General features: G+C 45.1%; 54 protein-coding genes and 2 pseudogenes (1 of these 56 running past the window's edge). 44 read left to right on the forward strand and 12 right to left on the reverse strand.

What is annotated here, in order from left to right:
• The 3 genes and pseudogenes from QM657_RS17320 to QM657_RS17330 all read left to right on the forward strand — a co-directional run.
• A pseudogene (locus QM657_RS17320) lies at positions 1-225 on the forward strand (hypothetical protein); the annotation flags it as partial.
• A 13-nt stretch (positions 226-238) separates the two neighbouring features.
• Positions 239-589 (forward strand): hypothetical protein, encoded by a 351-nt coding sequence (locus QM657_RS17325; RefSeq protein ID WP_415067955.1) that lies wholly within the window; start codon positions 239-241, stop codon positions 587-589.
• 12 nt (positions 590-601) lie between these two features.
• On the forward strand, positions 602-1,141 hold the full coding sequence (locus QM657_RS17330; protein ID WP_415067956.1) for an RNA 2'-phosphotransferase: 540 nt from the start codon (positions 602-604) through the stop codon (positions 1,139-1,141).
• Between the two features lie 96 nt (positions 1,142-1,237).
• Here QM657_RS17330 and QM657_RS17335 read toward each other — a convergent pair whose 3' ends face one another.
• Positions 1,238-1,513 (reverse strand): hypothetical protein, encoded by a 276-nt coding sequence (locus QM657_RS17335; RefSeq protein WP_415067957.1) that lies wholly within the window; start codon positions 1,511-1,513, stop codon positions 1,238-1,240.
• A 956-nt stretch (positions 1,514-2,469) separates the two neighbouring features.
• Here QM657_RS17335 and QM657_RS17340 point away from each other — a divergent pair.
• The 5 genes from QM657_RS17340 to QM657_RS17360 all read left to right on the forward strand — a co-directional run bounded on the left by QM657_RS17340 (position 2,470) and on the right by QM657_RS17360 (position 6,120).
• Positions 2,470-3,696: an IS110 family transposase gene (locus QM657_RS17340; protein ID WP_415067958.1), complete on the forward strand. Its 1,227-nt coding sequence runs from the start codon at positions 2,470-2,472 to the stop codon at positions 3,694-3,696.
• Positions 3,697-3,985: 289 nt separating this feature from the next.
• Entirely contained in the window at positions 3,986-4,165 is a 180-nt protein-coding gene (locus tag QM657_RS17345) for a hypothetical protein (RefSeq protein ID WP_158376070.1), read from the forward strand.
• A gap of 163 nt (positions 4,166-4,328) precedes the next feature.
• A complete protein-coding gene (locus QM657_RS17350; RefSeq protein WP_415067959.1) occupies positions 4,329-4,523 on the forward strand; it encodes a hypothetical protein in 195 nt (64 codons plus the stop codon).
• Between the two features lie 71 nt (positions 4,524-4,594).
• Entirely contained in the window at positions 4,595-5,512 is a 918-nt protein-coding gene (locus QM657_RS17355; protein WP_415067960.1) for a hypothetical protein, read from the forward strand.
• On the forward strand, positions 5,458-6,120 hold the full coding sequence (locus tag QM657_RS17360) for a hypothetical protein (RefSeq protein WP_415067961.1): 663 nt from the start codon (positions 5,458-5,460) through the stop codon (positions 6,118-6,120). Before QM657_RS17355 ends, QM657_RS17360 begins: the two co-directional genes overlap by 55 nt.
• 282 nt (positions 6,121-6,402) lie before the next feature.
• Here the strand turns inward: QM657_RS17360 and QM657_RS17365 are convergent.
• Positions 6,403-6,774: pseudogene (locus tag QM657_RS17365) on the reverse strand (amino acid ABC transporter ATP-binding protein); the annotation flags it as partial.
• Positions 6,775-6,822: 48 nt separating this feature from the next.
• Between QM657_RS17365 and QM657_RS17370 the strand changes: the two are divergent.
• The gene (locus tag QM657_RS17370) at positions 6,823-7,434 is read left to right on the forward strand and encodes a polysaccharide deacetylase family protein (protein WP_415067962.1); all 612 of its coding nucleotides are present in this window, start codon (positions 6,823-6,825) and stop codon (positions 7,432-7,434) included.
• A 64-nt stretch (positions 7,435-7,498) separates the two neighbouring features.
• Here QM657_RS17370 and QM657_RS17375 read toward each other — a convergent pair whose 3' ends face one another.
• From QM657_RS17375 to QM657_RS17390, 4 genes are all read right to left on the reverse strand, one after another.
• Complete coding sequence (locus tag QM657_RS17375; protein ID WP_415067963.1) at positions 7,499-7,711, reverse strand: TOBE domain-containing protein; 213 nt, start codon at positions 7,709-7,711, stop codon at positions 7,499-7,501.
• 371 nt (positions 7,712-8,082) lie between these two features.
• Positions 8,083-8,298, reverse strand: a complete 216-nt coding sequence (locus tag QM657_RS17380; protein ID WP_415067964.1) for a hypothetical protein — start codon at positions 8,296-8,298, stop codon at positions 8,083-8,085.
• Between the two features lie 128 nt (positions 8,299-8,426).
• On the reverse strand, positions 8,427-9,485 hold the full coding sequence (gene citC, locus QM657_RS17385) for a [citrate (pro-3S)-lyase] ligase (RefSeq protein WP_415067965.1): 1,059 nt from the start codon (positions 9,483-9,485) through the stop codon (positions 8,427-8,429).
• Between the two features lies 1 nt (position 9,486).
• Positions 9,487-10,353, reverse strand: coding sequence for a LysR family transcriptional regulator (locus QM657_RS17390; protein ID WP_415067966.1), 867 nt, complete (start codon positions 10,351-10,353; stop codon positions 9,487-9,489).
• A gap of 200 nt (positions 10,354-10,553) precedes the next feature.
• On the opposite strand from QM657_RS17390, the gene citD reads away from it, so the two are divergent.
• Genes citD through citF form a run of 3 tightly spaced genes read left to right on the forward strand, consistent with a single transcriptional unit; the run spans position 10,554 to position 13,348 of the window.
• Complete coding sequence (gene citD / locus QM657_RS17395; RefSeq protein WP_415067967.1) at positions 10,554-10,850, forward strand: citrate lyase acyl carrier protein; 297 nt, start codon at positions 10,554-10,556, stop codon at positions 10,848-10,850.
• 1 nt (position 10,851) lies between these two features.
• Entirely contained in the window at positions 10,852-11,763 is a 912-nt protein-coding gene (locus QM657_RS17400; protein WP_415067968.1) for an aldolase/citrate lyase family protein, read from the forward strand.
• Between the two features lie 25 nt (positions 11,764-11,788).
• Positions 11,789-13,348, forward strand: coding sequence for a citrate lyase subunit alpha (gene citF, locus QM657_RS17405; protein WP_415068007.1), 1,560 nt, complete (start codon positions 11,789-11,791; stop codon positions 13,346-13,348).
• 69 nt (positions 13,349-13,417) lie between these two features.
• Here the strand turns inward: citF and QM657_RS17410 are convergent, their stop codons facing one another.
• A complete protein-coding gene (locus QM657_RS17410; protein WP_415067969.1) occupies positions 13,418-14,272 on the reverse strand; it encodes an AraC family transcriptional regulator in 855 nt (284 codons plus the stop codon).
• A gap of 134 nt (positions 14,273-14,406) precedes the next feature.
• Between QM657_RS17410 and QM657_RS17415 the strand changes: the two genes are divergently transcribed.
• From QM657_RS17415 to QM657_RS17435, 5 genes are all read left to right on the forward strand, one after another.
• The gene (locus tag QM657_RS17415; protein WP_415067970.1) at positions 14,407-16,431 is read left to right on the forward strand and encodes a DUF2264 domain-containing protein; all 2,025 of its coding nucleotides are present in this window, start codon (positions 14,407-14,409) and stop codon (positions 16,429-16,431) included.
• A gap of 96 nt (positions 16,432-16,527) precedes the next feature.
• A complete protein-coding gene (locus QM657_RS17420) occupies positions 16,528-17,703 on the forward strand; it encodes a glycoside hydrolase family 88 protein (RefSeq protein ID WP_415067971.1) in 1,176 nt (391 codons plus the stop codon).
• A 174-nt stretch (positions 17,704-17,877) separates the two neighbouring features.
• Positions 17,878-18,570: a histidine phosphatase family protein gene (locus tag QM657_RS17425; protein ID WP_415067972.1), complete on the forward strand. Its 693-nt coding sequence runs from the start codon at positions 17,878-17,880 to the stop codon at positions 18,568-18,570.
• 61 nt (positions 18,571-18,631) lie between these two features.
• A complete protein-coding gene (locus QM657_RS17430) occupies positions 18,632-19,558 on the forward strand; it encodes an AEC family transporter (RefSeq protein WP_415067973.1) in 927 nt (308 codons plus the stop codon).
• 172 nt (positions 19,559-19,730) lie between these two features.
• On the forward strand, positions 19,731-20,369 hold the full coding sequence (locus QM657_RS17435) for an NUDIX hydrolase (RefSeq protein ID WP_415067974.1): 639 nt from the start codon (positions 19,731-19,733) through the stop codon (positions 20,367-20,369).
• 98 nt (positions 20,370-20,467) lie between these two features.
• Here the strand turns inward: QM657_RS17435 and QM657_RS17440 are convergent, their stop codons facing one another.
• Genes QM657_RS17440 through QM657_RS17450 form a run of 3 tightly spaced genes read right to left on the reverse strand, consistent with a single transcriptional unit; the run spans position 20,468 to position 25,047 of the window.
• Positions 20,468-21,583, reverse strand: a complete 1,116-nt coding sequence (locus tag QM657_RS17440; RefSeq protein ID WP_415067975.1) for an anaerobic sulfatase maturase — start codon at positions 21,581-21,583, stop codon at positions 20,468-20,470.
• A 2-nt stretch (positions 21,584-21,585) separates the two neighbouring features.
• Positions 21,586-23,220, reverse strand: coding sequence for a response regulator (locus QM657_RS17445; RefSeq protein WP_415067976.1), 1,635 nt, complete (start codon positions 23,218-23,220; stop codon positions 21,586-21,588).
• Between the two features lie 30 nt (positions 23,221-23,250).
• On the reverse strand, positions 23,251-25,047 hold the full coding sequence (locus tag QM657_RS17450; RefSeq protein ID WP_415067977.1) for a sensor histidine kinase: 1,797 nt from the start codon (positions 25,045-25,047) through the stop codon (positions 23,251-23,253).
• Between the two features lie 228 nt (positions 25,048-25,275).
• On the opposite strand from QM657_RS17450, the gene QM657_RS17455 reads away from it, so the two are divergent.
• The 22 genes from QM657_RS17455 to QM657_RS17560 all read left to right on the forward strand — a co-directional run bounded on the left by QM657_RS17455 (position 25,276) and on the right by QM657_RS17560 (position 51,997).
• On the forward strand, positions 25,276-26,625 hold the full coding sequence (locus QM657_RS17455) for an ABC transporter substrate-binding protein (protein ID WP_415067978.1): 1,350 nt from the start codon (positions 25,276-25,278) through the stop codon (positions 26,623-26,625).
• Positions 26,626-26,718: 93 nt separating this feature from the next.
• Positions 26,719-27,636: a carbohydrate ABC transporter permease gene (locus tag QM657_RS17460; protein WP_415067979.1), complete on the forward strand. Its 918-nt coding sequence runs from the start codon at positions 26,719-26,721 to the stop codon at positions 27,634-27,636.
• Positions 27,637-27,648: 12 nt separating this feature from the next.
• Positions 27,649-28,476, forward strand: a complete 828-nt coding sequence (locus QM657_RS17465; RefSeq protein WP_415067980.1) for a carbohydrate ABC transporter permease — start codon at positions 27,649-27,651, stop codon at positions 28,474-28,476.
• 5 nt (positions 28,477-28,481) lie between these two features.
• Positions 28,482-29,870, forward strand: coding sequence for a sulfatase (locus tag QM657_RS17470; RefSeq protein ID WP_415067981.1), 1,389 nt, complete (start codon positions 28,482-28,484; stop codon positions 29,868-29,870).
• Between the two features lie 179 nt (positions 29,871-30,049).
• Positions 30,050-30,313 (forward strand): HPr family phosphocarrier protein, encoded by a 264-nt coding sequence (locus QM657_RS17475; RefSeq protein ID WP_415067982.1) that lies wholly within the window; start codon positions 30,050-30,052, stop codon positions 30,311-30,313.
• A gap of 392 nt (positions 30,314-30,705) precedes the next feature.
• Positions 30,706-31,935 (forward strand): allantoate deiminase, encoded by a 1,230-nt coding sequence (allC, locus tag QM657_RS17480; protein WP_415067983.1) that lies wholly within the window; start codon positions 30,706-30,708, stop codon positions 31,933-31,935.
• Between the two features lie 14 nt (positions 31,936-31,949).
• A complete protein-coding gene (locus QM657_RS17485) occupies positions 31,950-33,203 on the forward strand; it encodes an MFS transporter (RefSeq protein WP_415067984.1) in 1,254 nt (417 codons plus the stop codon).
• 24 nt (positions 33,204-33,227) lie between these two features.
• Positions 33,228-34,019 carry a (S)-ureidoglycine aminohydrolase gene (allE, locus tag QM657_RS17490; protein WP_415067985.1) on the forward strand — a complete coding sequence of 264 codons (792 nt, stop codon included), beginning with the start codon at positions 33,228-33,230 and terminating at the stop codon, positions 34,017-34,019.
• A 99-nt stretch (positions 34,020-34,118) separates the two neighbouring features.
• Positions 34,119-35,168 (forward strand): ureidoglycolate dehydrogenase, encoded by a 1,050-nt coding sequence (allD, locus tag QM657_RS17495; protein WP_415067986.1) that lies wholly within the window; start codon positions 34,119-34,121, stop codon positions 35,166-35,168.
• A gap of 19 nt (positions 35,169-35,187) precedes the next feature.
• Positions 35,188-36,951, forward strand: coding sequence for an acyl-CoA synthetase FdrA (gene fdrA, locus QM657_RS17500; RefSeq protein WP_415067987.1), 1,764 nt, complete (start codon positions 35,188-35,190; stop codon positions 36,949-36,951).
• 45 nt (positions 36,952-36,996) lie between these two features.
• Positions 36,997-38,262 carry a DUF1116 domain-containing protein gene (locus tag QM657_RS17505; protein ID WP_415067988.1) on the forward strand — a complete coding sequence of 422 codons (1,266 nt, stop codon included), beginning with the start codon at positions 36,997-36,999 and terminating at the stop codon, positions 38,260-38,262.
• Positions 38,263-38,267: 5 nt separating this feature from the next.
• Positions 38,268-39,110 carry a DUF2877 domain-containing protein gene (locus tag QM657_RS17510; protein ID WP_415067989.1) on the forward strand — a complete coding sequence of 281 codons (843 nt, stop codon included), beginning with the start codon at positions 38,268-38,270 and terminating at the stop codon, positions 39,108-39,110.
• A 14-nt stretch (positions 39,111-39,124) separates the two neighbouring features.
• Entirely contained in the window at positions 39,125-40,345 is a 1,221-nt protein-coding gene (locus QM657_RS17515; protein ID WP_415067990.1) for a dicarboxylate/amino acid:cation symporter, read from the forward strand.
• 184 nt (positions 40,346-40,529) lie between these two features.
• Positions 40,530-42,161 carry a PucR family transcriptional regulator gene (locus QM657_RS17520; RefSeq protein ID WP_415067991.1) on the forward strand — a complete coding sequence of 544 codons (1,632 nt, stop codon included), beginning with the start codon at positions 40,530-40,532 and terminating at the stop codon, positions 42,159-42,161.
• A gap of 223 nt (positions 42,162-42,384) precedes the next feature.
• Positions 42,385-43,335 carry a peptide-methionine (R)-S-oxide reductase MsrB gene (gene msrB, locus QM657_RS17525; protein WP_415067993.1) on the forward strand — a complete coding sequence of 317 codons (951 nt, stop codon included), beginning with the start codon at positions 42,385-42,387 and terminating at the stop codon, positions 43,333-43,335.
• 48 nt (positions 43,336-43,383) lie between these two features.
• A complete protein-coding gene (locus QM657_RS17530; protein WP_415067994.1) occupies positions 43,384-44,367 on the forward strand; it encodes a Gfo/Idh/MocA family protein in 984 nt (327 codons plus the stop codon).
• 178 nt (positions 44,368-44,545) lie between these two features.
• Complete coding sequence (locus tag QM657_RS17535) at positions 44,546-45,385, forward strand: PRD domain-containing protein (protein ID WP_415067995.1); 840 nt, start codon at positions 44,546-44,548, stop codon at positions 45,383-45,385.
• Between the two features lie 62 nt (positions 45,386-45,447).
• On the forward strand, positions 45,448-46,836 hold the full coding sequence (locus QM657_RS17540) for a PTS transporter subunit EIIC (protein WP_415067996.1): 1,389 nt from the start codon (positions 45,448-45,450) through the stop codon (positions 46,834-46,836).
• Between the two features lie 11 nt (positions 46,837-46,847).
• Positions 46,848-47,363 (forward strand): PTS sugar transporter subunit IIA, encoded by a 516-nt coding sequence (locus tag QM657_RS17545; RefSeq protein ID WP_415067997.1) that lies wholly within the window; start codon positions 46,848-46,850, stop codon positions 47,361-47,363.
• Positions 47,364-47,377: 14 nt separating this feature from the next.
• A complete protein-coding gene (locus QM657_RS17550; protein WP_415067998.1) occupies positions 47,378-48,790 on the forward strand; it encodes a glycoside hydrolase family 1 protein in 1,413 nt (470 codons plus the stop codon).
• 163 nt (positions 48,791-48,953) lie between these two features.
• Entirely contained in the window at positions 48,954-49,430 is a 477-nt protein-coding gene (locus tag QM657_RS17555) for an LURP-one-related/scramblase family protein (RefSeq protein WP_415067999.1), read from the forward strand.
• Between the two features lie 362 nt (positions 49,431-49,792).
• On the forward strand, positions 49,793-51,997 hold the full coding sequence (locus QM657_RS17560) for a methyl-accepting chemotaxis protein (protein ID WP_415068000.1): 2,205 nt from the start codon (positions 49,793-49,795) through the stop codon (positions 51,995-51,997).
• 75 nt (positions 51,998-52,072) lie between these two features.
• Here the strand turns inward: QM657_RS17560 and QM657_RS17565 are convergent, their stop codons facing one another.
• Together QM657_RS17565 and QM657_RS17570 are read right to left on the reverse strand one after the other, a co-directional pair.
• A complete protein-coding gene (locus QM657_RS17565) occupies positions 52,073-52,378 on the reverse strand; it encodes an AzlD domain-containing protein (protein ID WP_415068001.1) in 306 nt (101 codons plus the stop codon).
• Complete coding sequence (locus tag QM657_RS17570; RefSeq protein ID WP_415068002.1) at positions 52,371-53,090, reverse strand: AzlC family ABC transporter permease; 720 nt, start codon at positions 53,088-53,090, stop codon at positions 52,371-52,373. Before QM657_RS17570 ends, QM657_RS17565 begins: the two co-directional genes overlap by 8 nt.
• A gap of 374 nt (positions 53,091-53,464) precedes the next feature.
• On the opposite strand from QM657_RS17570, the gene QM657_RS17575 reads away from it, so the two are divergent.
• The 5 genes from QM657_RS17575 to QM657_RS17595 form a co-directional block, all read left to right on the forward strand.
• A complete protein-coding gene (locus tag QM657_RS17575; RefSeq protein ID WP_415068003.1) occupies positions 53,465-55,381 on the forward strand; it encodes an endonuclease MutS2 in 1,917 nt (638 codons plus the stop codon).
• A 47-nt stretch (positions 55,382-55,428) separates the two neighbouring features.
• The gene (locus QM657_RS17580; RefSeq protein WP_415068004.1) at positions 55,429-56,001 is read left to right on the forward strand and encodes an NUDIX hydrolase; all 573 of its coding nucleotides are present in this window, start codon (positions 55,429-55,431) and stop codon (positions 55,999-56,001) included.
• Between the two features lie 214 nt (positions 56,002-56,215).
• A complete protein-coding gene (locus tag QM657_RS17585) occupies positions 56,216-56,551 on the forward strand; it encodes a cyclic-di-AMP receptor (RefSeq protein ID WP_333652105.1) in 336 nt (111 codons plus the stop codon).
• 70 nt (positions 56,552-56,621) lie between these two features.
• Positions 56,622-57,050 (forward strand): cytidine deaminase, encoded by a 429-nt coding sequence (locus QM657_RS17590; RefSeq protein ID WP_415068005.1) that lies wholly within the window; start codon positions 56,622-56,624, stop codon positions 57,048-57,050.
• A gap of 161 nt (positions 57,051-57,211) precedes the next feature.
• Positions 57,212-57,671, forward strand: the 5' end (the start) of a protein-coding gene (locus QM657_RS17595; protein WP_415068006.1) for a pyrimidine-nucleoside phosphorylase. It continues 866 nt past the right edge of the window; only the first 460 of its 1,326 coding nucleotides appear in the window; the start codon lies at positions 57,212-57,214; its stop codon lies off the right edge, out of view.

Raw genomic sequence — 57,671 nt, forward strand, 5'->3', positions numbered from 1 at the left:
AATACCAGGGTCGCAGCAGCAAGAGAAGCTGGAATTAATGTTAATGCTAATGTACATAGTTATAATGATTCATTACCAAGTGGTTTTATTAACAGATTTACAACTCCAAAAGGAGTTCCCTCTACATGGGGAGAAGCAATAAACTTAAGAATACTTAAACAAAATTCGACATTTAGAGGAACTTATCCATCGGGTTCTATTGATATGCCTAAAATGAAAAATTAAAGGAGCATAAAATATGTTAGAAAAATTAAAAGGATATGAGAATTTACTTGGCTATAAATATCCAGAGTCGTATCTGAAGGTTGTTGAACTTAAATTACTTGATTTTGATAATTGGTTTTTGATGAGTTTTGAACAATTAGTAAATCGAAGGAATGAATTAGTTAAAAGATATCCCCAAAGGAACCTGATCCCTTTTGCTGGAAGATACGATAGTGATGACATTGCTTGTTTTGAAATGGGTTTTGGAGAAAAGGTATTTATTGTTCACGATTATGCTACAGAAGGTTATGAAAGAAGGCAAGAATTTGATGATTTTTGGTCGTGGTTTATTAGTGCAATTAAAGAACTAATTGGAATAGAGTAAGGAAGTGAAATCATGAATTATTCTGAATTGAGCAAGGAAGTATCTTATGCTTTACGTCATGCTCCTTGGGAGTATGAACTGGAGATGGATGAAAGCGGAGGGGTACCACTAGAGCAATTACTATTTTCTTTACACCAAACTTCAAAATGGGAGGATGTTGCTAAGGAAGATTTAATTGAAATGATTGAAAGATCAGAAAAAAAGCGGCATGAAATTTATGATGATAAAATCAGAGCATTTTATGGACATTCTATACCAATGAAAATTGTCAAAGAAGAAAAGATGCCGCCCAATATTTTATACCATGGAACAGCAAGAAGATTTATGGATTCAATTTCAGAAAAAGGGCTGTTACCACGGAGCAGGCAGTATGTTCACTTATCACAGGATATTGCTACCGCAGAAATTGTAGGAAAAAGACGTGATAATAATCCACAAATATTAGTAATTGATTCTTTGAGTGCTTGGAATGATGGCATAAAGTTTTACTATGGTAATGAAAAGGTATGGCTAGCAGATATGGTCCCTAGTAAGTATATTTTAGAAAGATAATAAGATATCATTAATACTTAAAAATTACCAAAGAAGTATATTGAAAAAACTTAGAATATGACTGATTCTGGTTGTATTCTAAGCTTTTTTACAAAGCTATAATTTGCCAATATGTTTTAACATTTTCACACCATCCATAAAACCATGCTGATAGAGAAACGTTTCTTCCAAAGCGAATTGCCTTATTAGGAAGTCAATATAATTTTGAACCAGTTCTTTTTCCTTTTTTGGTAAATTTTCAATGAAGATTTCAGCATGTAGAATTTTCTCACATTCCTTCTTAGGGTGATCGAGCTGTTTTTGGTTGAATACTTCAATTAGCATGTTGACACGTTCCTGAGTAAACATATCCAGTAATTCCTGTTCGGTCATAATATTTCCCTCCTTTGAGGACATACGATACCGGAATTGCTTTAAGAAGTCGATACCAGAAATCACTAATTATAAGCTTTGAAAACAGCAGAAATGAACAATGGGCATCATAGGTGGACGTTCAATGTGTACCTTGCAAAGCCTTATTGTATGTGGATTTTTCCGGATTCCGACCACCTTTACTGTGACAAACCGTAAATCTGACCACCTCATGTAAATGTTCCTCAAACGCCCAGCACTGCTGGGCGAAGTGGCTGCCGGGTGGTTGCTTTTGACCACCCGGCTTTCTCCTGCTTTATTTTCGACCAGATAAATATAGGCTGAAGTTGTATTCAGACAGGTTCTGTGTATGATTTGTGATGCAGCAATTTATCAGCTTTTGAACTGTATCAGCAAGATTGTTGGCAGGAGACTTTCCAAATTGGCCCACATTTGGGTTTTAGTAAGATAATGGTCAACTTGCCGTTGAGGTTATGTTAAGGGCACACAGGGGCAACACGAGCGCACAATGGGCTGATAAAAAAGAGTTGCCAGTAGGAATTGCGGATTGTGAGCTAAGTCGATGGTACGTCTCAAGCCATGTCTAAAAATATCACAAAAAAGTAAGAAAAAGTTTACGAATACAGGGGTGAACCATCCTTCTCAAAAAAATCCACTTATGGTAAACTGGACAGGAGGGGGGCTACGGGGGGAGAAATACTCTTGCTGTAGTCCTTCTTTTTCTCCTTTTTTCTGTCCTTTTCCCCTTCAAGAAAATAAAATCAGAAATGACTTGCAATCTATCCGATAGAGAGTTAACATCAACAACCAATAAAAGAAATAACTTGTTTTTTCACCCATTGGTTTGTTGTGGATAGGCTGTCGAACCCTTGCGGACTCATTTTGAGTTAACGCTGTCATCTGAGGTTGCCGGTACGGGAACTGACTGGTTGAAAACAAGAGCAGGAGGGAGAGAATTGCAGAAGAGGGAAAATCTTCTTTATGTGGGGATTGACCTGCATAAAGAAACTCATACCGCAGTGATGGTAAACTGTTGGAATGAAAAATTAGAAGTGGTTGTCATTGAAAACAAGCCCAGTGAATTTAAAAAGCTGGCAGAAAAGGTAAACAGAAAAACCCGTAGCCTTGGGCTGAATCCCATTTATGGATTAGAGAATGCTTACGGCTATGGAAGAAGTTTGGCTGTCTGGCTGATTGAGAACGATTATACAGTGAAGGACATCAATCCTGCCCTGGCCTATGATCAGAGAAAAAGTGCGCCCATGTTCCGTAAAAATGACGAGTGGGATGCATACTGTGTGGCAACGGTTCTGATTAATCAGCTGCATACTTTGCCTGACGCAAAGCCCAAGGATAACGAATGGACTTTGTCACAGTTGGTAAATCAGAGGGAAATGTTAGTAAAAGACGGAATCCGCTTTAAAAATGGTCTTCATGAACAGATATCTATGGCATACCCCAGCTATCATAAATTTTTCAGTGAAATCGATGGAAAATGTGCCATGTATTTCTGGAGGGCTTATCCCTCTCCGGTGCATTTAGAGAGTAAAACGGCAGAAGAGTTGACCGCTGAATTTAAAGAAATAGCCCGTATTACAAAAAGAGATAAAGCAGAACTCATCCTGGACTGTGTTCAGAATGACGGAAATACCATACGGGAATACCAGGAATCCAGGGATTTTATCACAAGGAGTCTGGTAAGAAATTTAGAGCATCAGAAAGAAGAACTGGCAGGAGTTGATGAAGAAATAGAAAAAAATCTGCACACGTTTGATTATAAACTGACCAGTATGCCGGGAATCGGAATAACGGTAGCCAGTAAACTAATTGCAGAAATAGGAGACATTAGACGATTTTCCAACGCAGATAAGTTAGCGAGATTTGCAGGAGTGGCACCAGTCAAGTTTAGTTCTGCCGGAAAAGGCAAGGAGCAGAGTTCCAGACAGGGAAACCGTCAGTTGCATGGGCTGTTTTATTTTCTGGCAGTGACTATGGTTTCTATGCCCAAGAATGGAACTCCCAATCATCCGGTATTTCATAGTTACTATATGCGAAAAATCAGTGAGGGAAAAACCAAGTCTCAGGCATTGGTCTGTATTATGCGCAGACTGGTGAACATTGTGTACGGAATGATGAAAAACAAGACAGAATACCGTGAGCCAGTATTGGAAGAAGAACAGTGATTTTTGATTCAAAATAGCACGGAGATGTGCTATACTTTTTTTAATTATATATAAAATCTTCACTGCCTGTCAGATAGGTGACTACTCCACCTGAGGGTTCGGGTGAAGTTTGGGACATGCCACGTGGTGGTACAATTGATGAGAGATAAGATAGATCAGATTGCCATAGATAGTAAAGATGATTATAGACTTATATTGCTTATTACCGATCATCTTGATACCATTAATAAGCAGTTTATAGGTTTACTCATTTAATAACCTAAATACATCACAGAAAAGAGGAAAAGAAATGTTTGATTTTATTTTATGGATTATAATGATTGGAGTAGGTTTTATGTTACTTATTACACCAGCCGAGAAGCTAAAACAGCAATATCCCAAAATGCCATCTATAAAAGCAGCAAAAATTATAGGTGGAATTATATTCGTTGTTGGAATTTGTATTTTAGCGATTCAGATTTTTATGTAGCTGGGAAAGATGTAGACTATAAATGAAGATGAAATTGCAGCAGAAGTAAATATATTGAACTATATCCAATCATAAAGCTTTACATATTATACTGAAATTTTAGAATTAGGAATGTTATTTACAGCATGTATCGTGTTGTTTAACAAGAAAGAGAGGAAAAGAAATGTTTGATTTTATTATATGGATTGTAATGATTGTGATAGGGGCAACGTTGCTGATAACGCCAGCGGATCAATTGCTACAGAAATTTCCGAAAATGCCATCGACAACTGCAGCAAAGATTATTGGAGGAATCATTTTAGTAGTTGGCATAGTTATTTTAGTAGTCCAAATTCTTTCATGGATGGGTAAACTATAAGAGAAGTAATACATATGGTTAGCAGAATCAAAACGGAGATAGGTCAAGCGCCATCTCCGTTTCTGATAAATATGAATATAAAATACTCAGGAAATGTCGAGGGGAAAATGAAAAAGATACAAGAATGTAAACATATTTTAGTAATGGTAGCAGTTCTTTTAATTTCAGCATATACTTCCGCCTGCTCTTTCTCAAACGCTTCTGCCCCTCAGGCAGAAATGCAGGAAATATCTGAAACGCAGTCAAAATTATCTGATGCATCGACAGTCCAGGCAGCGGGAGCGGCTGGGTTCGATTCACCAGAGCAGGCTGTTAAGGCTTATCTGGAGGGGCTTAAGACCAGTAATTTTAAACTTATATCAGACTCCTTTGCAGAAGAAAACTATTTGGACGATGTTTTGCGTCAATACTTAATCCTCAGCCAGTTGGATTTACCCACTGATAGCTACATACAGTTAAATGATGCCGGTGAGGTAAAACAATTTCTGGAGAAGCTGGAGGTTCAGCTGGAGGCAGTGGAGTTAGGAAGCATGAAATTGTTGGGATTTATACCTCCCGAATCACTCTTAGATATATATAGTTCGGAGACACATCAAAAAAATATGATCAAACAGGCAGAAAAGTATGGTGGTGACAATATAGAAAGTTGTGTGGCTGTCATTGAACTAGAAGAAAATAAGTATATTCTTTCATTTGATGTGATAGAATTCGACAGCCGATGGCTTAATCTGCAATTAGGCGGGATTTTTGCTCATATGTCAGGTTTGGACAGCAGTGTGGCCGGAGCTGCGTTATTGGATGCAGAAGATGAACGGACACTTAAGAATTTTATAAGCGATTCCTCAAAAGACCTATTTGAGCCCGGAATAGAAGCATCTGATGTAGGGAAACCAACAGAAGTCATTTTTGAAATGGAAGGATTTGATTCCCCCAATTGGCTGCAAAAGCCTATCTGGAAGGCTTTAAAGCGTATGAACCAGATCAGATGATAAGTACATATGCTGTAGAAAGCTATGTAGATCACTATGATTTACAGGCAAGTTTAGAAGATGCTCAAGGATATGTATTTATGCACCAGGAATTCAATCTGCCTGCTGCAAATGATTTTTCCAGAAGCTTTAATATCCAAAGTAGAAAAGAGCAAGTTATCAGGGATATAGCAAGACAATATGCTGCTCTTCATATTATAAATGAAGGATATTTCGGAAATTCTGATTTGTTGAAAAACGAAGATACTTCTGATGAAAGTATTTCTTCAGAACAAATAGATTTAAGTTCTATGAAAATCCTGGGTTATATTCCTCCTGAAGAACTTTTAAAGGAATATGATACCGATAGCCTCCTGAATGCCAAAGCACAGCAGACAAAAGTTTGCGGTGCAGACGGAGTAGGAAGCAGTGTTGTCACCTTTGAATTTAATGGGAATAAGTATTGTTTCTGTTTTGATGCAGTACAATATGAGAATAAGTGGTATATCAGGCGGCTTGGCGGTGATATTTCCACATTATTAGGTATACCCAATGATCTTGTAGGAATCATGCCGATTGATGCATTGGAAAAATCTGAGGTTGAGAAATTAATTGTCCCTATCGCGTGATAGAAAGAAAAAAGGTAATTTAAATTAAATATCAATGATACATCACATTAGTGGTACTCTTAAAATACCTATTGCCGTTAACTGTGAATTTATATCAAATCCACTTGTTTATTCAAAAGTTACAAGTCTTCTATAGCTACATCGGAGACTGATACCCCCATGAGGTATCATACAGTCTGAAGCTGGCTCACATTGATGTAAGAAATATTCCCGAAATGGGAAGGAAGCCATAAAAATACCGCTGTCCGGCAGATAACCGGAACAGCGGTATTTTTTTCAATATTACAGAACCTTTTCAAGAAAAGACTTAGCCCGTTCTGCAGCCGGATTTTTAAAGAACACATCCGGAGCAGAATCCTCTAAAATCATGCCATTGTCCAGAAAGCAGATCCGGTCGGAAACTTCTCTGGCAAATCCCATTTCATGGGTCACCAGCATCATAGTGATACCGGTGTGGGCCAGACTTTTGATTACCTCTAAAACCTCCTTGACCATCTCCGGGTCCAGGGCGGAAGTAGGTTCGTTAAACAGCATAATCTCCGGTTCCATAGCCAGAGCTCTGGCAATGTCAACCCTCTGCTTCTGACTGCCTGAAAGCATGCCTGGATAGACATCAGCCTTCTCCTTAAGTCCCACCCGGTTCAGCAGTTCCATTTCACAAGGGGCTTATGGCCCTAAGCAGGGGTTTGCCGGATTTTAAATATGCTGGATGTTCACGGAGTAAAGGCTACCTTTTTCATTCCCGGCGTTGTAGCTGACGATTATCCTGAGGTAGTAAAGGAAATCGCCCGCAGAGGACATGAAATCGGCTTTCATGGATACTTTCATGAGGAGTCCACAGAAACCACCTATGAGCAGGAACACGCCACTATGGAGCGGTGTGAAAAGCTGTTTTTGGAGCATGGATATATTTACAGCTCCAACTGGCGAAATCAAGACGGGCCATTTCTCCATTCCATTGATGGGAAAGAGGTTCCATTGGTGGAGCTCCCCAAGGATTCCATTTTTGATGATACTGCCTATGACTTTTACACAGACAGCGCGCCGGAACGGTATGAATTAAAATCCCCTGGTGAAATGTATGAGATCTGGAAGGATGAATTTGACTCTCTGGCTAAGGAGGGCAGAATGATCAACTTTGTGCTGCATCCTCAGTTTATGGGCCGGGTCAGCCGGGTGGATATGCTCAGCGATCTGATCGGCTATATGATTGCCAACGGAGCGTGGATTGATACCAATAAGGCGGTGGCGGAACGCGTGCTGCGCAGCCGGGGTTTTGATGTGGGTGAAGAAAAGAATATGCAGAGGCGGTAGCCGGAATCAAAAAGAATGAAAAAATCCCGGAGAGATATGAAATCTTAATCTCTCCGGGATTCGTTTACTCATCAATTCCAACAATTACAGAAGTGGCTTTGATAATGGCATAGGCTTCTTTTCCTTTTACCAGGCCCAGCTCCTTGATGGAGCTCATGGAAATGGTGGAAGAGATGATGTTTCCGCCGCCGATATCAATCTGTACGATTCCGTTTACAGCACCTTCTTCGATGCTTACGATGGTTCCCTTTAATTGGTTTCTTGCGCTGATTTTCATAAAAAGTCCTCCTTTGTAAATGGATTAATGTTTGGTAGTTATAACATAAATATACCACAGTTTTCACTTTGTATAAAGGCCATACTTTCTTTTTACCCTCTCTATTTTCAAAAATCCTGAAACGAAAACAGGGAGTGCAAATTTTGGCGCTTAGAGTGTACAATTTTGGCACTTGGGTTGAAATCTGTTTAAATTAGGTATATATTGGAATTACCGGTAAACAAAACGCTATTCTGATAAAATGCAGCGGACGCTGCCAGACCGTGAGGAGGCAGGCTCCAAAGGTTCTGTACGTTTTACAAAGTCAGTAGGGGGCTTCGTAGAAGGAGTTTGATCATATTTCATTTGGGCCCAAATGAAGCATTTAAGTTTTATTCACCATCGTATTTATTACCTGTTTTATAATCATCTCTGGCCCAGTTTGGAGCATTAATTGGGCCGGCTTTTGCATTTCCATTTTTTGCAGCGCCCTGTATTTCCGGTACCTGGGCCTGTTCATTTTTGGGACGATGCATGTTCTCGTGATTTTCTGTTCCGTGATTATCGGGATCATAGGGACTTGGACGTCTCATACCTGCTTTTGCCATAATAACACCTCCTTGTATACCCGTAGTTTTCGTATTTCCATGGAAACTATACAGGTGAATGGAGGATTTTTTTATTAAAACGTAAGCCGCCAAAAGGAAATGGATTCTTTTTGGCGGCTTTTGCCTGTTTAATAGTGAATGACATTTTCAGCCGCACGTATTTTTTCTATGACATCTTCCGCTTCTTTGCTTAAAAAGTAATCCAGAGTGGTCTGAGGCACTAAGGTTTTAAGAAGCTCCATGTGATTGTCCTTGATGGCTTTGCGGACCGTGGAAGCGCTGATGGGCGCGCCTGCGGATTCTTTTCTCGGAATCACGATGCACTCCACACCGGCCTTTGGAAGCTCCTGCTGCATGATGTCATTGTAAATAGCCGTTACCTGGCTGTTGGGCTCTTCCCCCACATACCGCCTGTTGATTCCCAGGGCTTTGGCGATCTTTAAAAAGATGGTCAAATCCAGCATGGCATGGCCGGTGATAATATCCGTTCCATCCTTTTGGAAATAGCTGGGGAAGGTGGAGTTGCTGACAATATAGGGGCCGGTATCGTGGTAGCAGATGTTGTTTAAATGCTTTGTTCCTTCGATAATCAGCTTCTTTCTCACGGAAAACGGGATCAGGCTGGCGTCCTCGCTGACAATGAATAAATGTAAAACATCGCTTTCAGCCGCAGCCTTTTCCAGCAGATATAAGTGTCCCAGAGTAAAGGGATTTGCGTTCATAACAAGGCCGGATATAACACCCTCCTGGTCAGAAAGTTTGCCTGCATCCGCCTTTAACTGGTCTAAATACTGGGAAAAGCCTGTCTTGCGGTTTTCCATAAACACGAGCCTGTCCTCAATCCGAACGATCTCATAAAAACCCAGGTCTCCGAAAAATTTGGCGGAGTCGCATTTGGTATATAAAAATACGTGAGTATTTCCCCTGTCGCACTGAATTTCCATCAGATGAGACACAATGGTATTCATCAGCCCTTCTCCCTGATGGGAGCTGCTGACGGCCAGACAGCGAAGAGTGTTTGCATAGCAGCTTCCCGTGGCAATGACATTGAAATCCTCATCGTAAACGGCACAGGTATAGTCCAGGTTTCCATCCCGCCGGATTCCTTCTGCGTGCAGCAGTTCATCAATCTGCTGGTGGCCCTTTTTATCGCTGGGATAAACTTTTGATACAATGTATTCTGCCATATCATACTCCTTTGCTATTATAATCTTTTACAATCTCAATAAACGCTTTTACTTGAGGCAGCAGCGCAGCCCTGTCTGTATACATCAGATAAGTGGAACGTACAAAGGGCTCTCCATCTTTAAATACTAACGGTTTTATGATCCCTTTAAAATCATGGAGGCATATTTCAGGAACGATTGCCCAGCCAATGCCCCGGTTTACCATTTCCACACAGGTGGTAATGCTGTCCACATAGATGCCCCGAAGCCTTGGATTTAAGTCGTTTTCCCGAAGCCACTGCAGGATTTCACGTTCAAAGGCGGCATCTGTTTTTCTCCCCATATAAGGGATTTGGGCCAAAGGCTTATCTTTGTATTCTTCATGGAAAATGGCACAGACCCGTTCCCGTTCCAGCAAAAGCTTGTTTCCTTTCCACGGATATTCCCCCCGCAAGATGGCCAGATCAATGACATCATCAAGCATCTGAACATACAGCTTCCGGCTGTGTTCCGTGGTAATGTGGGTGGTCACATGGGGATATTGCTGCCGGTAGGTTGTCAGAATATCGGGAAACCGGTACAGGGCATAATTTACGGAAATTCCGGCATTTAAGGTGCCGCATACATAACCCTTTCCGGCATTGACGGATTCCCTCATTATTTTTAATTCTTCCGCAGCCCTTGCCGTATGTTCCAGCACAATTTCCCCTTCCGGAGTGAATACAATTCCGCTTCTGGAACGCAGGATTAAGGTGGTGTCCAGTTCTTCTTCCAGGGCTGAAATCCGTTTTGAGAGGGAGGATTGGGTGACATAAAGAAGGTCTGCAGCTTTGGTTATATTTTTCGTTTCCCTTAATATTGCTAAAAGCTCAAAATCCCTTTCGTCCATGTCCCCCTTCCTTTCATAAAACATGGCTGATTTCCAAGTATATATCAATATTATACTCGATTGACTTTTTTGTAAATAGGTTTTTGAATTCCTGTTTGGAATGATTGAATAGGAAAAATGGGACTTTTACAATTGATCTTCTCTTATGTTAAAAATAGTGATATAAGACAAAAATCAGAAGGTCGGAAGGAGAAAAATGTATGAAAATTCTAAAAACCGGTATGGCCGGTACTATGGAATCCAGTGATGCACAAGTGACGGTAGAACCCTTAGAGCATGGGATCGATTTGTCTGTTGACAGCGTGGTAATGAATCAATATGGCCGCCAGATTAAGGAAGCGGTTCTCAATACCTTAAAAAGGCTTCAGGTGGAAAGCTGCAAAATAACGGTGGTGGACAAGGGAGCGCTGGAATGTACCTTAAATGCCCGTGTGGAATGCGCTGTTTACAGAAGCTGCGGCAAATCTGAAAAAGATGTTTCCTGGGAGGTGCTGTAATATGATTCCACGTCCCATCCCTCAAAAAAACCGTTTGCGCCGGACCATGATGTTCATGAATGCGCAAAAGCCGGGCTTAATGAAAGACGCCTATATCTACGGAGCGGACAGCATTATCCTCGATCTGGAAGATGCGGTGGCCGAAAATCAAAAGGATGCAGCCCGTTTCTCCTTATACCACGCTTTAAAAAATATTGATTACGGGGATACGGAAGTCCTCGTCCGGATCAACGGCCTGGATACCCCGCACTGGCAGGAAGATATCCGCTGCGTGGTCGCAGGAGGCGCAGACGGCATCCGGATTGCCAAATGCGAAAGCGCAGATGATGTAAAGCAGGTAGAAGCCCATGTTCTCGCCGCAGAAAAAGAGTTCGGTGCAGAAGAAGGCAGAACCCTTTTGATGGCGGCTTTAGAAAGCCCCAGAGGAATCATGAACGCTTATGAAATTGTAACGGCATCGGAAAGAATGTTCGGATGCGCAATTTCTGGCGGCGATTTCAGGAAAAGCATGCATGTGCAGATTGAAAAGGGCGGAATTGAAATGCTGGCTGCAAGGGGACAGATGCTCCTGGCCGCCCGTGCAGCCGGTGTCCAGTGCTTTGATACCATGTATCCCAATATTGATGATATGGAAGGATTCCAGGAAGAAGTGATCCAGAACCGGAAAATGGGATTTGACGGAAAGAGCATTGTCAGCCCAAAGCAGATCCGTTTCGTGCACGAAACCTTTGCTCCCACACAGAAAGAGATCGCATATGCGGAAAAGCTGGTCCGGTCTTTTGATGAACAGGCCGATTCAGGCGTGGGCGTTTATACGGTGGACGGAAAGATGGTGGATATTCCGTTTTTCGAGGATGCCAGAAGAATCATTGCCCTGGCAAAGGCCTGCGGCGTCTATGAGGGAGATTTGTAAAATCAGCGTAGAAGGGATGAAAAACATGATCAATGCAGTAAAAAGAGATATTCCCGAAGAATTTCTTGTAAATGGAAAAGAGGTTTACCAGGGAAAGAACTATATGGATGGGAAATACATCAAAAAGGATTCTCCGAAAACCCGGCGGGGAATAAAGCCCCAGGAAAGCAAAATCTGCGCCAGCATCCGGGAAGCCTGTGAAAAGTGCGGCGCTCACGATGGAATGACCTTCTCCTTTCACACGGAGCTGCGAAACGGTGATTATGTGGCTGCCATGGTCGCAAGGGTTCTCGTGGAAGAAATGGGCTTAAAGGATATTACCGTTGCGGCTACCTCCCTTGGAAGCGCCCAGGATAACATTGCCGATTACATTGAAGAGGGGAAGATCATCGGTGTTCAGACTTCCGGCGTGAGAGGAAGAATCGGGGAGGTGATTTCAGCAGGAAAGCTGAAAACCCCGGCCATTATCCGAAGCCACGGAGGAAGGCCAAGAGCCATAGAAGCAGGGGAAGTCCATATTGATATCGCGTTTTTGGCGGCAGCTTCTTCTGATTGCTGCGGAAATGCAAAAGGGGTGGGCGGCAAAAACAATTTTGGTTCCATGGGATTTGGCTCCCATGATCCCCACTATGCGGATCACACCGTCATTATTACAGACACTCTGGTGGATTTCCCCAATCTGCCCTCTTCGGTGTCCTGCATTGATGTGGACTGTGTCTGTGTGGTGGAGGATATCGGAGACCCGAAAAAGATTGCCACCAAGGAAGCCAGAATGACGGACAATCCGAGAGAGCTTATGATGGCGGAGCAGGTGGCGGATGTGATCGCTGCAACTCCTTATTTTAAAGACGGTTTTTCCTTTCAGACAGGTGTTGGGGGCCCGTCTTTAGCAGCCACCCGCTTTCTGGAAACACATATGGTTAAAAAGTCCATCAGAATAGGATTTACTCTCGGAGGCACCAGCACTGCCATCTGTAAGTTGCAGGACAAAGGGCTGATAGAGCATATATTGGACACTCAGGACTTTGATGAAGGGGCCATCGGACATATTTTCAGCAATCCAAAGCATCACGAGATCAGCTTGAGCGAGTATGCCAATGCGGCAAACAAAGGGGCTTACGTCAATAAGCTGGATTACGTGGTTTTATCGGCTTTGGAGGTTGACCTTGATTTTAACGTGAATGTTATCACCGGCTCTGACGGGATTTTAAGGGGAGCTCCGGGCGGGCATCCGGATACCGCGGCGGGAAGCAAATGCTGTATCATTGTAACGCCTCTCACAAGGGGTAGGATGGCGACCATCTGCGATGAGGTGGTGACGGTTACAACACCGGGTGAGTGTGTGGATGTGGTGGTGACTGATTACGGCATTGCAGTCAACCCTCTGCGCCAGGACTTAATCAAATGCCTGGATGATGCGAAGATTCCTCACAGGACCATCGAAAGCTTAAGAGATAAGGCCTACAGCCTGGTAGGGACTCCTGATAAACTGGAATGGGAGGATGAGGTGGTTGCCATCGTGGAAGCGAGAGACGGCACAATCCTTGATGTGGTGAGAAAAATAAAGACATTTCAAATGGATTAAAAAATGGTATCCCTCCAGACTGATGAGCACAGTCCGGAGGGATATTTGTATCTGACCGCTTTTGCGGATTCAAGGGATATCGGTGAAATTCTGACCGTAATGCCCCGGAGTTGTTCCCGCATACTTTTTAAAGGTGCGGATAAAATTAGAGTAATCGTGAAACCCTGACAATTCACAGGCTTCGGAAACGCTTTTTCCCTCACTGAGCAGAGTTTTTGCCAAAGAAATCCGTTTCAGGATGATGTATTCCTGAATGGAACAACCCGCCTGCTCCCGGAACTTCCGGCTCATATAGGACCGGTTCATATAAAAATGTCCGGACAGGGCCTGAACGGTTAAATCTTCGGTCAAATGGCTGTTGATATATCCCATGATCTGACAGGAAAGCTGGGGCATGGTGTTTTCAGGGCTGAGGGTGGAATCGTGAAAGCAGGTGTTGACCAGCACCAGCATCTGCAGCAGATAGGTGGACGCCATAATATCATGGCCGAAGGTGTCTGAGGTGAGGGCCGTATGCATCTGGTCGGCTAAGGCAAGGTAGCGTTCCAGGGCAGGAGGATTTAAGGAAATCACGTGTTTATCCGCGTTCCCTCTCTCTTCAAAACAGGCCAGCAAATTCGCCTCTTCCGTACAGAAGCTGCGGACCAGATCGGGGTAAAAGTGGGTCGCAATCCGCTCATAGGGCTTGTTGTCCCTGGACACCACTCTGTGTATTTCCCTGTTGTTAATGACCAGCAAATCCCCTCTTTTTAAATGGTAACGGTGGTGTTCAATATAATAATCTGTATTTCCGCTTAAAAATAAAAGCATCTCATAGGAATCATGCATGTGGTAAATATCCGTAACCTGCCTGGAAGACATCATGTGATGGCTTCGTATCATCTCCGGGAAATTAATCTGGTGGTACTGGCTGATTGTTTCCATAAACTCCTCTTTTCTTTCCTATAGTCACATTGCGCAATAAAAAGACAAGATTCAGCAAAGAACTTGCACTACACTTATTATATGATAAGGATAGAAAAAAGCAAGATAAGATTTTTTGTAAGGAGGTCCCTTTTATGAAGTTTGAAATAAAGGATGGAGATTACGGGAAAAGCCCCTATACCGGCATGACGAGAAAGCACTGGCTGGAGGCCTGCGAATTCCTGTTAGATGGCATTTTTTCCAATTTGTCTTCCATGGCTGACCAGCCTGTCAGCCCCAGGACGGAATTTGACGTAAGCTACCCAAACCCAGGCAGTTCCCCCACCAAGGCCAGTGCGGCGAAGTTTGAAGGGCTTGCCAGAAGCTTTCTCATTGCAGCGCCTCTCCTCCACAACCGCCCGGAAGCTGTCATCAGAAGCTTTCCGGTGAGGGAGTATTACAAACAGCAGATTTTACAGGCAATGACCCCAGGCAGTCCCAATTACTTATTAAACTTAAAAGAGCTCCTTGCCATAGCCAGACCCGGTGAGAAGGCCTTTCAGCACACCTGTGAATGCGCCTCTCTGGTCATTGGCTTAGACCAGTGCCGGGAAGCCATTTGGGATACGTATACGAAGGAAGAAAAGGACCTGATTGCCGCATACTTATCAGAATTTGCCTGCGGGAAGACAACGCCTCATAACTGGCGTCTGTTTAACATGCTGATTCTGGGATTTTTGCATAAAGAAGGGTATGAAATCGACAGAGAGCTGATGAGGGACCATGCCCAGGTCATCATTTCCTATTACACGGGGGATGGCTGGTACAGGGATGGACACCGGTTTGATTACTATACTCCCTGGGCTTTCCACGTATACGGCCCCATCTGGAATGTGTGGTACGGCTATGAGGAAGAGCCCTGGATTGCCAATAAGATCGAGCAGTATGCCAATGAAATGGCTGACGTCTTTTCCTCCATGTTTGATAAGGAGGCAAAGGTCACCTTATGGGCCAGAAGCGGCCTTTACCGCAATGCGGCATCTTCTCCTTATGCTTCCGCCTTTCTGCTGAGACAAACCCAGGTCAGTCCGGGGCTGGCCAGACGGATTAATTCCGGGGCTCTTTTGCAGTTCATTACGAGAGAAGATGTGTTTGAAAACGGAGTTCCCACACTCGGCTTTTACGGGCAGTTCCTTCCCATGCTCCAGGATTACAGCTGCAGTTCAAGTCCCTTCTGGATTGCCAACCCGTTTCTGATTCTGACCTATCCGGAGGATCATCCCTTCTGGAGTGATGCGGAAGAGAACGGGGATTGGGACCGGCTGAAAGAAAATGAATTCAAAGAAACCGTGATGGATGGGCCGGGCATTGTGTCCGCGCATCAGGGCGGAAACGGAGCCTGTGAGTTTCGGACAGCAAAAGGGCTTTTTAAGCCGGATGATGAGTATATCCGGTATTATATCCGCCTGGCATTTAACAGCCATTTTCCGTGGGAAGATCTGGATTACCAGGGGGCGGAGGCCATGCAGTACAGCCTTTTATACCATGGAGAAAAAAACGCCCAGGTTCCCAATATCATCATGTACGGCGGAGTGAAGGACGGCGTCCTGTACCGGAAGCAGTACTTTGACTTCCAGTACAATTTCCAGGGCAGGGCATCCATTGATCTGGCTGACTTTTCCGTGGCAAACGGACATATCCGGGTGGACAAGATGCGGATACCGGAACCGCCCTTTACCCTGACAATGGGAGCATACGGCTTTCCAAAAGAGAGGGACGGAAAAGAAACGGTCATAGAAGAGAGAACCTGCCAGAATGCAAAGGCCGTTATCATGAGACAAAAAGGGCTTCAGCAGGCCTTTGTAACCTACACTGCATGGGAGGAAATCGGGGTAAAAGAACGGACAGGAGTCAATCCTGATGCGGATATCAGCCTTTTGGCTTATGGAAGCTTAAGACGGGAAAAGACGTATGGATATGAGCCTTATGTCATGATCTGCGCCGTACTGAGCAAGTCCGATGGCAGCCCATGGACCGATGAGGAGTTATTCCCCATAGAAACCATTGAATTTACAGATAAAGAGCAGTACGGAGGCTATGGCCCGGTTACATTGGCGATGAAGGATGGGCGGACAATGACCGTGGATTATGAAGGGCTGGAAGGCCGTCTGATGGTTTAACCGGCCCCCAATAGCTATGCAGCAAAAACTCAGGAAGATGCAAAAAGAAACAGAGTGGAAAGAACCGGCTGGTTCCGGCATACAGGAGGTAATGATATGAGAACAGTAGAACAGCTTTTAACATACCCAAAGATGAGCGATAAAGAAGTGAAGGAATATTTAGACCTGGCGGTAGGCCTGGTGGAGCATAATTTAAAGGATTTTACAGATTATTTCCCCGATTCCAACAGCCAGAACAACTTTTATCCCCAGACGGAAAACGTGGAATGGACAACAGGCTTCTGGACGGGTGAAATCTGGCTCTCCTATGAAGCTGCGGGCAAGGAAGCCTTTAAAAAGGCAGGAGAGGTTCAGGTAGACAGCTTTTTAAAGAGAATCGTGGACAAAGTGGATGTGAATCATCACGATATGGGATTTTTATATACCCCATCCTGTGTGGCAGCTTATAAGCTGACCGGCAACGAAACGGCAAAAAAGGCAGCGCTGCTGGCAGCGGATAATTTAATGGCCCGGTTCCAGGAAAAGGGACAGTTCTTCCAGGCCTGGGGTGAGCTGGGAGCTCCGGACAATTACCGTCTGATCATTGACTGCCTCTTAAACATGCCTCTTTTGTTCTGGGCAGCAGAAGTGACAGGAAATTCCGATTATGCAAAAAAGGCTGAGGCGCATATTAAGACGGCCATGAATTACGTGATCCGGGAGGACCATTCCACCTATCACACCTACTTTTTTGATCCCCAGACGGGAGAGCCGGTACGGGGCGTGACCCATCAGGGCCACCGGGACGGTTCTGCCTGGGCCAGAGGCCAGGCGTGGGGAATTTACGGCTGTGCCATGGCATACCGCTATGTAAAGAACCCGGAATACATTGATACATTTAAAAAGGTGACGGATTATTTCCTGACACACCTGCCCTCAGACTTAATTCCTTACTGGGATTTTGACTTTGACGACGGCAGTGACGAGTCCAGAGACTCCTCCGCCTCGGTTGCAGCCGTATGCGGAATGCTGGAAATGAGCAAGTATATGGAAAGAGAAGATGCAGAGTATTACACGGATATGGCAAAGCGGCTTTTGCTGGCTGCTGCTAAGGAGTGCGCCGTACAGTCACCGGAGCAGTCCAACGGCCTTCTCCTTCACGGAACCTATGCCCATGCCTCAGAACACAACCCCTGCGCCAACAGAGGGGTGGATGAATGCAATACCTGGGGCGATTATTACTACCTGGAGGCGTTGACCAGGTTATCTAAGGACTGGCAGCTTTACTGGTAATAAAACAATAAAATTCCCCCGGCATTTCCCATATGCCAAAGGTGTGGAGAAATCCTGGACTTGACGATTGATCAGGCCCAGGATTTTTTAAATCCCTTCAAGGTTTTATTGTCTTTATTTATCATAAATGCTATGATAAGAAAAGATTATTACCGGCAAAAAGTGAGGATAAGTATGAAATTAATTTTGATAAGACACGGAGAACCGGACTATTCCATCGATTCTCTGACTGAGAAAGGTTTTAGAGAAGCTGATCTGCTCTCCGAGAGGGTCGCAAAGCTTCCTGTTTCCGCATTTTACTGCTCTCCTCTTGGAAGGGCGAAGGACACTGCAAAACCAGCTTTAAAAGCTCTGGGCGCTGAGGCAGAGATACTGCCATGGCTTCGGGAGTTCCATGCTCCGGTGGGAGAGGGTGAGACGAAAACAATACCCTGGGATTTTATGCCGGGATACTGGACGAAGCAGGATGAATTTTACAACAAGGATTTATGGTTTGAAAATGAAATTTTGAAAACAGGACCTGTAAAGTCTGAATATGATACGGTAGCAGCAGGCCTTGATGAAATCCTGAGAAAATACGGCTATCACAGGGATGGCAGAATGTACCGGGCCGATCCGGGAAGTGACGATACCGTTGTCATGTTCTGTCATTTTGGCGTTATCTGTGTTATGCTGTCTCATTTACTTGGGATTGCGGCTCCGCTTTTGTGGCAGGGCTTTTTTCTGGCGCCTTCGTCAGTGACCACGCTGGAGACAGAGGAGCGGATACCGGGGGAGGCGTATTTCCGGTGTAAGGGAGCCGGGGATACGGCTCATTTGTATGCGGGAGGCGAGCCGGTTTCCAATTCCGGTTTTTTCCCAAGGTGAGCCGCTGCAGCCAGATTAAAATTATAAAGGAGATTTGCCGGACACCGTGCAAGCATAAAAAATGAGCCTAGCGTACATTACAGTTAATAAAATTATCGAAATGTTTTTAATTATGGCAATCGGAGCTGTTATCCTAAAAAGAGGAATGGCTGACGGCGAAACCAGCAAAAGGCTGTCCTCCATCCTGCTCAACGTAATCACTCCCTGTATGATCATCAACTCCTATCAAATTGAATTCAACAAAACACTGTTGATCGGTTTGATGGTGACCGCAGGTTTATCGGGAATCAGCTTTCTCATGTCCATCTTCCTTTCCGGATTTTTAATCCGGTCCAAGGGGAATCCTGATATGGCAGTGGAACGGATGTCCGTGGTTTATTCCAACTGCGGCTTTGTGGGAATTCCACTGATCAACGGGCTTTTGGGCGCAGAAGGCGTGTTCTTCATAACTGCCTATATTACGGTATTCAATATTTTGATCTGGTCCCATGGAATCACTCTCATGAGGGGAAGAACAGGAAATCTCGTCTCCACCATGAAGTATTTTGTCAACCCTTCCACAGTGGCAATCGGAGCGGGTATCCTTTTCTTTGTGACAGGTTTTCATCTGCCGGAAGTGGTGAAAAATCCTGTGTCCATGATAGGAGCCATGAATACCCCTGTAGCGATGATGGTTTCCGGAATGAATCTGGCGGAGAGCGATCTGCTTTCCTGCTTAAAAAGCTCCAGAACGTATGTGATCAGCGCTGCAAAGCTTCTTGCTGTTCCGTTTATCACCCTGCTGCTTCTCATGGCGGTGAAGGTGGACCGGACCATTGCGATTACGGTTTTAACTGCCTCCGCCTGTCCCAGCGCGGCGACCAGCATCATGTTTGCCTTGCAGTATAATAAAAACAGCCGGTATGCCTCAGAATTAATGGCAGTGACCACGATTTTATCACTGATTACCATACCTGTCGTCATGCTGGCCGGTGGAATGGTTTTATAAAATGCCTGATCATATCGCTTACTGGCTCTTCGCCATTAAGGCTGCCGATGTGATTCTGGTTATGAAAGATGGGAATATTGCAGAAAAAAGGAACTCATGAAGAACTGCCGGCAGGGAATACTTTTTGTAAAGAGCTGTATAACAGCCGATTCAGCGGATCGTAAAGGAGGCTATGATGGAAGAGAAGGAGAATTTTTCAGCCCGGCATCCTGGAATCCTGGGGGAAGAAACCTTTAGGCAGTATGCGGTGTTCATTCCCATGGTCCGGATTTCAGGAGTCACTTATCTCGTATTTGAGAAAAGGTCCGGAAATTTAAGACGCCAGCCAGGGGAAATCTGTTTTCCCGGCGGGAAGCTGGAGCCAGGAGAGAGCCTGCGGGAGTGTGCCGTGAGGGAGACCGTGGAAGAACTTAAGGTCAGCCCGGACCAGATTGAAGTCCTTGGACCGGGGGATGTCTATGTGTCTCCTTTTAATTTGATGATTCATCCTTTTATTGGCTTTATAAAGGATTATGAGGACACTTTCAGCACCGATGAAGTGGCTGAAATCATAAAAGTCCCCCTTTCCTATTTTTTCTCCCAGTCGCCGGAAAAGTATGTCAGCAGGCTGGTTTCCCAGCCTCAGGAAGACTTTCCTTACGAATGGATACCTGGAGGAGAAAAGTATCCCTGGGTAAAGGGCACCTATGATATTTTGTTTTACCGGTATGAAGGCTGGATTTTATGGGGGATGACAGCGCTGATCGCCAAGTCGGCTGTGAATCTGATCCGTGAATATGATTTGAGCGGAGAACCGGATGGAGATTGTTAGAAAATTGTGAAATAACCGGATTTCGGTTAAAAAGGAGCGGTTGCAAAAGCAACAGCTCCTTTTTTATGTAATCTGGCTGAGCCTGTATTTCACCGGGCTCAGCGGCGGCTTAAGTATTGGGCTATCTGATTAAGCCTCGGAAGGCAGTGCTCAAAGAACATTTTGTAGGATTCGCAGAAATAATTTAAATGAACTTCTTCCCCTGACATGATCCGGTGGCGGAAGCATCCTCCCCGGCATAAACGAAAGAAGGAGCAGGAGCGGCACTCTTTATCCGGAAGCTTATCATCATCCAGAAATTTAATTTTCATCCTGGTTTCATCGATTTCCTCAAACCCGGCATTGTTTAAATTCCCCAGCTTATAGTCATCCAGCACAAAGAAATCACAGGGATAGACCTCCCCGTCGGATTCGATGACGTACTGAATGCTGCAAAACCCGTTCATATCGCAGGATTCGGCTTTTCCTGTCAAAAGGAGAGAAATATAATTGTAAAACTGACGGATAAAGACTTCCCTTCCGTTTTTGAAATCCTCAAACCACAGATCAAAGAGATCACACAGAAACTGCCCGTACATCTTTGGCGTGAGAGAGTATTCCATGGCCCCGGCTTCTTCGTCAAACGGGTCCAGGCAGGGGATGAACTGGAGATATTGGAACCCCATTTTCCTGTAATACTGGTAAATCTTCTGAATGGCAGGGGCTGTTTTCCGGTTCACCACCGTGAGGATGTTATATTCCACCTGGTACCGGTTAAATAAGTCAATGGTTTTCATAACATTTAAAAAGGTGCCTTCCCCTGCCCCATTTTTCCGGAAAGCGTCATGGGTGTGAATGGTTCCATCCACAGAGACACCGATTAAAAAATGCTCTCTGGCAAAAAAACGGGCCCATTCCTCATCCAGGTTATAGCCGTTGGTCTGGAGGGCGAAGTGCAGTTCCATATTTTTGTGGTTGTATTCTTTGGCCAACTGCACAGCCCGTTCAAAGAAGGGGAGGCCGATCAACGTAGGCTCCCCTCCCTGAAAGGCTATGGTGCAGGAGTTGTCTCCGTAATCGAGAGCCTTTTTTATGACGTTTTTTAAGGTTTCTTCCGACATAAACCCAAAAGAAGCCTGTTCCCGCTTTTCAATAATATCGTGATAAAAGCAGTACTGACAGTTCATGTTGCACATGCCGGAAGAGGGCTTGATTAAAAGATTGACTGGAGGCATGGCTAATTCCTTTCATCAGTGAGTGTGTGGACGGCTCTGCTTTCGTATTCCCTCGGTGAAATTCCCGTGACTTTTTTAAATACCTTGCTGAAATAATAGGGGTTGTCAAAGCCGAGCCGGTCGGATATTTCATACATTAAATATTGGTGGGTGTCGATCAGCTCTTTGGCATGCTCGATTTTCACCTGGGCGATGTAATCGGAAAGGGTGATTCCAGTCAGCTTTTTAAAGGTATTGCTCAAATGCCCGGAACTGATATTTAAGGCTTCCGCGACATCGGTAAGGGTCAGCTTTTCCGTGTAATGGTCATTGATATAAGCTCTGGACATGTCAACCAGCTTATCGGAGCGGGTGGATTTCCGGTCCTTTAAAAGGCGGCATAATTTTTCACAGAAGCCATGAAGCCACTCCAGAATATCCTCCAGGCTGTTAAAGTGGTTTAACTGGTCGGCGATATTGATGGTATAAGGGAAGATTTCCTCATAGCTGTCATCCCCGGTTTCAAAAAACGAGTAAAGATAGGTATAGACGTTGATGCAGGCGCTGGTGGCCTGTTCCTTGCTGGGTTTGTTGTCCCGGAATAAGGTGATGATCTCTTCAAAGATGGCTTCCAGCTTTTCACTGTCATTCTGGCTGATAAAAGCGGCCAGGTCTTTTTTAAACACATTGATATTGAACTTTTTTGCCTGACTGAAATGAAGGGTCTGGCCTTCATAGAAGATGACCCTTGAGGAAGAATCAAAGTAATAATACTCCAGGGAAGTGGAGGCTTCTGACAGGGCTTTAGGAAGCTCTGATACCTGCTTTTTCAAGCTGCTGACTCCATAGACCGCAGACAGTTCAAAATAAGTTTTTAAAGCCACGCTCATCTTCTGGCAGAAATCCCTGACAGACTCCTGAAAACCGGCTTCCTCTTTTGAGGCGTCCTTTAAGGAGGCGGTCAGCAAAAAGGTCTCCTGGCGGTATTCCAGCACCGTGTGGTGGAAGAAACACCTGCCCGCGATTCCGCCCAGAATGTCCATGAGCTGTTTGCTGACAGAAGCCAGATCATACCGCTCTCCGCTGGTATCGAAGTCTACGTAAATGGGAGCCAGGGAAAACATGATGAGGAAGGGAGCCGGATACTGCTCTGTAACCTCCTGGGGAATTTCTTCTATCTTCCCGGTCTGAAAGAAAAGCTGCCGAAAGGCGGCCTTTGCCGGGCCCTCCTGGCTGTATTTCATATCGCCGCCATAAAGCTGGTTCTTTTTGTGGACCAGCAGCTCGCAGGCTTCCTTGGCCCTGTTTAAGGCAGTCACAAGGGCTTCTTCGTTTAAATCGATTTTCACCAGGTAATCGGAGGCCCCCAGAGAGAGGGCCTTTTTCACCAGATGGAATTCTTCTAAATTGGTCAGCACGATAAATGCAAAATTCAAATCATCGGCCTTGCATTTTTCCACCAGCTCCAGTCCGCTTAAAACGGGCATACGGATATCTGTAATGACAATGTCAGGATTTAACTCCCTGATCATTTCATAGGCAGCAGGGCCGTTGGTGGCCTTTCCTATGATGGTGCAGTCATAGTCCTCCCATGAGATCAGGGAGGCGATTCCGGCCAGAATCAGCGGTTCGTCGTCAATAATAATAATTCGGTACATGCAATAAATTCCCCTCTAAAGGCCCTTTCCCTAAAATTCAAGAGGAAGGGCAATGGTAATCATAGTATACTGGTCCAGCTCACTTTCAATGGTGAGCCCGTAATTTTCTCCATAGACCAGCTTCAGCCTCCGGTCCACGTTTGGAAGACCGATTCCGCTCATATTGCTTCTGGTCACCCTGGAAGTATCGGTTAAAAGTTTTTCCATGTTTTCCGGAGATATGCCGATGCCGTTGTCCTTGACGGTCAGGTAAAGGACGCCGTTTTCGGCAAAGACATGAATCTCGATGAGCCCGTTTCTTCCGCTGGGCTCAATTCCATTGAAGATGGCATTTTCCACAATGGGCTGCAGGGTCAGCTTTACAATCTTGGCATCGTACAGCTTTTCCTCGTCCACCTGGGTGGTCACATCAAAAAGCTCAATATATCTGATTTTTTCTATAATAACATAATTCTGGAGGAAATCCAATTCCTGACGTAGGGTCACCTTTTCATTAAAGCCCTTTGCCATGTTTTTTAGCAGGGAGGAAAGGGCGGTCACCACCTGGACAATGCCGCTGTTTTTCTGCATGATGGCAATCCATTTGATGGAATCCAGGGTATTGTAGAGAAAGTGGGGGTTGATCTGGGCCTGGAGCATTTTGATTTCAAGGTCCCGCTTCTCTTTTTCGCTCTGGACTCTCGTTTCCAAGAGGCTGGAAATCCGGTTTGACATCTGATTGATCTGTTTTCCGATGCTTCCGATCTCGTCGTCTGATTCAATGGACTGGTCCGGCTCAAAGTTTCCGAGAGAAATGAATTCCAGGCGTTTTTTCAGCCTCTTAATAGGTGCGCCCAATTGCCTGGATATGATCCAGGATAAGGTCAGTCCTATGGTGGTGCAGAAAAAGAAGATGAGGAAAATCGTGCCTCTGATCACGCCGTGATCTAGGTTCAAGCTGGATAAGGGAAGAATCTGAAAGAAAATCAGGCCGCTGACCGACTGCTTCTGGTAGGTGACGATACAGTCTTTTCCAGACAGATTTGTGCGGAAGCTGCCGCCTGTTTCTTTGGCGTTCTTTAAGATTTCCATCAAACCGGAAACGTCAAACGAGTCCCCGTTGACGGAAGAAATGATCGTTCCGTCTGCCGTTGCCGCATACAGAATCTGATTTTCTCCCATACTTTCCAGTGTATCGGAAAAAAGACGGGGAGAAATAGCGATAAAGATCCATGCATCCTCCGGCTTGACGGTTGAGGCATACTTTAAAGGCCTTAACAGGGGAAGGAGCCTGGGCGTGTTGTATTTTGTGACGGAAAAAGGATTGTCCTCCAGGGAGAGAAGATACTGGGTGTTTTCCTTGGAAAGCAGATCATGAAACCAGGAAGCATTTACAATGTCGTTTACATCATTGGAGGAACCGTATGCAAACCCGGCCTGCAGGATTACGCCCCTGTTATATAATGCGATTTTGTAAATGTATTTGCTGTATCCTGAAATTGCGCACAGATCCCTCAGCACGTCGGAGGCATAGACACTGATATAAGATAATTCACCGCTGTCGGACCGCCTGATGCCAGGAGCGGAAAACAGGGATTTTCGTTCGGCACAGGTGACAATGATATTGACCATTTCTTCATAAGCCACCTCCATCCGGTCGGAGAGAATCTGAATCTGTCCCAGGGAATTCTCTGTTTCGTTTTGAACTGCATTCCTGTAATAGGAATGGTAGTTATAAAAGCTGACGGCACAGGCAATGCTTATGACGACCAGCAGATTGTATAAAAGCAGCCTGTATTGGAAGGTACGGGGCATGGCAAGGTTCCTTTCTTTCCTTATGATAAACATATCATATATTTTCTTTCGCAGAAATTCAATAAAATCAAAACCTAATCTTGAATTAATATAAGAATATGAAAAAAACACATCTTTTTTATGAGTATAAACGGAGCGAGGCAAAAAAAATAATAGAATTATGCAAATCGTTCATTTTGAATCGAATAAAATTCTGGTAACATTGCATTATAAAGAACGCACGGTTATGTGTTTCTTACAAAAAAGGGAGGTTTTACTATTATGAGGTTAAAACGGATTTTAGCTATCACATTAGCTACCGGAATGGCAGTTACATCTTTAGCTGCATGCGGCGGCGGAAAAACAGCAGAAACTACTGCAGCAGCAGACCAGACAACAACAGCGGCTGAGAAAGCCGAAGAGACAAAAGCACAGGATTCAGGAGAGAAGAAGGTTCTTTCTGTTACAACCTGGGATAATGAAACATCACCCACATTCCAGGCAGTCATTGATGCTTACAAGGAAAAAAATCCAAATGTGGAGATTAACGTTATTGATACATCTGCTGAAGAATACAATAACGCTCTGGGAATCAGTTTATCCGCAGCACAGCCTGATCCTGATATCATCTGGGTAAAAGATATGGGCTCCATGCTTCAGATGGCGGACAAAAAACAGCTTCTTCCTCTGGATGATTTCATGAAGAAGGACAATCTGGATTTATCTGTTTACAATGGCGCAGCAGAACAGCTTCAGTATAACGGAGTAACTTATGGACTTCCATACCGTTCTGACTGGTATATATTATACTACAATAAGGATCTTTTTGACGCTGCCGGCGTTGCTTATCCGACTAATGATATGACATGGGAAGAGTATGATGCTCTCGCTGCAAAGATGACCTCCGGAGAAGGCAGTTCAAAGGTGTATGGAGGACATAACCATATCTGGCAGGCACTTGTATCCAACTGGGCTGTTCAGTCTGGTGAGCATACAGTAGTTGAAAAGGATTATTCCTTCTTAAAGCCAGGTTATGAGAATGCTCTTGCTTTACAGGAAAATGGCTATATTCAGGATTTTTCCACATTAAAGACCGGAAACATCCATTACTCTTCCGTATTCAAAAACCAGCAGTGTGCTATGATGCCAATGGGAACCTGGTTTATTGCAACCATGATCCAGTCCCGTGCATCAGACGAAACTTCCTTTAACTGGGGCATTGCAAGAATTCCTCATCCTGCTGATACAGAAGCCGGTTACACAGTAGGAGCTCTTACTCCGGTGGGAATCAGCGCTTACACTGATGAGCCTGAGTTATCCTGGGATTTCGTGAAGTTTGCAACCAGCGAGGAAGCAGCTAATATCCTGGCTGAACAGGGCGTATTTACCGGTATCCAGACAGAAGAATCTTTAAAGACCATTGCTTCCGCACAGTTCTTCCCAGAGGGAGATTCAAACCTTGAAGCATTGTCTTACAACCACTATATATTTGATCGCCCATTAGATCCACAGATTACTGAAATCAAAAAGGTACTCGAAGAAGTTCATGAAATGATCATGATCAAGCAGTATACCGTTGATCAGGGAATCGAAGAGCTGAATAAACGTGTTGCAGAGATAAAGGGCTGGTAAAAAAAACTAATTGCCCGGAGAGCGCCTTTTCCAACATTATGACTAGGCGCTCTTTTTGCGGCAATGAACAGGTGAAAAGGAGGCAAACTCTGTATGAAAGAAGTAAAAAAGACATTGACGTCACATCAAATGAAGGAAATCCGAAGTAACCTGATTGGTTATTCCTTTATTCTGCCCAATTTAATTGGATATGCGATTTTTGTATTCATTCCAGTTGTTTTTTCTTTTGTTTTAAGTTTTATGAAATGGGATGGCTCCCGGACTCCCATGGAGTTTGTTGGATTGAGTAATTTTGCCAAGATTTTCAGTGATGATCTTTTTGTTAAATCCTTTATCCATACCATTCAATATGCTTTGCTCACTGTATTCCCGACCTTAGTACTGTCGCTTTTACTGGCAGTTCTGCTGAATAAAAAGTTAAAGGGAGTCGCAGTTTTCCGTACAGCATTGTATTTTCCCTATATTGCTTCTATCGTGGCAGTAGGTGCGGTATGGAATATGCTGTTCCAGCCGGATTTTGGACCGATTAATGAATTTCTGAAATTTATCGGCATTTCCAAGCCTCCCAGATGGGTGGTGGATGTGAAATGGGCCATGGTGGCTATTTCCGTGGTAAGTGTATGGAAATACATGGGATACTATATGATCGTGTACCTGGCGGCACTTCAGGGAATCTCAGGTTCTCTTTATGAAGCGGCCGGAATAGACGGAGCCAACGGCTTCCAGAAGCTTCGGTATATTACCATTCCCATGCTGACGCCAACCACGTTCTTTGTTCTGATCATGCTGACTATTCAGTGCTTTAAGGTATTTGACCTTGTATATGTAATGACAGGAGGAGGTCCCGGCAACGCCACCAAGACCCTGGTCAATTATATTTATGAAAAAGCATTTACCAGTTGGGAGTTTGGAACGGCAAGTGCAGGAGCGCTTGTTCTGTTTTCTGTCGTGCTTGTTGTCACCTTGATTCAGTTTGCCGGTGAAAAGAAGTGGTCTAAGGATATGATGTAAGGAGGGAAGGCAATGAAAATGAAAACAAAGGATTTAAAGATACTTCTGTATCTGGGATTGACTGCTTTATCCCTTTTTATGCTGGTGCCATTTTATTGGATGGTAATATCCTCTTTAAAGCTTAATAAGGACGTATTTTCCATACCTATGACATGGTGGCCGGATAAGATGCATTGGGAGAACTACAAAATTATCTGGAAGAAGCTGCCCCTTATGACCTTCTTTATGAATACTGCCAAGCTGACGGTCATTACCACAGTCATCCAGTTGTTCACCAGTTGTTTTGCTGCCTACGGCTTTGCGAAAACACGTTTTAAAGGCAAGGACCTAATCTTCCTTATGTATGTGACCACCATCGCTATTCCATGGCAGGTATACATGGTTCCCCAGTTTATTCTGGTTTCCAGGCTCGGCCTTAACGATACCCATTTAGGGTTGATTCTGATGCAGGCGTTTTCTGCATTCGGTGTGTTTTTAATCCGTCAGTTTTATGTCAGCATTCCGGATGAATTATGCGAGGCAGCCAGAATAGACGGGTTAAATGAGTACGGCATATTCGCAAGAATCGTGTTCCCTCTTGGAAAGCCTGCAATGGCAACCCTGACTATTTTTACATTCACCAATGTATGGAATGATTTTATGGGACCGCTCATTTACTTAAAGACAAAGGAATTAAAGACGATTCAGTTAGGTATCCGGATGTTCATATCCCAGTTCGGAGCGGACTATGCATGGATCATGGCATCTTCGGTATGCTCTTTGATCCCTGTTATCATCGTATTTTTAAGCTGTCAGAAGTTCTTTGTGGAAGGTGTTGCTGCCAGCGGAATAAAAGGATAAGAGGAATGAAAACAAATCTTTTATACGTTTTTGCGGATCAATGGCGGGCACATGCCATAGGATATCAGAATATGGATCAGGTGGTAACGCCCAACATTGATTCCTTTGCAGAGGAAAGTATGCGGTTTACCAATGCATACAGCACATTTCCCCTGTGTTCTCCCCACAGAGCCTCTCTGATGACCGGAAAATATCCCTTCCAGGTGGGAATGTGGACCAACTGCAAGGTGGGGCTGGAAGAAAAAATCATGTTAAAGCCCCAGGAAACCTGTATCGGCAATGTATTAAAAGACGGAGGCTTTGAAACCGGTTATATCGGAAAATGGCATCTGGATGCTTCAGAGCTTAATTTCACCTCTAATCCTCCTTCCGGTGCAAAAGGCTGGGATGCCTATACGCCGCCGGGAGAGAGAAGACAGGGATTTGATTACTGGCTGTCTTACGGCGCCGATGACGAGCATCTGGACCCTCACTACTGGCAGGATGACGAGAAACAGATCAGGCCGGGAAAATGGTCTGCTGAGTTTGAAACTGACAAAGCCCTGGAATATATGGAAAACAAGGCAAAAGAAGAACAGCCCTTTGCTCTGTTCTTATCGTATAATCCGCCCCACCTTCCCTATGAGCTGGTTCCTGACCGGTATTATGAAAAATTTAAAGATCTGGAAATTCATTACCGGGACAATGTGCCGGAGGAGATGCGGGAAAAGGGCGGTCTTTTAGAAACTCAGACCAGACAGTATTTTGCCGCAATCTACGGCATTGATGAACAGTTTGGAAGAATCCTTCAGTTTTTAAAGGATAATCACATGGAAGAGAACACTCTGGTGGTCTTATCTGCTGATCATGGAGAAATGCTGGGTTCTCATGGCCTGATGAGCAAAAACATATGGTATGAAGAATCCATTCATATACCCCTTATGATGCGTCAGAAAGGAAGAATAGAACCGGAAGATAACGATGCCATCTTTGCAAGTCCGGATCACATGCCAACTCTTTTGGAGCTGTTGGGCCTTCCCGTACCGGATACGTGTGAGGGATACAGTCATGGAGGCGGAATGTTTGGCACTGATAAAAACCAGCCCCAGGATATGTTTCTTTGCTCCTATCCTGGCTCGGCTGATCTTGTTAAGACGTTTTCCGATCAGGGCCTTACTCATAAAGCATATGGCTGGCGCGGAATTAAGGATAAGCGTTATACGTATATCATGACCAACGGCTACGCTCCGGGAGAGCCTCAGAGGGAATATCTCTACGACAGCAAAGAGGACCCATATGAGAAAAATCCCAGGCCGGTGGAACCGGATTGTGAGAGTGAGGAAATTCTGGCATACCGTTTGAGGCTGAAAGAGTATTTGGCTCAGACAGGCGACCCTTTTCTGTGGAACCGGTAAATCCATTCAAATAACCCTGTATTTTACCATCGGCATTTTGCCGGTGGTATTTTTTCGCTGCCGGCTTTTCTGTAATAAAGTGGACATATTTTTTCCGGGCATGTATAATGGTGTTAAAAATTATTTGTGGTTTCCTGATGTCATTTTATAAAATGTACAACCGTGTACAGGGAGGGAAGATGAAAACACTTCATTACACAATAAGAGAACCGTATGGAATTCATGCGAGACCGGCAGTCATGCTGGCCAGGGAGAGCCGGAAATACGACTGTAAAATCACAGTTTCTTTTGACGGACAGACCGCCGATGCTTCTGATATGGTGGCAATCATGGGAATGAATCTAAAACTTGGGGACGAAATGATTTTGGAGTTTACCGGCATTGAGGAAGAACTGGCTTATAACGGGATGCAGGAGTTTTTACTCACCAGCCAGATTCTTTAATTCAAGCCGCTGTCTGTGTCCCGTAAATCCGGCATGCGGACAGTAGAAATGTGAAAAGAGAAAATGACGTGTTTTAATTTTGGGCTCTGCCTTTTTAATCCGATGATTCGATTAAAAAGGCAGAGCCCATTTTTGTGTTAATTAAGATATTGTGACTAAAAAGTATGAAGTATCTGTAGAAAAACAGAAAAGTCGCCGTAAGAAAGAGGTGAGATTGAAAAATAATTAACAATATGCTCAATGAAAGCCCTGAAAATCAAAGTGTTATTGTGCCAAATATACAAAAAGTAAAAAGCGGATTATCCCATTTGGCTGATGTATTATGAGGAAAATATCTTTACAATAAAAGCATAGATTCGAATCCATAGAAAAAGGTTCAGGAGGTAGCACAAATGGATATTTCCGTCAATGAAATTAAAGAGATATTGGATTGGATGTCTTCTTACGGGAAAAACGAAGCCGGCGGTATGACCAGACTTCTGTATTCCAAAAGCTGGCTTGAGGTGCAGATGGCTCTGAAAGAAAAATTCGAGCAGATAGGCATGGAGACCAGGTTTGATGAAGTGGGGAATTTATATGGAAGGCTGGTGGGAACGGAACCGGAATCCGGCACAGTTGCCACAGGCTCTCATGTAGACACGGTAGTCAATGGAGGGAACTTGGACGGCCAGCTTGGAATCTTCGGGGGGTATTTAGCGGTGAAAAGCCTGCTGGAAACATGGGGAAGGCCGAAAAAGAACCTTGAGGTCATTTCCATGGCAGAAGAGGAAGGGAGCAGATTCCCCTATGTCTTCTGGGGGAGCAAAAACCTGTTTGGTTTAGCTAAGAAGGAAGACGTTGAGAATATCACGGATTCAGAAGGAATCAAATTTGTGGATGCCATGCGCGGATGCGGATTTGACTTTAAAAAGGATACAGGCACTTCCATGGGTGATGTGAAGGCGTTTGTGGAGCTTCACATAGAACAGGGAAATACCCTTGAGATGGAAGGAAAATCGGTAGGAGTTATCACAGGAATTGTAGGGCAGAAACGGTATAACATCACCTTAAAGGGCGAGGCAAATCACGCCGGAACGACCCTTATGAAATACAGAAAGGATGTCATTCAGGTATTTGCTGAAATCGTCACGGATTCCTTAAAGAAGGCGAGAGACATAGGAGACCCCCTTGTTTTGACCTTTGGGAAAATTGAGGTAAAGCCCAATACCGTGAATGTGGTTCCGGGGGAAGCTTTGTTCACCATGGACTGCCGCCACACGGATAAGGAGCTTTTAAAACGCGTTACAGGTGAGCTGGAAGAACATATGAAGCAGATCGCCGGCAAGTATGGGGTGGAAATTGAGATTGACTTATGGATGGATGAACAGCCTGTTCCCATGGATGAAAAAATGATTGGCCTGATCGAAGGTGTATGCAGGGAAAAAGGGCTGAACTACCGGATGATGCACAGCGGTGCGGGCCACGATTCCCAGATCATAGCGCCGAGGATTCCCACCGGCATGCTTTTTGTCCCAAGCATCAAAGGAATCAGCCATAATCCTGCGGAGAGAACAGAACTGTCTGACTTAAAGCAGGGAATAGAAGCCTTAAAAGAATCTCTGTATGAATTATCTTATAAATAAGAAAAGAGGACACTATGGGAGATCAAAGTATAACAAAACAATTACCGGAAAATTATTGGAAGACAGTCGTATTTACCTTCTGCTTAGGCTGGGTGGTTATCTGGATTTACCGTTCCATGCTGTCGCCGATTTATTCAGAAATCCAGGGAACCGTAGGCGCCCAGTCAAATACGGCAATGGGTTTGATCGCAAGCTGCTACTTCTTCGGATACACGTCCTTGCAGATACCGTCCGGATTTTTGGTGGACCGGTTTGGACAGAAGCGGGTTCTCATACCGGGCTTTCTCATCTTTGCTTTAGGAGCCTTCAGCATTGCCATGTCAAAGTCACTGAATACGATTTATTTAGGAAGCGTATGTGCGGGAATCGGCTGCGGTACTTATTACGGGGCTGCATTTTCTTTAACAGCCCAGCACGTGCCACCTGAGAAAAAAGGCATCTCCACTGCCATTGTCAACAGCGGTTCTGCTGTGGGATTGATTCTCGGAATGACGGGTTCCAGCTTTATCGTCAAGACGTTGAAGATGCCCTGGCAGACAATGGTGACGATCTCAGCCAGCCTTATTGTACTGCTGGTGGTCTGGTTTGCCATTGCCATTAAAGACAGGGGAAAACATCAGGCAGCTCAGAAAAAGACCAACGCAAAGGCCGATGACGGGAACTCGGAGACAGAGAAGAGGTCTTCCCTCCTTTCCCTTAACATGATTTCCTGTTACATACTGTATTTTTCCACGTGTTATGCTTATTATCTGATCGTAACCTGGCTTCCCAAATTCCTGGAGGCGGAGAGAGGAATTGCCGGCGGAAAGATCGGCCTTGTGGTTTCCATGATCTCTGTTACAGCCGTACCGGGCGCACTGTTTTTTGCAGGGCTTTCTGATAAGTTCAGAGGGAAAAAGGCACTGATCATCATCGGCCTGGAATTATCCGCTTTTGTTCTGGTGGCTTCCTCCATGTTAATGCCGGACGCATTATCCCTGACCTTTATTTTGCTGCTCTACGGCTTTTTGGGCAAGATGGCAGTTGACCCTGTCTTAATCTCCTATGTGTCAGATAAAGCCAGCAAAAAGAACATGGCGACAACCCTGGGAATGTTCAACTTTTTTGGAATGTCTTCATCCATTATCGCTCCGGCATTTACAGGCTTTATTATGGATAAGACCGGATCAGGTGAAGTGGGATTTTATGTGGGGGCATTGCTGCTGATTTTAGGAACAACCCTGTTTTTGGTATTTAACGCGAGGACGTTTTTCGGCAAAACAAAATAATAGAAGAATAAAGGAGAATGAATTATGAGCTACATCAATCAGGTAACCGGATACAGGAACGATATTTTAGCCAGCCGCTCCATCGTAAAAAGAGGAAATTTTGCGTTAATAGAGCCCGATGGTCTGGTAAAGAATGTGATTCCGGGATTCGAGAAATGTGCAGTAACCATTTTATCTTCCCCAAAGATGGGAGCTTCTTTTGTGGACTATCTTGTGACAATGGAACAGGGCGGCGGCAATCCAAACGGATTTGGCGGAGACGGCATCGAAGTATTCCTCTATATTCTGGAGGGTAAGGTAAAAGTTAAGAATGAGGACAGGGAAGAAGAGCTGACAGACGGCGGATACATATTCTCTCCGGATGGCAATAAGGTGAGCTTTGTCAATGCAGGGGATACACCGGCAAAAGCATTCTTATATAAGAGGCGATATAACAGGATTGAAGGTCACGAAGCCCATACAGTCTGCGGCAATATAGGGGATGTGCCCTTTACCCCTTATGAAGGAATGGAAGACGTAGGCGTGAAAGACTTCCTGCCGTCAGCATCTGATATTGGATTTGATATGAATTTCCATATCTTGAGCTTTAAGCCTGGCGCCTGCCACGGTTATATTGAAACCCATTTCCAGGAGCACGGAGCCTACATCTACTCAGGGGAAGGCGTATACAATCTGGACAATAACTGGATTCCGGTGAAAAAGGGCGACTACCTGTTTATGGGCGCTTACAGCTTACAGGCGGCTTATGGAGTAGGGCGGGAAGAAGAGTTTGCCTATGTATATTCAAAGGACTGCAACAGAGATGCAGAGATATAAGAACGTGCAGGGAATCGATTAAAAGAATATATTCAAAGAAAGGCAGCCGCGGGATGCGGCAGTACCCCAGGAACGGCCTGGGGTACTTAGGGAAAGTGTATGAGAGTAACGGAAGAGCAGTTGCATGAACTGATCAGCAATAAACTTCAAAAGGCAGGGCTGACCAAGGAGCATGCAGATATGACGGCAGACATCCTCACCTGGTCTGATGCAAGAGGAATTCACTCCCACGGAGCTGTCCGGGTGGAGTACTATTCCGAGAGAATCGCAAAAGGCGGTATCACCGTTCATCCCGATTTTAAATTCGAGCGAACAGGCCCGGCAAGCGGGATATTCCACGGGGACAACGGCTCAGGCTATGCCGCCGCAGTTCTCTCCATGAAAGAGGCCATTAAGATGGCAAAGGAAACAGGCGTGGCCGTGATCGGAGCCAAGCATATCTCCCACAGCGGCAGCCTGGGATATTATGTGGAAATGGCCGCAGAAGAAGACCTGGTTTCCATCTCCATGTGCCAGTCAGACCCCATGGCCGTTCCTTACGGAGGCTCAGAGCCTTACTATGGAACCAACCCCATTGCCTTTGGAGCACCGGGAGCTGACGGAAGAAACATCATATTCGATATGGCCACAACGGTTCAGGCCTGGGGAAAGGTGCTGTATGCCCGTTCTAAAAAGGAACCCATTCCAAGCACCTGGGCAGTGGATGTCAATGGAAATCCGACAACCGATTCCACCCTGGTAAATGCCCTCGTTCCCATTGCGGAAGCAAAGGGATATGGGTTGATGATGATGGTGGATATGCTTTCCGGTGTTCTTCTGGGCCTGCCCTTTGGAAAGCATGTGAGCAGTATGTATGAAGACTTATCAAAAGGCCGGGATTTGGGACAGCTTCACATTGTAATCGATCCAAACAAGTTTATCGGCCTGGAGAGATTTAAAAAGGATATAACCGCTACCATGGAAGAGCTGGCAGCCATTAAGCCGGCAGAAGGCTTTGACAAGGTGTATTATCCCGGAGAGAGGGGACTTTTAAGAAAGGCTCAATACGATAAGGCTGGCATAGAAATCGTGGATGATATCTACCAGTATTTAATCAGTGAAGACATTCACTACAATCGCTACGATCACAAGAACAAGTTTGCTGAGTAAAAGGAGCTGAGAGTGCAGCATGATTAAAACCATAATTCAAAAAGGAAGTTATCAGGATTCTGTAGTTCTTATGTTGCTGACCAATAAAATCTCTGCCATGCCGGGAGTCAATAAGGTTTCCATTATGATGGCTACCCCGTCCAATAAGGACTTATTTAAGGCGAGCGGCCTGGAGACTCCTGAATTAATGGAGGCTAAGTCCAATGACATGGCCATTGTGGTGGATGCAGAAACAGAGGAGACTGTGGGGCAGGTTTTAAAAGAAACAGAGGAGTTTTTAAAAAGCCAGTCTAAGGGTTCCTCCGAAGGGGAAGAAAAACACGTCGTGTCTTCCTGGGAGCAGGCTCTGAAAAAATTGCCTGATGCCAATTTAGCAGTCCTGTCCATACCGGGCATGTATGCGGCGGCAGAGGCTGACAGAGCCCTTGATGAGAATTTAAATGTGTTTATTTTCAGCGATAACGTATCAAAGAAGGATGAAATATATCTGAAACAAAAGGCTCATGAAAAAGGTCTGCTGGTTATGGGGCCGGACTGCGGAACCGGGATCATCAAAGGCGTTCCAATCGCCTTTACCAACCATGTCAAAATGGGAAAGATCGGAGTCATCGGCGCCTCCGGCACGGGAATCCAGGAGGTGACGACCATCATCGACCAGTTGGGTGAAGGGGTTGCAAATGCCATTGGCACAGGCGGCAGGGACTTATCCGCTGAGGTAGGCGGAATTACCATGCTGGACGCCATTGATGCCATGGAAAAGGATACCCAGGTAGAGGTCGTTGTCATCCTGTCAAAGCCTCCTGCCAAGGAAGTGAGGGATGTGATTGTAAAGAGGCTTGGGAACTATGAAAAGCCTGTGGTGACCCTATTCCTGGGTGAAAAACCGGAGATACATGAGGAGAATTTCTACCATGCGTATACTCTGGATGAAGCGGCCAGAATCGCAGTTTCCTTGGTGAGAAAAGAAGCGGTTGTGCTGGACCCGTGGAAACCTTCGGTGGAGGAAGGGTTTAAGAGAGAAGACCTTAGGACCATAAAAGGCTATTATTCAGGCGGCACCCTGGCTTCGGAGGCAGTGATGCTGATAAAGGAAACCGCAGGTATTTCCGGAGCAGGAGATAAGCAGGAAGGTTATATGCTCAATACGCAGGGCTACACGGTAATAGACCTGGGAGACGACGTTTATACCGTTGGAAAACCCCATCCCATGATCGACCCGGCAAACAGGATCGTGTGCATGAAGCAGGCTTTAGAGGAAGAGCAGACGGGCGTGATTCTGTTTGATCTCGTACTGGGATACGGCTCTCATGAAGACATGGCAGGAGCCCTTCTGCCCGGAATTAAGGATATGATGGAGCAGGTGAAGAATCAGGGGCGCAGGGTCTACTTTGTAGCCACTATCTGCGGAACAAAGGCTGATAAGCAGAACTACGATTTGCAGAAGAAAAAACTGGAGGATGCAGGCGTCATCGTTTGTACGAGCAATAAGAGAGCTGTAGAAACCGCCCTCTGTCTGATCGGCCATCCCTGCCACGAGGAAGAAAAGACCATTGAGCCCAGGGAAAAGGCGAAAGCGGATAAGGTTCATGCGGTGTCTGAGAAAGTTATGGAATTGCTTGAGCAAAAACCCAGAGTCATTAACATTGGACTTAAAAGCTTCACTGAGGTGCTGGAAGAGTTTTCCTGCAAGGCAGTACAGTATCAGTGGACGCCGCCTGCAGGAGGAGATCTGGAATTGATCAAAGTCCTGCAGTATTTAAGAGGCCATAAATTTTCCAGATAGCAGGGAATCGGCAAAGATGACTTATGTGGATATGAGGAGGTTCTTATGTTATATGATACAATAGACGATGCAAATCAGGCAGTCATACAAAAAATAATCCTTTCATCGCCGGTTTTACTGGATGTGGTGCCGGCTAAATCTGTAATCAAAGAATTAAACCAGGGCAAGGTGCTTCTCCATGCAGGCCCTCCCATTCTTTGGGAAAATATGACCAGCCCCATGCAGGGCTCCTGCATCGGAGCCGCCCTGTTTGAGAAATGGGCGTCTACCGGGGAAGAGGCAGTCAGGCTTTTAAGCCAGGGCGAAGTGGAATTCATTCCCTGCCATCATGTCGATGCCGTAGGGCCTATGGGAGGCATCACTTCAGCCAATATGCCTGTATTTGTGGTAGAGAATACCGCTGACAAAAACAGGGCGTACTGCTCCATGAACGAAGGAATCGGAAAGGTTCTCAGATTCGGTGCATACTCCAGAGAAGTCATCTTGCGGTTAGGCTGGATGAGAGATGTGCTGGGACCGGTGCTTTCCATGGCTTTAAGGGAGTATAAAGAGGGGCTTGCCATCAATCCCATGGTAGCAAAAGCCATTGCCATGGGGGATGAATTCCATCAGAGAAATATCGCGGCTTCCCTTCTATTCTTAAAAGAAGTCTCTCCTGTCATAGCAGGCCTTTCCATCGAAGAGGAGAAGAAAAAGGAAGTCATTCAGTTTCTGGCTGACACAGACCAGTTCTTCTTAAATATTATGATGGCAGCGTCCAAGGCAGTTATGGATGGGGCCCGTATGATTACGGAAGGAACCATTGTAACCGCCATGTGCAGAAATGGAGAAAATTTCGGCATCAGGATCAGCGGAATGAAAGATGAGTGGTTTACGGCACCGGTCAATACTCCCCAGGGCCTGTATTTTACAGGATATTCAGGAGAGGATGCCAGCCCCGATATAGGAGACAGCGCCATCACAGAAACCTTTGGAGTAGGCGGGATGGCAATGATAGCGGCCCCTGCGGTTACCCGGTTCGTCGGTACAGGCGGTTTTCCCGATGCCCTTCGAATCAGCAATGAAATGCTGGAAATCGTTATTGGCCAGAATCCCAATTTTGCCATCCCCACATGGAATTTTCAGGGGACCTGCCTGGGCATTGACGCCAGGAAGGTGGTAGAAAAGGGAATCACGCCGGTCATCAATACGGGAATCGCCCATAAGGAAGCCGGTGTGGGGCAGATCGGAGCCGGAACGGTTCATCCGCCCATTGAATGCTTCCAGAAAGCAGTCAAAGCTTATGCGAAAAAATTAGGTTATAAGGGATAAGGATTATGATAAGATTATCAGGGCAGATGGCAGCATCGGAGCTGTTAGAAACGTTAAACCAATGCGATACATATAGAGTCCACAGCCGGTTTGAGAGCGGCTGCAATCTGGTGCTTCCATCCTCCCTGTGTTTTATCGGAAATAAAAATAATGCTCTCGTTCCTTACGGTATTTTATTAAATGAGGAGGATGTGCCTGTATTTCTGGCACAGGTCTCGCCCTCCCGCAGTTTCCGGTGGGATGGGAATAGAAAAGTCCTGTATTCGGATTTTGCAGAAATCTGCTTAAAAGACACCCGGATATACAGCAGTTTCATTGAGAAAAAAGCTTATCCCATAGACAGGGAGGGGCTATCTATATTTGAAAGACTCATTGATCGGGAGCTTCCTACGGGATTCGGAGAATCCATTGGCTCCTTTCTGATGACAAAGGAAGTGGAAGAATTATACCAGGCCTTTAAAAAACCCAGGGAAGAGGCTGAAAAAATAATAAAGAAATGGATCGGAAGAGGGATGGGGCTGACACCGTCAGGAGATGATTTCCTTATGGGGCTGCTTTTCATAGACCGGATTTATCCCATATTGGGGAGCCCCTTTCTCTCAGGGTTAAAGGCATTGACAGACCATGGGTATACGACCGATATCAGTGAGCACTATTATCGCTGCGCACTGGGAGGCCGTTTTCATGATGCGGTGGTGGGACTTTTAAATGCCTTGGTTCAGAAGGATTCTTTGTTGATCGGGAGGTATATTGATGAGATAAAGAGGATAGGGTCTACCTCTGGCTGCGATATGATTTGCGGTATGGCAGCAGGGGTTCGCTTTATCAAAGGCAAGGCAAAAATTTGATTGGAGGTCCGTGAATGAAGAAGATAAAATTATCAATGACAGTTCAGATCATAATTGGGATGCTTGGAGGAATGCTGCTTGGAATCTGCTTCGGGGATAAGGTGAAGGATATCAAGCTCATAGGAGATATCTTCCTTCGTCTCATTCAGATGTCTGTCGTGGTAATGGTCATGGGGGCAGTCATAGAATCTGTAGCCAATTTAGATCCCAAGGATTTAGGGAGATTCGGCGTTAAGATGCTGTTCTGGTTTCTGCTGACCACTGTGATCGCTGCAGTCATAGGAGGTGCTTTGGGCCAGCTCCTTTTGCCCGGAAAAGGGCTTACCCTGCCGGTTTCAGATCAGGTTGTCCAGGTCTCGGATAAGGGGATTTACAGCATGATTCTTGATTTCCTGCCCAGCAATATCGTAGAATCCATGGCGAGTTCCAATATGATTCAGGTAATTGTATTTTCCGTATTATTTGGCACGTCCCTTGGAGCGTACCGCATAAGAAAGGAAAACAGCCAGCTCATTGGAGTCATAAAAGAATTTAATGAAGTGATACTCGGAATTGTTCGAAGGGTCATGAAACTGGCCCCGTTGGGAATCGGAGCGCTGCTGGCTTATACGGCGGGCGCAACAGGCATCAAGGTCATCATGCCACTGGTTAAATTTCTCCTGGTATTCGGAATTGGTTCCCTTTTGTACATGGTGGGCATGATTGCTTTTGTATCTTTCTATTGCAGGACCCATCCGGTCAATGTGACAAGGAAGCTGTTTAATATGACAATGGTTGCATTCACTACGACTTCTTCCGCTGTTACCCTTCCCACTCAGATGGAAGACAGCGAGAAGAAGCTGGGAGTCAGCAAGAAGATATCAGGAATTGTCATCCCTCTCGCGATGACGTTAAACAGCAATGGCCTGTCCATGTTTCTTGCACTGTCATGCATCACCATTTCCCAGATTTACGGCATTCCTCTTTCCGGTCCCCAGTTGGTCCGCATCATTGTATTATCAACCCTGTCCTGCCTTGGAACCGTGACCGTTCCGGGAGGCGGTTTGGTGGCCCTGGCTACGGTTGTTCCTGCTCTGGGGCTTCCTCTGGAAAGCATTGCTTTTCTATTCAGCATTGACTGGTTTTCCGGAATGTTCCGCACCGTATTAAATGTGGACACCGATGTTTTTATTGCCATGATAATCGCAAAAGATGAAAATGAACTGGATTATAAAATTTTAAACGGCAGCCAATGATCGTGAATATATTCCGGGGAGAAAAGGGGCATTGTTCCGGGAACAATGCCCTTTAAACGGAGAAGGCAGACAACTCTGTATATGAGGATTTTACATCAATGCCGGATTGCTATGATAAAAAACACATAGTATAATGAATCAAGAGACATGGAGACGATTCGGACTGTAAAAAGAGAGGCATAATATGACCGTTGAGAAATTATTAGGAGAACCCATATTTCAAAATTTAAAGGTGCTAAATAAAAAGGCTGATTTAAAAAGAGAGATTTTTACGGTTGAGTCCACGGAGACGCCTGATGTTGCATCTTATTTGCCTGAGAATACGCTGTTAATTACGACCGGAATGGCTTTCAAGGAAAACCAGTCCGGCTTATGTGAGTTTATCCACAGCCTGGACCGTCTGCCCTGTGCAGGGCTTGCCATTAAGCTGGGGCGCTTTATTGACTCTTTGGAGCCGGAAGTCTTAGAGCTTGCGGACCAGTTGGGATTTCCGCTGATCCAGATTCCTTCTCAGATGACATTAGGAGAAGTATTTCAGCAGTTACTGGCCTATATCTGGGACAATCAGAATGCAGAGCTGACCTTTGCCTTAAACACGCAGAAGAAATTTTCCGGGCTCCTGCTTCAGGGGGCTTCCCTTAGCGTTATGATGAATAATTTAGGGCTGGTCCTCAAGAAACCGGCCGCATTGCTCAACCCCTTTGGGGAGGTGGAAGCAGCGGCTCATACGTGTCAAAAAGAGCATTTAAAAACAGCACAGAGCTTGTTTTATGAGCTCTCTCTCTATGAAAAAAAGGCGGACAGCTTTGAAAACCTTGTCAGCGGGTCAGGGAACAATCAAAAAATCCGCATTTATCCCATACAGACGGTTGGGAAAAATCCTTATTATCTTTATATTTACGGCGGCGGAGAAAAAGAGGATGCCTTATCCGGAATTGTGATCGAGCAGTTGATACTGGTATTCGGCATTTTTTTATATAAAAATCTGTATGTGAGATGCAACCCCTTAAAGCAGAAGGAATCGATTTTACATATCCTTGTAAACAAACACAGGAAAGAGCGGTGGTCTGCCGCCCAGTTGTTCACAGTAGGGGAGAAGTACGGGTTAAAGCCGGCTTCCTGCTATAAAATAATCCTGGCGACCCTGGAGCCCTTTGGAAGAAGGGAGTTTGATTTCTTAAACTTATCCTACCGGGAAGAGCGGTATATTTTAATCTATGACTGGCTGAATGGGAAACTGCAGGAGAAATTCCACGGGGATATCATCGTCTTTCCGGAGACTCTGACGTATCAATACGTCTTGCTGATACAGGGCAATTACAGAGATTTGGAAAATGTTCTGGAAGATTACCATGAGGCTTTGCTGCGCCTGCTGCAGGTTCCCATCACATTTTCCTTCGGCAACAGCGTGGCGCAGCTCGATACCATTGACAATTCTTATAATACGGCAATGGAAAGCTACCAATACGGAGAAGAGAAGGAGAACATTCCTTATATTAAATATTTCAAATCAACCAATGCCAATGAACTGTTTAAGATGGTATCCGGAGAACAAATCAAGGGTTTTTGCCTGTACCATTTGAAAGGCTTAACCAATCCTGAGGATGAGATGACATTGGAACTCAGGAGGACTCTCAAAACGTATTTAGACTGCAGATGCAGTGTGACGGAGACAGCCAACCACATGTTTCTTCACAGGAATACCATTAAATACCGGATTAAAAAATGCGAAGAAATTCTTGGCAGGGAAATCGCGGATGCAAATTACTGTTTCCAATTACAATTGAGCCTGGTGTTATTAGAACAGAACGGTTGAAATCCGGTTGCGGATAAGACCGTTTCTTTCCGTATTTTCGCATCTGAACTATAAATCGATTTACCATTGTCAATATTTGAAGATTGATGTAAAATTTAGATAGTTTCCATTGTCACGGGAATGAATATGAAATTCGGTGGCATGATGATAATAGAAATTGACAGAGCGGGCCTTTTTGACCCATTCGATTGACATGTAAAAAATGAAGAGACAGGAGGTTCTTATGAAAAAAGAAATTTACCTGGCAGGAGGCTGTTTTTGGGGAACAGAAAAGTACCTGGGAAATGTTCCGGGAATCTTGTTCACAGAAGTGGGCTACGCCAACGGCAATACAGAAAATCCGACTTATGAGCAGGTGTGCTACAGTAATACGGGACACGCTGAAACGGTAAAGGTGGAATATGACGATTCCGTTATAGGACTGCCTTTTATATTACAGCTTTATTATGATGTGATCAACCCTGTCACCATCAACCGCCAGGGCGGAGATGTGGGCTCCCAGTACAGAACGGGAATCTATTTCGTTGATGAAAAGGATGAGCCGGTGATCCGGGCCTCCCTTGATGAGCTGCAGAAAAAATACAAAGAGAAAATTGCCATTGAGGTAATGCCTTTAAAACAGTATTCCAGAGCAGAGGAATATCACCAGAAATATCTGGATAAGAATCCGGGCGGTTACTGCCACATTGGAACAGACAAGTTTGAAAAGGCACAAAAGGCTGTGGATGTGAGTAAGAAGTATCCGAGGAAATCCCAGGAGGAGTTAAAAGAACGCCTGACAGAACTTCAATTTGAAGTGACTCAGAACAGCGCCACAGAGCACCCGTTTCACAATGAATATTACGATGAGTTCAGGGAAGGGATATACGTGGACATTACCACAGGAGAACCGCTTTTTGTCTCGGCTGATAAATTTGAGTCAGGCTGCGGCTGGCCCAGCTTTTCCAGACCCATTGATTCCAGCCTGATTTCCGATTATGTGGATACAAGCTTTGGAAGAGTGCGGACAGAGGTGAGAAGCAAAAACGGCGATGCCCATTTAGGCCACGTCTTTGAAGACGGACCAAAGGAGCTTGGCGGTCTGCGCTACTGCATCAACAGCGCTTCTTTGCGCTTTATTCCCAGGGAAGAAATGGAGCGGGAAGGCTATGGCGGTTATTTAAAGCTTTTATAGGCTGCATCGGTTGACCGGCAAATAAATTTACGGCGGAGGATATTTATTATGAAGTTAGGCATAGTCGGGTCAGGAGTCATTGTACAGGAATTCCTGACCATCACCCATCATCTGAAGGAAACAGAGCTGACGGCCATCTGCTATACGGAAAGAAGCCGGGAGACAGGCAGGGAGCTTGCGGACAAGTATCATATCAAACAGGAATTTACCGATTATGAGGAATTTTTAAACAGCGAAACGGATACGGTTTATGTGGCTCTGCCCAATCATCTGCATTTTTCCTTTGCAAAAAGGGCTTTGGAGGCCGGAAAGCATGTGATCGTTGAAAAGCCCTTTACCCCGACCTATAAAGAGGCCGTGGTTTTAAGTGAGCTGGCAAGGGAAAAGGGGCTGCTTTTGCTGGAGGCAATTACAACTCTGCATTTTCCTAATTATAAGAAAATAAAGGAGATGCTGCCGGCTCTGGGGGATATTAAAATTGTCCAGTGCAATTATTCCCAGTATTCCAGAAGGTATGACAGCTTTAAAAAGGGTCAGATTCTTCCTGCCTTTGATCCCGGCTGCTGCGGAGGCGCTCTTATGGATATTAATATTTACAATATTCATTACGTTGTCGGGCTGTTTGGAAGGCCCAAGGGAGTGGAGTATTTCCCTAATGTGGAAAAAGGAATTGATACGTCTGGAATTCTGGAGCTGGATTACGGGACATTCCAGTGCATCTGCGTGGGAGCGAAGGACTGCAAGGCCCCTATTGCCAATAATATTCAGGGGGACAAAGGCTGTCTGTATCAGGACACTCCGGTCAATGTCTGCGAGCATTTCCAGGTGTTTTTAAATGATGGGACCAGCTCCTATGTCAATGAAAACAGCTATGAGCACCGCATGGTTGATGAATTTATAGAGTTTGAATCCATGATCAACCGAAAGGACTTAGAAACGTGTTATCAGCTTTTGGACCATACACTGACTGTGTGCGAGGTTCAGAACATTGCCAGAAATAAGGGCGGGATTGTGTTCCCGACAGATACTTAAACGGAATCGGCTGAACTGTAACAGCAAATGACGAAATGAAAAGAAAAGATTTGCATAATTTGGCGGAGTATGCTATAATGCAAAAAACAAGACTTGTTACCATATTTCATAAATGAAACTATTGGGCAAAATCTTTCTCAAAGAAGGATTTTGCCCTTTTTGCGTTTGGAGGAGAATTATGGAGTGCTGGAAGATTGTAAAAATATTGAATAACAACGTAGTTTTTGTGGTGGACCGTCAAAAGCAGGAATATATCGCTGTGGGGAATGGAATCGGATTCCGCCATAAAATCCATGAGTATTTGTCAGATGGGGAAATCATAAAAATCTTTGCACAAGTCAATAACCAGGTAAAGAATAAGCTGGTGACAATCCTGGAGGAGATTCCCTTTGACCGGATTGAACTCACCATGCAGATCGTCGGCCATGCCGAAAAGTCCCTCAACCGCAAATTAAATGAAAATCTGGCAGTCAGTCTCGCTGATCACATTCATTATCTGCTTGAGCGGTATGAAGAGGACATGCTGTTTCCCGGCATTGCAAGTGAAGAAATTAAAAGGTTTTATCAGGAAGAGTATGCCATTGGATGTGAAATCGTGGATATGATCAATAAAAGATATCACATTGAGCTGGGCTATGATGAGGCCAGCACAATCGCTTTTCACATCATCAATGCCAGCAATCAGAGGGGGCAGAAGACCCTTGAGATTATGTACGGAGTGAGGGACCTGGTGAATATCGTTACGGAAAGTCTGCAGATTCAACTTGATCCGGAGTCCTTTGATTACTCCCGGTTTATCATCCATTTAAAGTTTTTTATGAGAAAAGTGGTTTTAAATTCAAGAGAAACAGACTGCGGGAACAACTCCATGCTGCAAAGGTTTGAACTGGAGTTTCCGTTCATTGATGAAACCATCAAGAACGTTGAAAGGTACATTTTAAGCAAGTATCAATATCAGATGCATGATGATGACAAGCTTTATTTATTCATTCATATTCGCAGATTACTGCAAAAATAAGGGATAGGAAACCGCATGTGCGCAGTGCGGTTTACATTATAAATAATTCAAGGAGGCAGTTTATGGCAATTAATGTGAAGGAATCCTCTGATTCTATTATGAAATTAATTGGCGGAAAAGAAAATGTTAACAGTGTGACCCATTGCGTCACAAGGCTTCGGTTTATTTTAAAAGATGTACAAAAAGCGGATACCGAAGCGATTAAAAAAACAGACGGGGTGTTGGGAGTCGTATTTGGCTCCGGCCAGTATCAGATTGTTTTAGGCCCTAACTTATTTCCGGTATTTGAGTATATCGTAAACGAATACGGGCTGGAAACAGAAAAAGAGGTGGATGAGTACCATGAAGAAGATGATGCTCTTAAGAAAAAATCCGGCTTCGGTTATTATCTGGGAAAAGTGACGCAATTTTTATCCTCTGCACTGACACCGTTCATCACGGTGCTGTACGGTGCCGGTATGCTGAAAGTGGCGTTAGGCGTCAGTGCATACTTCTGGCCTGATGTCACTTCAAATACCACGTATATGATGTTTAACTTTATGTCCAACGTGCCGTTTTACTTTATGCCGGTCTTCATCGCCTATGGGACTTCCCGCACCCTTAAATCAAACCCGGCTTTTGCAATGGCCATGGCATTGATGCTGCTTTATCCCAATTTCATCCAGTTAGTTGCGGAAAAGCAGGCAGTGACCATCTTTGGCCTTCCGGTCACACTGGTGAGCTATTCCAATACTCTGCTGCCTGCAGTCTTATCGGCACTTCTGGTCGCCCGTCTGGAAAAGTTTTTCTATCGGGTCATACCTGGGGTCTTGCGGTCCGTGTTTGCCCCGCTGCTCACCTTAGCTGCTGCCATGCCTGTCGTCATGGTTGTGCTGGCCCCGCTGGGAACCATTGTAGGTAATTATATTGTAAATATTTTTGTGGCGGTTTACGACGTGACAGGCGGTGTTGCAATCGGATTGCTGGCGGCAGTGTGGCCCTTTATGGTTATGGGAGGCATGAACATGCTGTTTGTGGCGCCTATGACGGAGCTTCTGGCGAAAACCGGTTACGATAATTTCTTCCGGCCTGCATGGATTTTACATAATATTGCGGAAGGAGGAGCCTGTGTGGGTGTTGCCATCCGTACAAAAAATAAGAAACTCCGCTCTGAAGCGGTTTCCGCAGCGATTGGTGCAATTGTTTCAGGAGTTTCCGAACCGGCAATTTACGGCATTAACTTAAGGCTGAAAAAGCCGTTTTATGCAGTGGTTGCCGGCAGCGTTGCAGGCGGAGCGACAGCGGGAATCATGGGAGCAAAAGCCTATACATTGGGTTATTCCAGCATCTTAGCCATTCCGATTTTTATGGACACAATGATGGCGATTACCATTGCCATTGCAGTGACATTTGCCGTATCGGTTGTGACAACCATGGTATTGGGCTTTGATGACTCAGCAATCCCACAGTAGGTAAAGAGAATATGAGTATTTTCAGCAAATGGTTTGGTACACAGGAAAGACAAGAGAATACAATGGTAGCCTTTGCCACAGGAACGATGTGCCGCTTGTCGGAAACTCCGGACAAAGCCTTTTCCAGCCTGGCTATAGGGGATGGCGTTGCCATCACCCCCGGCCAGCCGTCTGTCGTTGCCCCGGCTGATGGAACCATCACCATGATATTTCCCACAAAACATGCATTTGGCATTGTTACAGAAGAAGGGATCGAGCTGCTGGTCCACATTGGCATAGATACTGTGAATTTAAAAGGAAAAGGGTTTAAGTATTTTAAAAAAGTGAATGAAAAGGTCAGAGCTGGGGAAAAGATTGTTGATGTGGATATCGATGCCATTAAAAAGAACGGATGCGATCCCATTATCATGATGATCGTGGCCAATCAGAACGGATATTCTTTTACATACAAGGCAAATGGCGTTGTGAAAAAAGGAAAATCCGTGGTTGCAGAGTATGAAAAAAATATGACGGAAACAGAAAATTAAAGGAGGGAGAAATCTTGAAAAAACCGGAAACAGGATTTAGAGAGGACTTTTTATGGGGAGGCGCAGTGGCTGCAAATCAGTTGGAAGGGGCTTATCTGGAAGATGGAAAACAGCTGTCCACGGCAGATATTAAGGCCCGCGGCTTCTTTGGAGGAATCCGCCGTGATGCGGATTATTATCCAACCCATAAAGGAATTGATTTTTATCATACATACAAAGAAGACTTAAAATTAATGGCGGATGCCGGTTTTAAAATCTTTCGTACGTCCATCAACTGGACCCGCATTTATCCCACCGGTGAGGAGGAAACGCCCAATCAGAAGGGAATTGATTTCTACCGCAGCATGTTTGAAGAGTGCCGCAGGCTGGGAATGAAGGTGATGATCACGATTTCCCATTATGAGACTCCTCTGGCAATGCGTGATAAGTATGGAAGCTGGGCCAACCGTGTGTACATTGATTTGTATATGAAGTTCGTTAAAACCATTGTCACGGAGTTTAAGGGGCTGGTTCAATATTGGCTGACCTTTAATGAAATAGGAAATGCGGCTGTAAAGCCCATTTGCTGGGATGCTGCGGCAATTCATCCCGATTCGGAAAACCTGCTTCAGGAGATGTACCAGGCGGCACACCATCAGTTTGTGGCAAGTGCGCTGGCTACAAAATTTATTCATGAAACAGATTCGGAGGCTTTGGTGGGGGCCATGATCGCTTACAAAACCGTCTATCCCTATACCTGCAATCCGGCTGATGTGATTGCCGCTGAGGAAGAAAAGAGAAAGGAATTTTTCTTTTCAGATGTCCAGGCCAGGGGATATTACCCAGGCTATATATGGAAGTTTTTTGAGGAAAACAATTTGAATATTGTTATGGAAGAAGGGGATGAAGAGATTCTTAAGTCGTATCCCATTGACTTTATCACGTTTAGTTATTACCGTTCCCGCGTCGTATCCGTGCAGTCAATGGAGCCGGCAGAAGTGATTGATACAAAATCCCTGGAAGGCGTCGTTAATCCGTACCTGCCCAAAACGGACTGGGGCTGGTCCGTTGATCCGGATGGGTTGAGGCTGGCTTTGCAGGAATTATATGACCGGTATCAATTGCCGTTATTCGTTGCAGAAAACGGGCTTGGGGCGCTGGATAAAGTAGAAGAAGATGGAAGCATAAACGATGATTACCGCATTGATTATTTAAAAAAGCACATGAAGGCAATGAAAACAGCCATTCAGCATGGTGTGGATTTATTTGGATATACCATGTGGGGGCCGATTGATATTGTGAGTAACGGAACGGGACAAATGTCTAAACGGTATGGAATTATTTACGTTGATATCGATGATGATGGAAACGGTACAGGGAAACGTTTAAAGAAAAAATCGTACGGTTTTTACAGCAGCGTGATTGAAACCAATGGCAGAGAGCTCTAAGGAATTGTTTGGAATGTTTGTGCAGGGCTGACATATATATGGAGAAGGGCATATCTTTTACCAGAGAGATATGCTTTTTTTCTACGGGAGAATATGATATGATTGATTACAGCAAGAGTGTTTACTGACTTTGAACGGCAGCAGGGAAGGAGATGAGGATCATATGAAACTTATGTTTAAACAGCGTTTTTTCTCCTGGTTTGACAGTTATGATATATATGATGAAAATGGAAATACCGTGTATGAGGTCAGGGGGAAGCTTGACTGGGGGCACAGGCTGGAGGTTTACGATCACGCAGGAAGGTATGTGGCTACCTTGAAGGAAAAGGTGCTCACGTTTCTGCCCCGGTTTTTTATCCAGGTAGACGGAGAGACGGTGGGAACCATTACAAAGGAATTCACTTTTTTCAGGCCCTCGTTTTCCATTGACTGCAATGGCTGGAGAGTGGAAGGAAGCTTATTTGAGTGGGATTACCGCATTCTTTCCGGAGACGGCAGAGTTGTGGCCCGGATTGAAAAAAAGCTTTTTAACTGGACGGATACTTACTCCATTGATGTGGAAGAGCCTCAGGACAGTCTTATGGCACTGATGGTTGTTCTGGCTATTGATGCGGTTAAGTGCAGTCAGAGAGCAGGATAAGGGACAGATTGCCGGTTATTGCTGAAAACAGGAAAAACACCCTGCTATTAATTGTGAAAAAATAATAGCAGGGTGTTTTTTATGATTTTATTGATATATTGGGTGAATTGTTTTTTCGGTGATTGGTAGAAATTAAGATGTTGATTAAAAGGTAAACCTTATTGACATTGTCGACAAAGCATAAAGACACAACATACATTATACGACTAATTATGACAAAAATCAACCAAATTTTTAATATATAATTCATACTTTCTTCAAATCTTTAAATGGCAGGAAGGTTTACCTTTTTAACAACATTTAATACAATATAGCGGAGCAGCTTATAAAGGCATAAAAAACTCCCAGGGGGATAAGTAAGTATGAAGAGAGGCAAAATTTCTACAAAAATCGCAATAATTATTGCGGTTGCATTAATTATTGTTTTTACAGTACTCATATCAGTTGTTGTTAAGCTGTCAGGAAAGGCAAACAGTTCTGCTATCCGGTCAGAGATGATTAATCTGGCACATGCAAACGGAAATCAGGTGCAGGCAATTATGGACTCGGCTGCGGTACAGGCAAAGTCTTTGCAGGATTACATTGAAAATGCCTATGTCCAGGGAGATGCGCTCATCGCTTCCAGGGACGATGTGACATTAAAAAGTGCTGTGTACGGCAAGGAAATGCAGGACATAAGCATTGAAGTGGAACATTATCTGCTGAACAACATGTGGTCTTCTGTTGCTTCCAATCAGGATATTGTGGGCCTCGGTGTCTGTTTTGAACCCCAGGAATTTGATGACAATATAAATGATTATACTCTGTATGTTGATAAATCGGATGCGGCTGATAAAAAGGGCCGGTCTCTGGGAAGCTACGATGAATACAGCAATGAAGTGTATTATAAACCTGTAAAAGAAAGCAGAGAGCCGTATTTTACAGACCCCCTTGTATTTGAAGGAACGACTATGATTACGGCTGCATATCCCGTTGTGTATCAGGACGCATTTTGCGGGGTTATTGTAGCTGATATTGACGTTGGAAATTTCAGCAAAATAACAACCACTTCTCCAGACTATAAAACTCTTTATGCCAGCATTGTCACAGATGATTTTACCATTGTATATAACAGTGAAAATCTGGACACCATCGGACAGAATTTATCTGAACTTTTCAACGATCCCAAGGACATGCAGAAAATCATTGACGGAGCAGCAGCCGGAAAGGAATTTTCCTGTACGACTGTTAACGCAGCCGGAAAGGAAGTAACCCGTTTTTTATATCCTCTCAATGTGGAAGGAAAAAACTGGTGGGCCCAGACCGTGCTCCAGACTTCTGATATGAATAAGAATACGAATGCGTTGACCATTGCCATTATCGCTGTTTCTGTTTTATCATTGGTATCTGTAGTTGTAATTGTAGTGATAACAATTATCAGGGCATTGAAGCCTATTCACGGTGTGGTTTCCGCTGCAACACAGATCGCCGCGGGAAATCTCGATATACAGGTGGAGGTAAAGAGCAACGATGAAATCGGCCTGCTCTCTGAAACCTTTAAGAAAATGGCGGAAGATTTAAAGAACATTATCCAGGATATTCAATATCTGCTGGGTGAGATGAGCCGTGGCAATTTCCGGATCAAAACAAATTATGAAGAGAAATACATAGGCGATTATCATGAGATATTAATGGCCATGAGAACCATTAACCGCAATTTAAGCAGCACTCTTACAGACATCAACACAGCTTCCGATCAGGTTTCAATCGGAGCGGAACAGGTATCAGGCGGCGCCCAGACTCTCAGCCAGGGATCGGCGGAACAGGCCAGCTCTGTGGAAGAACTGACTGCCTCCATTACGGAAATTTCCGGAAAAATCAAGGAGAATGCGGACAATGCCCGTGAGGCCAGCCGCATGTCAGGAAAAGCAGGGGATGAGATCGAGGAGAGTAACCGTTACATGCAGCAGTTGACGGCTGCAATGGGTGAGATCACCGATACTTCCAAAGAGATCAGCAAGATCATCAAAAATATTGACGATATCGCATACCAGACCAATATACTTGCCTTAAACGCCGCTGTGGAAGCAGCCCGTGCAGGCAGCGCAGGAAAAGGCTTTTCCGTGGTGGCAGATGAGGTGAGAAGTCTCGCCGGAAAATCTGCGGAAGCGGCAAAGAACACCACCGCATTGATTGAAAATACATTAAGTGCCATTGAAAACGGCAAAAAGCTGGCAGATGACACTGCAAAGTCTCTTCAAATCGTGGTAGAAGCTTCCAGAGATGTCAACGGAATCATCGCGGAAATTGCAAGAGCTTCTGAGGAGGAATCCGATGCGGTTTCACAGATTGCCGGAGGAGTGGAGCAGATTTCAGCGGTAGTACAGATGAATTCGGCGACAGCAGAAGAAAGCGCTGCAGCAAGTGAAGAGCTTTCCGGACAGGCACAGATGCTGAAAAGCCTGGTGGGCCGGTTTAAGCTGCGGGAAAAAGAAGATGCCCCTGCCCCTGTCCATGAACCTTCCCGGAACGTGCAGACAACATATGATTATAAGCCTGCCGGCGATACGACAAACAGCAAATATTAATGGAAACCAAGGCATAAAAAAAGGTGCCGCCCTGTAACCGGAATCCGGATGCAGGGCGGTCCTTTTTTATATGATCTACAAAAACAGCTCCATGATAAAAACAACGGCACAGGCGGTGATGGAAACCTGGATCAGGCTTTTTCCCTTAAATGCCAGAATCACTGCCGCCGCCAGTGCTCCTGCGCCTGACCAGATGCTTTTGGTGGAAGTGAGAATGGCAGGAAAGGTCATCACCGACAAGGTCACATAGGGAACGTAATAAAGAAAAGACCGGATAAAGGGATTTTTAATTTCCTTCCGGATCAAGGTCAGGGGAAGAACCCGGATCAGATAAGTGACTGCCGCCATGACCAGTATGTAAAGATAGATTCGGTTATTCATGAGCCTCCTCCTTATGAGCCACCGGGAATAAGTATGCGGCCAGTCCGGCTATTGCGATAGTCAGAATGATCAGTTTCAGCCCCGAAGAAACTCCCGCCAATACCGGAATCAGGGAAAACAAAAGGCTGCATACCATGGAAATGATGATCACTCCTGCCAGAATTCCATGGCTTTTAGCAGGAGGAATGATAACTGCCAAAAACATCCCGTAAAGGGCGATGCCCAAAGCGCTTAAAACCCTTTCCGGCAGAAGGCTTCCTGAAACAGCTCCCGCTGCCGTTCCCAATGTCCAGCCGGGAACAGCGGCTAAAAGCAGGCCGTAAAAATACCATGGACTCAATTCTCCGGATTTGCAGACGGAAACGCCAAAGACTTCATCCGTCACCCCATAGCTCATGAGCAGGCGGTGAAAAAGGGGAACCCTGTGGTTCAGCTTTTGAGATAAGGAACAAGACATCAGGCTGTAGCGCAAGTTGATCACAAACTGGACAGCAGCCATTTCAGCAAAGGTTCCTCCTGCTGTTATAATTCCCAGCCCGGCAAACTGTCCCGCTGAGGTCAGGCTGGTAAGGGATACGGCAACAGCCTGCCAGACTGAAAGCCCCGCATTTAAAGCCATGATTCCAAAGGTAAAAGACACGGCAAAATAGCCCAGGCCAATGGGAACGCCATCCCTTATCCCGGATTTTAACTGTTCTATGGTGGTATTCATAAATTCCTCCCTGACAGGACATGATTGTCCTCATAAAGCTAACAAAGATGATACCACGATTTTCCAGATCAGTAAAGCCGATGTTCCGGTCAGCAGGGGATAAAAAAATATTGACCCTATATTCGTTCCGTGATATAGTAACATCAGTATATTGAGATAGGAAGTGTGTGTTTGTTAATTGTATCGAAGCATGGAGCATAAAGCAGTTGCATAATGAGAACAGGGATTATATGAGGAAAGCGTCCCGCTTTTCCTCTGTTTTGTGTACCTGTTTTGCCCATGAGGATACAAGATAGACAGATGAGGTTGAGAGCCTGTAAGACGTCAATTTGTAGTCTTGCAGGTTTTTTTGCATAGAAACGAGGAGAAACCACATGAATCACACATTTCATATTTTAGAATTTAACCATATTTTAGAGAAATTAAGAGAATTTGTCCACACAGAAGCTGCCGGGGAAGTCATACAGAATTTACGCCCCTCCTTAAATGAAGCTGAGGTACGGAAAAACCTTCGGGATACGACGGAAGCCAGGACTATTATTGACCGGATGGGACTTCCTCCGGCAGTCAGCATGAATGGCCTGCAGGCCATTATTCATACCACAAAGCAGGGCGGCTGCCTGTCTCCGGAAGAGCTTGAGAGCACAGGAGTCATGCTTACAGGGGTGAAGCGGTTTAAAGAATTTTTAAATCGGTGCAAATATCTGGAGCTGGGACTGCCCTATTATGAGCTGGATTTAGACCCTTTAGAGGAGCTGGCACGGGAGATATTTGAAAGCGTCAGAAACGGCAGAGTGGAGGATGGCGCCAGCAAATATTTAAAAGGAATCAGACAGGATATAGCCAGGCTGGAGGAGAAGCTGCGGACAAAATCGGAGTCCATTTTGCGGGGAAATAAAAAGTATTTTTCCGATTCCTATGTGACCTTCCGAAACGGAAGAATCTGCCTTCCGGTGAAAAAAGACTACAGAGCATCGGTTCCCGGCAGTGTCATTGACCAGTCAGCCACCGGCACCACCCTTTTTATTGAACCGGCTGCCATTGCCGGGCTGAATGAAGAACTGGAGCTTTTAAGAATCGGGGAGGAAAATGAAACAAGAAGAATCCTCTATACCCTGACCGCAGCGGTGGAAGAACACATGGAGGTTTTGGAAGCGGATAAGCGGCTTCTTGAAAAGCTGGATTTTCTGTTTGCCAAGGGAAGCTTAAGCCTTTCTATGGATGGGATCGAGCCTTCTGTCAATACGGGCAGAATCATGAGAATTGTCAAGGGCCGCCATCCCCTTATGAGCCCGGACACCGCGGTGCCTCTGGACTTTGAACTGGGAAAAAAGGAACGGGGGATCGTGATTACAGGCCCTAATACAGGAGGAAAAACAGTATCCATCAAAACCGTGGGCCTTTTCTCCCTCATGGCCCAGTGCGGCCTTCATGTGCCTGCCATAGAAGCCGACCTTTGCATGAACAGCCAGATTCTCTGTGATATCGGTGATGGGCAGAATATCACGGAAAATTTATCCACCTTTTCTGCCCATATTACCAATGTCATGAAGATTCTTCATACAGCCGGTCCCGAAAGCCTGGTGATTCTCGATGAGCTGGGCTCCGGCACAGACCCGGCAGAGGGAATGGGAATTGCCATTGCCATACTGGAAGAGCTGCAAAACAGCGGCTGTCTTTTCCTGGCTACCACCCATTATCCGGAGGTAAAGACTTATGCCAAGGAGGCAGAGGGAATTACCAATGCGAGAATGGCCTTTGACAAGGAGACTTTAAAGCCTCTTTACCGGATGGAAATCGGAGAGGCAGGAGAGAGCTGCGCCCTTTTTATCGCCCAAAGGCTGGGTATGCCGGAGCCCATGATAAAGAGAGCGGAAATCTATGCTTATGGCAACAAGGAGAGTTTACAGGACCGCAACCCGAATGTTTCATCGGCAAAGAGAGAGTCCCCTGGGGGGGCTGGTCCCAGAATTGAAAAGCAGAAAAAGCCGTCAGACAATAAAAATATAATGAGGGGAAAGTTCGCCGTCGGAGACAGCGTTATGGTTTACCCGGATAAGAAAAATGGAATTGTCTGCGCTCCGGTCAATGAAAAAGGGGTGCTGCGGGTCCAGATGCCTGACGGGAAAATCTGGATCAACCAGAAGCGGGTAAAGCTTTTGGTGGCGGCAGAGGAACTCTACCCGGAGGATTACGATTTTTCCATTATTTTTGATACGGTGAAGAATAGAAAAGCGAGACACAAGATGGGAAAAGGACATCAGGAGGGCTTAAGCGTTACTATAGAATAGGCCGTTTCCCCTGAAGTCTTTCTATACAGGAAGATGGAGGTTCACATATGGATCAGGAGAGAAATTTAAGAAGAGACATCGAGGCATTTACGCCCTGCAATGAGCAGGAGGAGCGGGATAAGGAGCTGCTGCTCCAGTATTTATCATCAGGGGAAGATGTATTTGTCAGGGAAAACAGAGGGGCACATTTTTCGGCGTCGGCCTGGGTGGTGAATCACTCCCACGACAAGGTCCTTTTGGCTTACCACAACATCTACGACTCCTGGGCCTGGACCGGAGGGCATGCGGATGGAGAAAGAGACCTTTTAAAGGTTGCGCTCCGCGAGGTCATGGAGGAAACCGGAATTACAACCGTAAAGCCGGTTACGGAGGACATTTTTTCCTTAGAGGTCCTGACTGTAGACGGACATGAGAAAAAGGGAGCCTATGTTTCCTCACACCTTCATCTGAATGTGACTTACCTTTTGGAAGGGGATGACAGGGAAGTTCTTCGCAAAAAAGAGGATGAAAACAGCGCTGTGGGCTGGTTTGGCGTTGATGAATGTCTGGACGTGATCAATGAGAAGTGGATGAAAGAACGGATTTACTCAAAACTGTTGGGTAAGGTGAATTTGCCCTAAGGGCAAAGAGAAGACCCCCTGTTGGGTAAGGTGAATTTGCCCTAAGGGGCAAAGAGAGGACCCCCTGGGGTAGGTGAATTTATCCGCAGGACAGAAATTATTAACAGAAAATTGACAATTATTTTCCGATTTGCTGTTTTATTTTTCCTGATTATGTTTTATAATAGAAACAGCTAATAAAGGTTTTGCCAAATTAAACAGTGAGGTGGTAAATATGAAAATTGTTTATGCAATCGTCAGTTCTGATGATGGAAACCGGGTGACTGATGTGCTGAATGAACACCAGTTCAGCGTGACAAGACTCGCAACAACGGGCGGTTTCTTGAAAAAGGGCAATTCCACGTTAATGATCGGTACTGAGGACGAACAGGTAGATGAAGTCATTACTTTGATTAAAGATACATGCGGGAAACGCCAGAAAATAACCAGCAATGTTCCTACGCCTAACATCGCCTCTGTTTCAGCCGGTTATATTATGATGCCTGTGACAGTGGAGCTTGGAGGAGCGACCATATTTGTCACAGATGTGGAACGGTTTGAAAAGATTTAAGAAAAAGGAAGGGGATTGCAGGGCAATCCCCTTTCCCGATAAATAAAAGAAAGTAAAGAGAGGGGTATTGGTGAAATTGGACGAGGCAGCAAAAAAGAAACTGGTGGCAGAAGCCTATGAAGCCCAGAAAATGGCTTACGTTCCATACTCAAATTTTTGTGTAGGAGCGGCTCTGCTGGCGAAAAACGGAAAGATATACAGGGGTTGTAACATCGAAAATGCAGCTTTTTCGCCTACAAACTGCGGAGAGAGGACTGCATTTTTCAAGGCGGTTTCAGAAGGGGTGACAGAATTTGAAGCCATTGCCGTTGTGGGCAACAAAAAAGGGGAAAAGGGAGAATTCTGCTCTCCCTGCGGAGTGTGCCGCCAGGTGATGGCGGAATTCTGCGACCCTGACGAGTTTAAAGTCGTTTTAGGGGCGGGGGAAGAGACTGCTGTATATTCCTTAAAAGAATTACTCCCCCTGGGATTTACGAAAAAAGATCTGGATTCTGAATGATAAGGTGAATTTGCCTGAAAGGCAGAGAGTGGTTCCTCTGAGGGTAAGGTGAATTTGCCGGAAGGACAAAGAGAGGCCCCTCTGAGGATAAGATAAAATTGCCTTAAGAGCAGAGAGCCCCCCTGAGGGGCAAAGAAGAAATAAGGGAGGTTTCGTACAGCATGAGGATGTATGATGTCATTGCAAAAAAACGTAACGGAGAGATTCTGACGGAAGAGGAAATCCGTTTTATGGTTGGGGGCTATGTAAAGGGGGATATTCCGGATTACCAGATGTCCGCTATGCTGATGGCCATTTATTTAAAAGGGATGAGTGATGAGGAGACTGCAATTCTCACCGATGCGGTGGCTCATTCCGGAGATATGGTGGATTTGTCACGGATTGAAGGAATTAAAGTGGATAAGCATTCCACCGGAGGAGTGGGGGATAAAACTACTTTGGTAGTAGCTCCCATGGTGGCTGCCTGCGGCGTCAAGGTGGCAAAGATGTCGGGAAGAGGTCTGGGCCATACCGGGGGAACGGTTGATAAGATGGAAGCCATTCCGGGTATGAGGACAACCTTGACGGAAGAAGAATTCTTTTCCGTGGTCAATTCCACGGGACTTTCTGTTATTGGACAGT

Origin of the sequence: Lacrimispora sp. (assembly GCF_047605665.1) — a bacterium.
Classification (GTDB): Bacteria; Bacillota; Clostridia; order Lachnospirales; family Lachnospiraceae; genus Lacrimispora.

Coding starts and splice junctions, on each gene's coding strand:
- QM657_RS17325 (WP_415067955.1), top strand. CDS start 239: ATGTTAGAAAAATTAAAAGGATATGAGAATTTACTTGGCTATAAATAT.
- QM657_RS17330 (WP_415067956.1), top strand. CDS start 602: ATGAATTATTCTGAATTGAGCAAGGAAGTATCTTATGCTTTACGTCAT.
- QM657_RS17335 (WP_415067957.1), bottom strand. CDS start 1,513: ATGACCGAACAGGAATTACTGGATATGTTTACTCAGGAACGTGTCAAC.
- QM657_RS17345 (WP_158376070.1), top strand. CDS start 3,986: ATGTTTGATTTTATTTTATGGATTATAATGATTGGAGTAGGTTTTATG.
- QM657_RS17350 (WP_415067959.1), top strand. CDS start 4,329: ATGTTTGATTTTATTATATGGATTGTAATGATTGTGATAGGGGCAACG.
- QM657_RS17355 (WP_415067960.1), top strand. CDS start 4,595: ATGAATATAAAATACTCAGGAAATGTCGAGGGGAAAATGAAAAAGATA.
- QM657_RS17370 (WP_415067962.1), top strand. CDS start 6,823: ATGCTGGATGTTCACGGAGTAAAGGCTACCTTTTTCATTCCCGGCGTT.
- QM657_RS17375 (WP_415067963.1), bottom strand. CDS start 7,711: ATGAAAATCAGCGCAAGAAACCAATTAAAGGGAACCATCGTAAGCATC.
- QM657_RS17380 (WP_415067964.1), bottom strand. CDS start 8,298: ATGGCAAAAGCAGGTATGAGACGTCCAAGTCCCTATGATCCCGATAAT.
- citC (WP_415067965.1), bottom strand. CDS start 9,485: ATGGCAGAATACATTGTATCAAAAGTTTATCCCAGCGATAAAAAGGGC.
- QM657_RS17390 (WP_415067966.1), bottom strand. CDS start 10,353: ATGGACGAAAGGGATTTTGAGCTTTTAGCAATATTAAGGGAAACGAAA.
- citD (WP_415067967.1), top strand. CDS start 10,554: ATGAAAATTCTAAAAACCGGTATGGCCGGTACTATGGAATCCAGTGAT.
- QM657_RS17400 (WP_415067968.1), top strand. CDS start 10,852: ATGATTCCACGTCCCATCCCTCAAAAAAACCGTTTGCGCCGGACCATG.
- citF (WP_415068007.1), top strand. CDS start 11,789: ATGATCAATGCAGTAAAAAGAGATATTCCCGAAGAATTTCTTGTAAAT.
- QM657_RS17410 (WP_415067969.1), bottom strand. CDS start 14,272: ATGGAAACAATCAGCCAGTACCACCAGATTAATTTCCCGGAGATGATA.
- QM657_RS17415 (WP_415067970.1), top strand. CDS start 14,407: ATGAAGTTTGAAATAAAGGATGGAGATTACGGGAAAAGCCCCTATACC.
- QM657_RS17420 (WP_415067971.1), top strand. CDS start 16,528: ATGAGAACAGTAGAACAGCTTTTAACATACCCAAAGATGAGCGATAAA.
- QM657_RS17425 (WP_415067972.1), top strand. CDS start 17,878: ATGAAATTAATTTTGATAAGACACGGAGAACCGGACTATTCCATCGAT.
- QM657_RS17430 (WP_415067973.1), top strand. CDS start 18,632: ATGAGCCTAGCGTACATTACAGTTAATAAAATTATCGAAATGTTTTTA.
- QM657_RS17435 (WP_415067974.1), top strand. CDS start 19,731: ATGATGGAAGAGAAGGAGAATTTTTCAGCCCGGCATCCTGGAATCCTG.
- QM657_RS17440 (WP_415067975.1), bottom strand. CDS start 21,583: ATGCCTCCAGTCAATCTTTTAATCAAGCCCTCTTCCGGCATGTGCAAC.
- QM657_RS17445 (WP_415067976.1), bottom strand. CDS start 23,220: ATGTACCGAATTATTATTATTGACGACGAACCGCTGATTCTGGCCGGA.
- QM657_RS17450 (WP_415067977.1), bottom strand. CDS start 25,047: ATGTTTATCATAAGGAAAGAAAGGAACCTTGCCATGCCCCGTACCTTC.
- QM657_RS17455 (WP_415067978.1), top strand. CDS start 25,276: ATGAGGTTAAAACGGATTTTAGCTATCACATTAGCTACCGGAATGGCA.
- QM657_RS17460 (WP_415067979.1), top strand. CDS start 26,719: ATGAAAGAAGTAAAAAAGACATTGACGTCACATCAAATGAAGGAAATC.
- QM657_RS17465 (WP_415067980.1), top strand. CDS start 27,649: ATGAAAATGAAAACAAAGGATTTAAAGATACTTCTGTATCTGGGATTG.
- QM657_RS17470 (WP_415067981.1), top strand. CDS start 28,482: ATGAAAACAAATCTTTTATACGTTTTTGCGGATCAATGGCGGGCACAT.
- QM657_RS17475 (WP_415067982.1), top strand. CDS start 30,050: ATGAAAACACTTCATTACACAATAAGAGAACCGTATGGAATTCATGCG.
- allC (WP_415067983.1), top strand. CDS start 30,706: ATGGATATTTCCGTCAATGAAATTAAAGAGATATTGGATTGGATGTCT.
- QM657_RS17485 (WP_415067984.1), top strand. CDS start 31,950: ATGGGAGATCAAAGTATAACAAAACAATTACCGGAAAATTATTGGAAG.
- allE (WP_415067985.1), top strand. CDS start 33,228: ATGAGCTACATCAATCAGGTAACCGGATACAGGAACGATATTTTAGCC.
- allD (WP_415067986.1), top strand. CDS start 34,119: ATGAGAGTAACGGAAGAGCAGTTGCATGAACTGATCAGCAATAAACTT.
- fdrA (WP_415067987.1), top strand. CDS start 35,188: ATGATTAAAACCATAATTCAAAAAGGAAGTTATCAGGATTCTGTAGTT.
- QM657_RS17505 (WP_415067988.1), top strand. CDS start 36,997: ATGTTATATGATACAATAGACGATGCAAATCAGGCAGTCATACAAAAA.
- QM657_RS17510 (WP_415067989.1), top strand. CDS start 38,268: ATGATAAGATTATCAGGGCAGATGGCAGCATCGGAGCTGTTAGAAACG.
- QM657_RS17515 (WP_415067990.1), top strand. CDS start 39,125: ATGAAGAAGATAAAATTATCAATGACAGTTCAGATCATAATTGGGATG.
- QM657_RS17520 (WP_415067991.1), top strand. CDS start 40,530: ATGACCGTTGAGAAATTATTAGGAGAACCCATATTTCAAAATTTAAAG.
- msrB (WP_415067993.1), top strand. CDS start 42,385: ATGAAAAAAGAAATTTACCTGGCAGGAGGCTGTTTTTGGGGAACAGAA.
- QM657_RS17530 (WP_415067994.1), top strand. CDS start 43,384: ATGAAGTTAGGCATAGTCGGGTCAGGAGTCATTGTACAGGAATTCCTG.
- QM657_RS17535 (WP_415067995.1), top strand. CDS start 44,546: ATGGAGTGCTGGAAGATTGTAAAAATATTGAATAACAACGTAGTTTTT.
- QM657_RS17540 (WP_415067996.1), top strand. CDS start 45,448: ATGGCAATTAATGTGAAGGAATCCTCTGATTCTATTATGAAATTAATT.
- QM657_RS17545 (WP_415067997.1), top strand. CDS start 46,848: ATGAGTATTTTCAGCAAATGGTTTGGTACACAGGAAAGACAAGAGAAT.
- QM657_RS17555 (WP_415067999.1), top strand. CDS start 48,954: ATGAAACTTATGTTTAAACAGCGTTTTTTCTCCTGGTTTGACAGTTAT.
- QM657_RS17560 (WP_415068000.1), top strand. CDS start 49,793: ATGAAGAGAGGCAAAATTTCTACAAAAATCGCAATAATTATTGCGGTT.
- QM657_RS17565 (WP_415068001.1), bottom strand. CDS start 52,378: ATGAATAACCGAATCTATCTTTACATACTGGTCATGGCGGCAGTCACT.
- QM657_RS17570 (WP_415068002.1), bottom strand. CDS start 53,090: ATGAATACCACCATAGAACAGTTAAAATCCGGGATAAGGGATGGCGTT.
- QM657_RS17575 (WP_415068003.1), top strand. CDS start 53,465: ATGAATCACACATTTCATATTTTAGAATTTAACCATATTTTAGAGAAA.
- QM657_RS17580 (WP_415068004.1), top strand. CDS start 55,429: ATGGATCAGGAGAGAAATTTAAGAAGAGACATCGAGGCATTTACGCCC.
- QM657_RS17585 (WP_333652105.1), top strand. CDS start 56,216: ATGAAAATTGTTTATGCAATCGTCAGTTCTGATGATGGAAACCGGGTG.